Annotated in this window: 56 protein-coding genes and 1 tRNA gene (1 of these 57 running past the window's edge); 36 read left to right on the forward strand and 21 right to left on the reverse strand. The window is 63.2% G+C overall.

What is annotated here, in order from left to right:
* Positions 1-157: 157 nt before the first annotated feature.
* The 3 genes from AWB75_RS28040 to AWB75_RS28045 form a co-directional block, all read right to left on the reverse strand.
* On the reverse strand, positions 158-514 hold the full coding sequence (locus AWB75_RS28040) for a tyrosine-type recombinase/integrase (protein ID WP_235012274.1): 357 nt from the start codon (positions 512-514) through the stop codon (positions 158-160).
* Entirely contained in the window at positions 472-822 is a 351-nt protein-coding gene (locus AWB75_RS38815) for a tyrosine-type recombinase/integrase (protein WP_235012275.1), read from the reverse strand. The genes AWB75_RS28040 and AWB75_RS38815 overlap by 43 nt, the downstream gene beginning before the upstream one ends.
* Positions 823-1,574: 752 nt before the next feature.
* Positions 1,575-2,186, reverse strand: a complete 612-nt coding sequence (locus AWB75_RS28045; RefSeq protein ID WP_268807875.1) for an integrase family protein — start codon at positions 2,184-2,186, stop codon at positions 1,575-1,577.
* Between the two features lie 232 nt (positions 2,187-2,418).
* Here AWB75_RS28045 and AWB75_RS28050 point away from each other — a divergent pair, with 232 nt between their 5' ends.
* Positions 2,419-2,970, forward strand: coding sequence for an outer membrane protein (locus tag AWB75_RS28050; RefSeq protein WP_061127285.1), 552 nt, complete (start codon positions 2,419-2,421; stop codon positions 2,968-2,970).
* Between the two features lie 54 nt (positions 2,971-3,024).
* Here the strand turns inward: AWB75_RS28050 and loiP are convergent, their stop codons facing one another.
* From loiP to AWB75_RS28095, 9 genes are all read right to left on the reverse strand, one after another.
* On the reverse strand, positions 3,025-3,783 hold the full coding sequence (loiP, locus tag AWB75_RS28055) for a metalloprotease LoiP (protein ID WP_061127286.1): 759 nt from the start codon (positions 3,781-3,783) through the stop codon (positions 3,025-3,027).
* A gap of 164 nt (positions 3,784-3,947) precedes the next feature.
* Positions 3,948-4,883 carry a malonate decarboxylase subunit epsilon gene (gene mdcH, locus AWB75_RS28060; protein ID WP_061127287.1) on the reverse strand — a complete coding sequence of 312 codons (936 nt, stop codon included), beginning with the start codon at positions 4,881-4,883 and terminating at the stop codon, positions 3,948-3,950.
* The gene (locus tag AWB75_RS28065; protein ID WP_061127288.1) at positions 4,880-5,512 is read right to left on the reverse strand and encodes a malonate decarboxylase holo-ACP synthase; all 633 of its coding nucleotides are present in this window, start codon (positions 5,510-5,512) and stop codon (positions 4,880-4,882) included. The genes mdcH and AWB75_RS28065 overlap by 4 nt, the downstream gene beginning before the upstream one ends.
* Complete coding sequence (gene mdcE, locus AWB75_RS28070; RefSeq protein WP_061127289.1) at positions 5,500-6,315, reverse strand: biotin-independent malonate decarboxylase subunit gamma; 816 nt, start codon at positions 6,313-6,315, stop codon at positions 5,500-5,502. The genes AWB75_RS28065 and mdcE overlap by 13 nt, the downstream gene beginning before the upstream one ends.
* A complete protein-coding gene (locus AWB75_RS28075; protein ID WP_061127290.1) occupies positions 6,312-7,154 on the reverse strand; it encodes a biotin-independent malonate decarboxylase subunit beta in 843 nt (280 codons plus the stop codon). The genes mdcE and AWB75_RS28075 overlap by 4 nt, the downstream gene beginning before the upstream one ends.
* Positions 7,151-7,453: a malonate decarboxylase subunit delta gene (locus tag AWB75_RS28080; RefSeq protein ID WP_061127291.1), complete on the reverse strand. Its 303-nt coding sequence runs from the start codon at positions 7,451-7,453 to the stop codon at positions 7,151-7,153. The genes AWB75_RS28075 and AWB75_RS28080 overlap by 4 nt, the downstream gene beginning before the upstream one ends.
* Before the next feature lie 23 nt (positions 7,454-7,476).
* Positions 7,477-8,334 (reverse strand): triphosphoribosyl-dephospho-CoA synthase, encoded by an 858-nt coding sequence (locus AWB75_RS28085; protein WP_061127292.1) that lies wholly within the window; start codon positions 8,332-8,334, stop codon positions 7,477-7,479.
* Positions 8,335-8,340: 6 nt separating this feature from the next.
* Positions 8,341-10,002: a malonate decarboxylase subunit alpha gene (gene mdcA, locus AWB75_RS28090; protein ID WP_061127293.1), complete on the reverse strand. Its 1,662-nt coding sequence runs from the start codon at positions 10,000-10,002 to the stop codon at positions 8,341-8,343.
* Positions 9,999-10,772, reverse strand: a complete 774-nt coding sequence (locus AWB75_RS28095; RefSeq protein WP_061127294.1) for a GntR family transcriptional regulator — start codon at positions 10,770-10,772, stop codon at positions 9,999-10,001. Before AWB75_RS28095 ends, mdcA begins: the two co-directional genes overlap by 4 nt.
* A 281-nt stretch (positions 10,773-11,053) precedes the next feature.
* On the opposite strand from AWB75_RS28095, the gene AWB75_RS28100 reads away from it, so the two are divergent.
* Both AWB75_RS28100 and AWB75_RS28105 read left to right on the forward strand, forming a co-directional pair.
* Positions 11,054-11,419 (forward strand): hypothetical protein, encoded by a 366-nt coding sequence (locus AWB75_RS28100; RefSeq protein ID WP_061127295.1) that lies wholly within the window; start codon positions 11,054-11,056, stop codon positions 11,417-11,419.
* A gap of 266 nt (positions 11,420-11,685) precedes the next feature.
* A complete protein-coding gene (locus tag AWB75_RS28105) occupies positions 11,686-12,054 on the forward strand; it encodes a hypothetical protein (protein WP_061127296.1) in 369 nt (122 codons plus the stop codon).
* 69 nt (positions 12,055-12,123) lie between these two features.
* Here the strand turns inward: AWB75_RS28105 and fabI are convergent, their stop codons facing one another.
* Entirely contained in the window at positions 12,124-12,921 is a 798-nt protein-coding gene (gene fabI / locus AWB75_RS28110) for an enoyl-ACP reductase FabI (RefSeq protein WP_061127297.1), read from the reverse strand.
* 212 nt (positions 12,922-13,133) lie between these two features.
* On the opposite strand from fabI, the gene AWB75_RS28115 reads away from it, so the two are divergent.
* From AWB75_RS28115 to AWB75_RS28140, 6 genes are all read left to right on the forward strand, one after another.
* Positions 13,134-15,014, forward strand: a complete 1,881-nt coding sequence (locus AWB75_RS28115; RefSeq protein ID WP_061127298.1) for an extracellular solute-binding protein — start codon at positions 13,134-13,136, stop codon at positions 15,012-15,014.
* A 28-nt stretch (positions 15,015-15,042) separates the two neighbouring features.
* Entirely contained in the window at positions 15,043-16,083 is a 1,041-nt protein-coding gene (locus tag AWB75_RS28120; protein ID WP_061127299.1) for a microcin C ABC transporter permease YejB, read from the forward strand.
* Between the two features lie 64 nt (positions 16,084-16,147).
* Entirely contained in the window at positions 16,148-17,206 is a 1,059-nt protein-coding gene (locus AWB75_RS28125) for an ABC transporter permease (RefSeq protein ID WP_087086938.1), read from the forward strand.
* On the forward strand, positions 17,203-18,813 hold the full coding sequence (locus AWB75_RS28130) for an ABC transporter ATP-binding protein (RefSeq protein WP_061127301.1): 1,611 nt from the start codon (positions 17,203-17,205) through the stop codon (positions 18,811-18,813). The genes AWB75_RS28125 and AWB75_RS28130 overlap by 4 nt, the downstream gene beginning before the upstream one ends.
* Before the next feature lie 146 nt (positions 18,814-18,959).
* The gene (locus tag AWB75_RS28135) at positions 18,960-19,619 is read left to right on the forward strand and encodes a C40 family peptidase (protein ID WP_061127302.1); all 660 of its coding nucleotides are present in this window, start codon (positions 18,960-18,962) and stop codon (positions 19,617-19,619) included.
* A 358-nt stretch (positions 19,620-19,977) separates the two neighbouring features.
* Positions 19,978-21,522 carry a 2-isopropylmalate synthase gene (locus AWB75_RS28140; RefSeq protein ID WP_061127303.1) on the forward strand — a complete coding sequence of 515 codons (1,545 nt, stop codon included), beginning with the start codon at positions 19,978-19,980 and terminating at the stop codon, positions 21,520-21,522.
* Positions 21,523-21,587: 65 nt separating this feature from the next.
* Here the strand turns inward: AWB75_RS28140 and AWB75_RS28145 are convergent, their stop codons facing one another.
* The gene (locus tag AWB75_RS28145) at positions 21,588-22,103 is read right to left on the reverse strand and encodes a hypothetical protein (RefSeq protein WP_061127304.1); all 516 of its coding nucleotides are present in this window, start codon (positions 22,101-22,103) and stop codon (positions 21,588-21,590) included.
* 173 nt (positions 22,104-22,276) lie between these two features.
* Between AWB75_RS28145 and AWB75_RS28150 the strand changes: the two genes are divergently transcribed.
* The 27 genes from AWB75_RS28150 to AWB75_RS28280 all read left to right on the forward strand — a co-directional run bounded on the left by AWB75_RS28150 (position 22,277) and on the right by AWB75_RS28280 (position 48,975).
* Complete coding sequence (locus tag AWB75_RS28150) at positions 22,277-23,566, forward strand: branched-chain amino acid ABC transporter substrate-binding protein (RefSeq protein ID WP_061127305.1); 1,290 nt, start codon at positions 22,277-22,279, stop codon at positions 23,564-23,566.
* Between the two features lie 156 nt (positions 23,567-23,722).
* Positions 23,723-23,992: a 30S ribosomal protein S15 gene (rpsO, locus tag AWB75_RS28155; RefSeq protein WP_061127306.1), complete on the forward strand. Its 270-nt coding sequence runs from the start codon at positions 23,723-23,725 to the stop codon at positions 23,990-23,992.
* Positions 23,993-24,353: 361 nt separating this feature from the next.
* Positions 24,354-26,492 (forward strand): polyribonucleotide nucleotidyltransferase, encoded by a 2,139-nt coding sequence (pnp, locus tag AWB75_RS28160; RefSeq protein ID WP_061127307.1) that lies wholly within the window; start codon positions 24,354-24,356, stop codon positions 26,490-26,492.
* A gap of 188 nt (positions 26,493-26,680) precedes the next feature.
* The gene (locus AWB75_RS28165) at positions 26,681-27,697 is read left to right on the forward strand and encodes an NAD(P)H-quinone oxidoreductase (protein ID WP_061127308.1); all 1,017 of its coding nucleotides are present in this window, start codon (positions 26,681-26,683) and stop codon (positions 27,695-27,697) included.
* A gap of 144 nt (positions 27,698-27,841) precedes the next feature.
* Positions 27,842-28,615 carry a triose-phosphate isomerase gene (gene tpiA, locus AWB75_RS28170; RefSeq protein WP_061127309.1) on the forward strand — a complete coding sequence of 258 codons (774 nt, stop codon included), beginning with the start codon at positions 27,842-27,844 and terminating at the stop codon, positions 28,613-28,615.
* A gap of 88 nt (positions 28,616-28,703) precedes the next feature.
* Positions 28,704-29,072, forward strand: coding sequence for a preprotein translocase subunit SecG (gene secG / locus AWB75_RS28175; RefSeq protein WP_061127310.1), 369 nt, complete (start codon positions 28,704-28,706; stop codon positions 29,070-29,072).
* Positions 29,073-29,199: 127 nt separating this feature from the next.
* A tRNA-Leu gene (locus AWB75_RS28180) sits at positions 29,200-29,284 on the forward strand.
* 214 nt (positions 29,285-29,498) lie between these two features.
* Positions 29,499-29,858, forward strand: a complete 360-nt coding sequence (locus AWB75_RS28185) for an NADH-quinone oxidoreductase subunit A (RefSeq protein ID WP_061127311.1) — start codon at positions 29,499-29,501, stop codon at positions 29,856-29,858.
* Between the two features lie 61 nt (positions 29,859-29,919).
* Complete coding sequence (locus AWB75_RS28190) at positions 29,920-30,399, forward strand: NuoB/complex I 20 kDa subunit family protein (RefSeq protein WP_006052903.1); 480 nt, start codon at positions 29,920-29,922, stop codon at positions 30,397-30,399.
* Positions 30,400-30,419: 20 nt separating this feature from the next.
* The gene (locus AWB75_RS28195; protein WP_061127312.1) at positions 30,420-31,022 is read left to right on the forward strand and encodes an NADH-quinone oxidoreductase subunit C; all 603 of its coding nucleotides are present in this window, start codon (positions 30,420-30,422) and stop codon (positions 31,020-31,022) included.
* A 9-nt stretch (positions 31,023-31,031) separates the two neighbouring features.
* Positions 31,032-32,285 (forward strand): NADH-quinone oxidoreductase subunit D, encoded by a 1,254-nt coding sequence (locus AWB75_RS28200; RefSeq protein WP_061127313.1) that lies wholly within the window; start codon positions 31,032-31,034, stop codon positions 32,283-32,285.
* A gap of 152 nt (positions 32,286-32,437) precedes the next feature.
* Positions 32,438-32,923, forward strand: coding sequence for an NADH-quinone oxidoreductase subunit NuoE (gene nuoE / locus AWB75_RS28205; protein WP_014191757.1), 486 nt, complete (start codon positions 32,438-32,440; stop codon positions 32,921-32,923).
* Positions 32,920-34,242 (forward strand): NADH-quinone oxidoreductase subunit NuoF, encoded by a 1,323-nt coding sequence (gene nuoF, locus AWB75_RS28210; RefSeq protein ID WP_061127314.1) that lies wholly within the window; start codon positions 32,920-32,922, stop codon positions 34,240-34,242. Before nuoE ends, nuoF begins: the two co-directional genes overlap by 4 nt.
* Positions 34,243-34,294: 52 nt before the next feature.
* Positions 34,295-36,634 (forward strand): NADH-quinone oxidoreductase subunit NuoG, encoded by a 2,340-nt coding sequence (gene nuoG / locus AWB75_RS28215; protein ID WP_061127315.1) that lies wholly within the window; start codon positions 34,295-34,297, stop codon positions 36,632-36,634.
* A 2-nt stretch (positions 36,635-36,636) separates the two neighbouring features.
* Complete coding sequence (nuoH, locus tag AWB75_RS28220; protein ID WP_061127316.1) at positions 36,637-37,701, forward strand: NADH-quinone oxidoreductase subunit NuoH; 1,065 nt, start codon at positions 36,637-36,639, stop codon at positions 37,699-37,701.
* Between the two features lie 36 nt (positions 37,702-37,737).
* Positions 37,738-38,226, forward strand: a complete 489-nt coding sequence (gene nuoI, locus AWB75_RS28225) for an NADH-quinone oxidoreductase subunit NuoI (RefSeq protein WP_061127317.1) — start codon at positions 37,738-37,740, stop codon at positions 38,224-38,226.
* A gap of 167 nt (positions 38,227-38,393) precedes the next feature.
* Entirely contained in the window at positions 38,394-39,083 is a 690-nt protein-coding gene (locus tag AWB75_RS28230) for an NADH-quinone oxidoreductase subunit J (RefSeq protein ID WP_061127318.1), read from the forward strand.
* A gap of 20 nt (positions 39,084-39,103) precedes the next feature.
* A complete protein-coding gene (nuoK, locus tag AWB75_RS28235; RefSeq protein ID WP_007588140.1) occupies positions 39,104-39,409 on the forward strand; it encodes an NADH-quinone oxidoreductase subunit NuoK in 306 nt (101 codons plus the stop codon).
* 17 nt (positions 39,410-39,426) lie between these two features.
* Complete coding sequence (nuoL, locus tag AWB75_RS28240) at positions 39,427-41,496, forward strand: NADH-quinone oxidoreductase subunit L (protein WP_061127319.1); 2,070 nt, start codon at positions 39,427-39,429, stop codon at positions 41,494-41,496.
* A gap of 13 nt (positions 41,497-41,509) precedes the next feature.
* Complete coding sequence (locus AWB75_RS28245; RefSeq protein WP_061127320.1) at positions 41,510-43,009, forward strand: NADH-quinone oxidoreductase subunit M; 1,500 nt, start codon at positions 41,510-41,512, stop codon at positions 43,007-43,009.
* A 25-nt stretch (positions 43,010-43,034) separates the two neighbouring features.
* Positions 43,035-44,507, forward strand: a complete 1,473-nt coding sequence (gene nuoN / locus AWB75_RS28250; RefSeq protein ID WP_061127321.1) for an NADH-quinone oxidoreductase subunit NuoN — start codon at positions 43,035-43,037, stop codon at positions 44,505-44,507.
* On the forward strand, positions 44,507-44,827 hold the full coding sequence (locus tag AWB75_RS28255; protein WP_061127322.1) for a DUF2818 family protein: 321 nt from the start codon (positions 44,507-44,509) through the stop codon (positions 44,825-44,827). The genes nuoN and AWB75_RS28255 overlap by 1 nt, the downstream gene beginning before the upstream one ends.
* Positions 44,828-44,876: 49 nt before the next feature.
* Positions 44,877-45,464 (forward strand): NUDIX domain-containing protein, encoded by a 588-nt coding sequence (locus AWB75_RS28260; RefSeq protein ID WP_061127323.1) that lies wholly within the window; start codon positions 44,877-44,879, stop codon positions 45,462-45,464.
* Positions 45,465-45,657: 193 nt separating this feature from the next.
* Complete coding sequence (locus tag AWB75_RS28265) at positions 45,658-46,128, forward strand: DUF1178 family protein (RefSeq protein WP_061127324.1); 471 nt, start codon at positions 45,658-45,660, stop codon at positions 46,126-46,128.
* A gap of 57 nt (positions 46,129-46,185) precedes the next feature.
* Positions 46,186-47,382: an acyl-CoA dehydrogenase family protein gene (locus tag AWB75_RS28270; RefSeq protein ID WP_061127325.1), complete on the forward strand. Its 1,197-nt coding sequence runs from the start codon at positions 46,186-46,188 to the stop codon at positions 47,380-47,382.
* Between the two features lie 10 nt (positions 47,383-47,392).
* Complete coding sequence (locus tag AWB75_RS28275; RefSeq protein WP_061127326.1) at positions 47,393-48,517, forward strand: acyl-CoA dehydrogenase family protein; 1,125 nt, start codon at positions 47,393-47,395, stop codon at positions 48,515-48,517.
* Positions 48,514-48,975, forward strand: a complete 462-nt coding sequence (locus AWB75_RS28280; RefSeq protein ID WP_061127327.1) for a MaoC family dehydratase — start codon at positions 48,514-48,516, stop codon at positions 48,973-48,975. The genes AWB75_RS28275 and AWB75_RS28280 overlap by 4 nt, the downstream gene beginning before the upstream one ends.
* On the opposite strand, the gene AWB75_RS28285 is transcribed toward AWB75_RS28280, so the two are convergent.
* From AWB75_RS28285 to AWB75_RS28315, 7 genes are all read right to left on the reverse strand, one after another.
* The gene (locus AWB75_RS28285; protein WP_061127328.1) at positions 48,964-50,187 is read right to left on the reverse strand and encodes an acyl-CoA dehydrogenase family protein; all 1,224 of its coding nucleotides are present in this window, start codon (positions 50,185-50,187) and stop codon (positions 48,964-48,966) included. The two genes, AWB75_RS28280 and AWB75_RS28285, sit on opposite strands and share 12 nt — an antisense overlap.
* Positions 50,184-51,296: a phosphotransferase gene (locus AWB75_RS28290; protein WP_061127329.1), complete on the reverse strand. Its 1,113-nt coding sequence runs from the start codon at positions 51,294-51,296 to the stop codon at positions 50,184-50,186. Before AWB75_RS28290 ends, AWB75_RS28285 begins: the two co-directional genes overlap by 4 nt.
* Positions 51,297-51,317: 21 nt before the next feature.
* On the reverse strand, positions 51,318-52,043 hold the full coding sequence (locus AWB75_RS28295) for a histidine phosphatase family protein (RefSeq protein WP_061127330.1): 726 nt from the start codon (positions 52,041-52,043) through the stop codon (positions 51,318-51,320).
* 16 nt (positions 52,044-52,059) lie between these two features.
* Positions 52,060-52,848, reverse strand: coding sequence for an oxepin-CoA hydrolase, alternative type (locus AWB75_RS28300; protein ID WP_061127331.1), 789 nt, complete (start codon positions 52,846-52,848; stop codon positions 52,060-52,062).
* Entirely contained in the window at positions 52,845-54,386 is a 1,542-nt protein-coding gene (locus tag AWB75_RS28305) for a 3-hydroxyacyl-CoA dehydrogenase (protein WP_061127332.1), read from the reverse strand. Before AWB75_RS28305 ends, AWB75_RS28300 begins: the two co-directional genes overlap by 4 nt.
* Positions 54,387-54,449: 63 nt before the next feature.
* Complete coding sequence (locus AWB75_RS28310; protein ID WP_061127333.1) at positions 54,450-55,631, reverse strand: pyridoxal phosphate-dependent aminotransferase; 1,182 nt, start codon at positions 55,629-55,631, stop codon at positions 54,450-54,452.
* Positions 55,632-55,675: 44 nt separating this feature from the next.
* A protein-coding gene (locus tag AWB75_RS28315) for a putative toxin-antitoxin system toxin component, PIN family (RefSeq protein ID WP_061127334.1) crosses the window boundary here: on the reverse strand, positions 55,676-55,895 show its final stretch. The gene runs 269 nt beyond the window's last position; only the last 220 of its 489 coding nucleotides appear in the window; its start codon lies off the right edge, out of view; the stop codon is at positions 55,676-55,678.

The following is a 55,895-nucleotide window of genomic DNA, read 5'->3' on the forward strand; positions in this document are numbered from 1 at the left end:
ACTGCCAGTCGCTCGTTAGCGGTACCCACAACGCGTTATACGAACGCCCCCATTCTGGAAACGACATGTCACCTCCAACTTTAGCAGGAGTGCAAATCGTAACGAGTGTGAGCGCCTACTTTGACGCTGAATCTCAATAATAAGAAAGGTGGCGGGGTTACTCGCCAAGAACGTGTTTCGCCCATGCTTCCATCAATGGGCGGCGCTGCTCAAGCAAATCGGTTCTGTGATATGCCGCTTCGACTTTGTTCGCTACGGTATGCGCGAGCGCTCGCTCTGCAAGATCGCGGGCGTAGCAATGTTCGCTAGCCCAATCGCGAAAGCTGCTGCGGAACCCGTGCGCCGTGGCGATGCGTCTGGACGTATCGCTCTTTGCTTCCACGCGGCGCAGGAAGGATGTGAGAACCATATCGCTCGGAACCTTCCCGCGCGGCGCCGGAAAGACAAGCGTCTCATGTAGCGCCTGTTCCTTCAGCCGCTTGACGAGCGCCAGTGCGGGCGCGGACAGCGCCACGCGGTGCGCTCCTTCGCTTTCATCCGTTCGGCGGGAACGGTCCAGATACCCGCTTTCAGGTCGAATTCGTCCCATGTCGCGCCACGCACCTCGCCGCTACGCGCCGCCGTCAGAATGAGGAAAAGCAGGGCGGCGCGCGTTGCCTCGCCTTGCTTGAACTCCGCAACATGCTTTCTCACGAATGCGGGAATGTCGCGCCAAGGCATAGCGGGCTGATGCTCTTTCTTGCCCGTCTGTTTCGGCAGGATATGGTCGATCACGCTGACGGGGTTCGCCGCGACATGACCATGCGCCCACGCCCATTGCATGACGGCGTGCATCCGTTGACGGACGCGGCTGGCGGTTTCCTGCTTTTCGAGCCAGATCGGTCCTGGCCAGTATTTACCGCTTGATGCCAACGGTTCCTTTGTCGATGACACGCCATACGCCACCGACCGCGCGCGCAGAGGCGGCGGCTTTGGCCGCAACCCGACTGGACACGCAGTAGCCGGGGCCGCGCTCGGTGGCGCGGTTTAAGCGGCGATGGCGGCGGCGATTCGATGCTCAGGAGCTTTGGAAATGCTGATGACAGCGACGGCGAATCGCTTCCACAGCGCCGAGCCAGTCAAAACCGCTGCCACCACCAGGGCCAAGGAATATTACTCGAAGCCGGTGACGTAGCAGTTGAGGCTGTAGCAGTGGACAAAGCGAACCGCTTAGTGCTTGCCAGTCGCGTGGCCTTTCGCTCACGATTGTTCCGGATTGCATCGACGAAAGCGAAGACTGGCGCTTTTTCGCGCCAAGCATGGATACGTCGCATCTGGTCATCAAGGGTGGACAAATCGCTCCTGAGTCATTTGAGTGAATCTAGAGTTGTTTAAATAGCCGGCGTCAGCGAGTTTTGACGCTATCGTCAAATCAGCGCTGCGAGGTTCTGTCGTATTCTGTGAAGTCCAGCGCGTGGTTGCGTTGGAAAACAGGCTTGGCAGCCCGTTTACGCTATTCACCCCGGCTCGCCTGTGCAATGCAGGCGCATTCCGGCAAACTCGGGCGCGCAGGCCGCTTCGGTCTTGTCCTTGAGTCAGTGTGCGAGCGCCGCCTCGATGACTTCGCGCGGGAAGTTCGTCGTCTCGCCTGCCCAGTCACGAAAGCAATTTCTGAAGCCGTGACCGGTCAGGGCATCGAGGCCCATGCGCTTGAGTAGCGGCTTGTCGGTCTGCCGGGCGAGCAGAACAGATAATCGCCGCCCGCGTCGAGTGCATCCTTGACGAGCGCAAGTGCGGCGGGGGAAAGCGGCCCGCGATGTTCCCTCTGGTTCGAGAACTTCCATGACGACGCCCGTATCCACATCCGCGACGGGCAGCGAGCCGAACACCGGTCCGGCATAGGTCGCCAGCGTGTTCTTCCATTGATCGCCATGTTTCTCGTTCTTCCAGCCGGGATGGGCTTCGATATACGCACCCGCGCATTCGTCGAACGTCATCGCCTTGGCCGTGGCGGTCATGTCGGCGGCGCGTTCTTTGTTCTTGGCGTCACGCGGGTCGATACCGTCGAGCAACAATCGCCGACATTCGAGCGCGCGCGTGCGGGCGTCGGCCGATCCGATCGCGTGCAGCGGTCCAAGTCCCATGTAACGGGCACGACCCTGCCGCATGTAACGGAACAGCCATGACCTCACGCCCGCCGCCGTGATTTGAAGATGCGCGCAACTTTATCCGCCGCGTCCGCATCGAGTCAAAACGTCACGATTGAGATGACGCGCTTTAGGATAAGTCCGCTTCCGAGCGTCGTCGCTGCTCACTATTCTCCCGCTGCTTGCGTTGAAGCAATCGGTTGCGAAAAAAGCAACGATTGCGTTGTCTGCCTAAGCGTTCGCCAGGCATCCACATGCGGCGGCGCGGCGTTTCACTCGGAATCCACTAGTCATGTTCAGTTTCAAAAAGCTCGTCGCTCCGGCGCTCGTTTCATTGCTCTGTGCGGCTCATGCGCACTCCGAAGCAATCGATCCTGCTCTTCTCAAAGCGATGGGCGTGTACGGACCGCATAGCGAGTTCGCCGGTCCTTACGTCGGCGCGAAGTTCGGCCTCAACTTGTCGGATATCACCGGCCCCAATGCCCGCGGGTGGCATTCGACCTGGTTTCCGGGCATCGTCGGCGGCGTGAATTACGACGTCGATCGTTTCGTGGTCGGTCTCGAAGGCTTCGCCGACTTTCACGGCGGCTCGACCACGCGCGATGACGGCGGTCTCGACGTGAAGTTCGGTATGCCGGTCAACAGGAACATCATGCCGTACGCGCGCATCGGCTTCACGGGGACCTGGCCGGACACTCGCCTGCACTATGGCGCCGGCGTGGAGTACAAGTTCGCGAAGAACTGGAGCGTGGCGGGCGAATACACCGGCGACGCGTCGAGCTACCAGGGCGGCCATCGCCACAACAACAGCATGACGATGGGCCTGCACTACTACTTCTTCTGATCCTTCTTCAGCGATGCGCGCGTGTCTCACGCGCGCATCGCGTTCATGTCCGCGTCACTTCCCCGACGCGATCCGATCCTGAATGTGCTTCGCCCGCGCCGGCGACGACGGATGCGAATCGAGCATGCTCGACTTGCCGCCATCGATCGTTGCGAGTTTCTGGAACGCGGTGACGAGCCCCGCCGGGTTATATCCCTTCTTCTTCTGCGAGTCGAACGAGTAATCGTCGGCGGCGGTTTCCTGCGACTGCGAGAACTGCGCGTTGACGAATTTCTCCGTCAGATCGCCGAGCTGCGATCCGGAAATGCTCGCGATCATGCCCGAGCCCGACGCCGCCACCGAGCGCGCCGCCGATGTCGCGTACGCGACCTGCATCGCCTTCTTGGTGTGGCCGAGCGCGACGTGTCCCATCTCGTGCCCGACGACGCCGCGCACCTCGTCGTCGTTCATCAGGTCCATGAGGCCGCTATAGACGCGCACGCAGCCATTGGCCATTGCCCACGCGTTGACGTCCTTCGTGATGTAGACCTTGTAGTTGACCGGCACGCCGTTGATGTTGTCGCCGAGCTGCTTCGAGATCTTGTTCAGGCGCTGCGTGTACGGACTCGACGCCGGCGCGATCTGGTTTTCGCTGTCCATCTGCGCGCACGATTTGTCGGAGAGCGTGCGCACGTCGTTGTCGCTCAGCATGAGCGCCTGCGTGGCGAGTTGGCCGGACTGCATGAGCGAGTCCGGATTCAGGCTGCTGACGCTGCTGCACGAGGCGAGTGCGGTGACTGCCGATGCCGCGATCGCCAAGCGGATGATTCTCATGGTTGCCTCTTCAGTGCGTTGGGGGTTCAGGCCCGCGTCGGAATGCGGGCCGGGCGAAATGCTCGATGCAGATCGACCCGTTGGCTACCCGAAAATTCCGATTCTCTTACAGAAGCTGACGACGAAAAGACGAATATGCGAATCAGTGGCGCGCGCGAAACGAATCAGTCTCGCGCGCGGCGGATGGCGGCGCGCACGCGGGCGGCGATCGAGGCGGCCGGCGCTGCGTCCACCGCGATGCCTGCGGCGTCCGGCAGGCTTTCGGCGGCGAGTTGCGTGAGCGTCTGGCCCGGCGGCATCTCGACGAAGACGGTTGCGCCGAGTTCGGAGAGCGCGACGGTCGAATCGTGCCAGCGCACCGGATGGCGCAGATTGGTGGCGAGGTCTTCACGAATGGCGTCGGCCCGGCGCAGCACGCGCGCGCCGCGATTGCCGACATACGCGATACGCGGCGTGTCGATGCGAACCTCGTTCGCCGCCTCGATCAGCCGTCTGGCGGCATCTTCCAGCAGCACGCAATGCGACGGCACGCTGACGCAAAGCCGCTCGGCCTTGCGCGCGCCGCGCGAGAGAACGATGTCGCGAACCTTCGCGAGCGCGGCATCGCTGCCCGAGACGACGATCTGCCGCGGTGCGTTCAGATTGCCGATGTAGGCATCGGCGCCGCTGTCGTCGATCGCGCGGGCGATTTCGCTTTCGTTCAGCCCGAGCACGGCGAGCATGCCGTAGCCACGCGGATAGGCGTCCTGCATCAGTTGCGCGCGCAGATGCACGAGCTTCAGCGCATCGGCGAAGCGGATCGCGCCGCAGACGACCGCCGCGCCGTACGCACCGACCGACAGCCCCGCGACGGCTTGCGTTTCGATCCCTTCCTCCGCGAGCGCGCGCGCCGCCGCCACGCCCGCGACGACGAGCGTCACCTGCACCGCGACGGTGGATGCGAGGGCGTCGGCGGTGTCGAGCTTGAGCACGTCCTTGCCGAGCACGTCCGACGCTTCGGCGAGCGTGCGCGCGATCGCCGGATGGGGTTTGTCAGCGCGCAGCCGATGCAGGAAGCCGGGTGTTTGCGCGCCTTGGCCGGGAAAGAGAAACGCGATCATGACGCGGCCCACGGATTCGTCACGAGGCGCGGGCCGTCGGCGTGCCGCAGCATCACGCGCAGGCTGGCGCGCGCGAACTCCGCGAGCGAGAAGGCGGCGTCGGGTGTTTCGATCTGCACGTCGATGCGCGTGCCCGCCTTCTGCGCCGCGTCCGACAGCGCATCGAAGAGCGTGGCGGCATCGGCGCGCGGCAGCGGCGTGGGCGCGCGCACGACGATATCGACATCGCTCGATGGAGTGACCGTCGGCATCGCGCTCGCGAGTTCGAAGCCCGCGCTGCCTGCCGGGCCCCAGGCCAGGCAGCGCGAATCGAGGATCGGAGCGATCGCGCGCAACAACGCGAACGCGGGCAATCCGGCGCGCGCCGGATCGGGGTAGCGCATGCGCAAATCTTCGGGCGTGACGATCGCATCGATCCAGCGTGGCGCGATCCACGCGCCGAAGCGCTCGCTGCGCACGGTGCCGCGCACGCCGACCGCGATCTCATCGCCAATCGGAGGCGCACGCCGCACGACGACGAACGGCGCGCGCTCGAGCGCCGCCGCGACCCAGCCGGGGGCATCGGCGAATGGCGGCGCGCCGGGCGAAAGCCGCACGAGATCGTGCGGACGCACGCTCACGCGTTCCATTGCTCGCGCATCCGTTCGCGCACGGCAATCGACGCGGCGCGCGCGCGCTTCGCATCGGCGGACGCGAGACGATTCGACAGATCGCGCGGCCCGCGTCGCGCATCCTTCACCGCGGCCGCAAGCGACGCCTGCACGCGCTCGATGCCGACGGAAGAGGGCGCATCCGCATCGACGCCTTCGATGAGTTCGTGCAGCAGCCCGAGCTTCGCGTACGCGCTCATCTTGTACGACATCGGCAGCACGGTGTCGCCGAGCGCATCGAGACTTTCGACGCTGCGTCGCGTGACGCGCGCCGCCGCGTCCTTGCCCATCGCGTGCACGGCGGTGCCGGGCGCATCGAGCGCGATGATGCGGTTCGCCTGGTAGCCGTGCGCGAGATACGCGCCCGACATCGCCGGCCCGACGATCAGCGCGATCACCGGATGACCGGCGAGCCGCGCGCTCGCGTAGGCATCGACGGCGGCCGCGCACGCGAGATGAATGCCGAGCAGTTCCTCGCGACGCCCGTAAGCCTGACTTTTCACGTCGACGACGGCGACGATCGGACGCTTCACGCCGGCATCGCGATCGGCGTCGACGACTTCGCGCACGGCGCGCGCAAGCAGCCAGCCCTGTTCGAGCCCGACGACGTTATCGGTCGCGCGCGGAAAGCGGTTCTGCGGATCGGGCACGACGGCGAAGAAGCGGGCGCGTTCGCCATCGAGCCGGCCGTCGCGCGCGCGGATCGGGCCGCTTTCGGTTTGCGTCGCGGACGCGGTCAGCACATCGAGCCAGCGCTCGCCGCGGGAAAGTGTGTCGGTCATGATGTGCCCCACAAGTTGCGCAGTGTGTCGGGATCGATGGCGTCCTGGTTCACTTGCGCGAGCCGCGCGATGAAGCCATCGACGTCCGCGCTGCGATGCCGCCGCGGCACGCCGCGCCCGAACGCGGCGAGCACGGCGTCGCGCACCCGGGCGGTGTCGTCTTCGACCAGCGTATCCGCGAGCCCGACCGCGACACGCTCCTCGCCGCCGATCATCGACCAGATGAGGCGGCGGTCGCCCGAATCGAGTTCGTCGATGCCCGCTTCCTGCTCGATCACTTCCGGCCCGTTCATGCCGAGCCGCGCCTGGCGCGTCATCACGAGATCGGTGCAGAGCGCAGCCGCGAGCGACATCCCGCCGAAGCAGCCGACCATGCCGCCGATCACGCCGACCACCGGCACGTGACGCCGCAATGCGACGATCGCCGCCTGAATCTCCGCGATCGCGGCCAGCCCGAGATTGGCTTCCTGCAGGCGCACGCCGCCGGTCTCGAACAGCACGACGGGACGAATCGCGCGTCCGGCTTCGAATTCGCCGAGCGCCAGTTCCAGCGCCGCCGCGATCTTCGCGCCCGAGACTTCGCCGATGCTCCCGCCCTGGAACGCGGGCTCGATCGCGGCGATCACGGCGGGCTCGCCGCCAAGCGTGCCGCGCGCGATGACCACGCCGTCGTCGGCCTGGCAGACGATGTTCTGCATCGCGAGCCACGGTGATTCGATCCGGTCGAACGGGCCGAGCAACTCGCGAAACGTGCCTTGGTCGAGCAGGGCTTGCGCGCGTTCGCGCGCAGTCAGTTCGATGAAGCTGTGCCGCGCGAGGAAGGTGTCGTGCGCGTTCATGGCGTGTCTCCTTCGCTCGCTTCGACGGCTTCGTTCAGACGCAGCATCACGACGCCGGGCGTCGCGCCAAAGTCGTTGAGCTCGATCTTCGCCGCGCCGTCGTAGCGTTGGAAGAAGCGGTCGAGCACGCTTTTCCATACGTGGCCGTAACCATCGACGCTCGTACGGATCACCACTTCCGCATTCGCGCTCGACGAGGGCGAGAGCAGCACTTCGAGATCGCCCGAACCGACGACGCCCACGTGCGCGTTGCGCGTCACGGGCCGCCTGGCGGGATATTCGTATCGCATGTTTTCCATCGTTCGTTCCTCTTCGATGCGCTTTATGGCAAGCGCCTGAGACTGTCGAGAAAGAGTGTCGCCGCGAGCAGATCGGCCGCGCCGCCGGGCGATGCGTTCAGCTTCATCAGGGTTTCGTGGAGCGCTTTCAATGCGCGTCGGCCCGCGCCGCTCGCGACGCCGCCGCATTCGATCACCGTGCGCGCGCCGCGTTGCGCCGCTTCGAGCGCCTGCAAACCGCCGCGATGGAGCAGACACGTATCGTCGAGCGACGCGATGATCGAGACGAGCGCATCGAGCCGCGCGTCGGATTCGTTCGAGCCGCGTGCGCGCGCGTCGTCGAGGGCGGGCAGGCCGATGCGCAACGCATGCGGGAAGCCATCGCGTGCTTCGCCCCGCGCGCCTCTGACGTGGAATCGCTGCGCGGCGCGCGCGCCGTGCGATGCCGTCACGGAAGCGGGGGCATATCGATCGTCGAAGCGCGCGATGTCCGCCGCCGAAAGGCAAATGGATTCGCTGTCGTCGGTCGCGTTCATGGAAGCGCCCGCGCACAGCAAGCCGATGATCCAGAGCGCGCCGCGATGCGCGTTGCTGCCGCCGGTCGCGCGCATCATCGCAGCTTCGCCTTCGCGGCCGATGCGCGCCAGTTGCTCGCGCAAGACCTGCGACGGCTGCGCATTCGAAGCGGCGCGCGCCATCGCGAGAAAGCTCGGTTGCAGCGCGTTCGCGGAACGCAGCATCGTGTCCAGGTCGAGATCGCGATGCGCGCCGCTGCCGTTCTCATCGACGAGCGCGGGCTTCGGCGTGAGACGCGCCTCGGCGATGAGCGCATCGACAGCTTTCGTCGCGATGATCGACGGAGACGCAACAACATATGAAACTTCACGAAGAGCGAGCTTCATCGCGTTTCACCAGCTTCTGAAGCGCGCGGGCGGCGCGTACAAACCGCCGGACCACGCGACGAGATCGTCGATGCTGCGTGCCGCGAGCAAGGAGCGCTTCGCTTCGCCGCGCCGCACGCCTAGGTCCTCCGGATACGCGACAATGCCGCGCCGGCGCAGCTCCGCCGACTTCGCAGGATCGGCGCGCATGCCGATCGGCGTCACGCCCGCAACCGCCGCCAGCGCCGCGCGCCGCTCATCGACGCCTTCGGCGGCATGCAGATACGCAATGCCTTCTTCCGTCACGACGTGCGTGACGTCGTCGCCGTAGATCATCACGGGCGCGATGGGCATATTGCTTTTCTCGCCGACGGCGATCGCGTCGAGCGCATCGACGATGGTCGGCTCGCCGCCTTTCTTGTACGTCTCGGCGGTCTGCACGACGAGCTTGTGGCCGCGCGCGATCTGCGGATTCGGGCCGTCGTTTTTAAGGAGCTTGAGCCACGCCTCGCTCGAATGGCGCCGGCCGCGCGGATCGTGTCCCATGTTCGGCGCGCCGCCGAAGCCGGCGAGCCGCCCGAGCGTGACCGTCGATGAATTCGCGTCCGCGTCCATCTGCAAGGTCGAGCCGATGAACAGATCGACGCCGTATTGCCCCGCGAGCTGGCAGAACACGCGATTCGAGCGCAGGCTGCCGTCGCGTCCGGTGAAAAACACATCGGGGCGCGCCGCGATGTAATTCTCCATGCCCACTTCGCTGCCGAAGCAATGCACGCTGTCGACCCAGCCGGACTCGATCGCGGGAATGAGCGTTGGATGCGGATTGAGCGCCCAGTTCGTGCAGATCTTGCCTTTGAGCCCGAGTTGTTCGCCGTAAGTCGGCAGCAGCAATTCGATCGCGGCCGTATCGAAGCCGATGCCGTGATTGAGCGACGTGACGCCGTAGCGCTCGTAGATGCCGCGGATCGACATCATCGCCATCAGGATTTGCAGCTCGCCGATGTGACGCGGATCGCGCGTGAAAAGCGGCTCGACCGCGAACGGACGGTCCGCCTCGACGACGATATCGACCCACGAGCCGGGAATATCGACGCGCGGCAGTTCATCGACGATCTCGTTCACCTGCGCGACCACGATGCCGTGGCGGAAGGCGGTGGCTTCGACGATGGTCGGCGTATCTTCGGTATTCGCGCCGGTGTAGAGATTGCCGTGCCGGTCGGCCTGCACCGCGCACACGAGCGCGACCTGCGGCGTGAGGTCGATGAACATGCGCGCATACAGTTCGATGTACGTATAGATCGCGCCGATCTCCAGCATGCCGTCTTCGAGCAGTTGCGCGACGCGCAGACTCTGCGGACCGGCGAACGCGAAATCGACCTTGCGCGCGATGCCTCGCTCGAACAGCGCGAGATGCTCCGGCCGGCTGATGCTCGAAAGGAGCAGATGCACGTCGTGCACACGCTCGGGATCGAGCTTCGCGAAAGCGCGCGACAGAAAGTCGGCCTGCTTCTGATTGTTGCCTTCGAGCGCGACGCGATCGCCGCTGTGAATCAGCGCCTGCAACGCATCGACGATGCGCGCGGGATCGAGCACGGCGCCGTCGAGCCACGGCTCGATGAGTTTGAGGCGGCGCGCCTTTTCCTGCGCGCGCGTGTTCCAGTTGCGGGTTTCAGCGATGACATCGTTCATTGGTCGGCCTTGACGGAAGTCGATCGGGAAGATGGGCGGCGTCGCTTTTTGGTGTGCGTTGTTTGCGCGAGCGCTTGCGCATCGGCGAGAAAGCGGTGAATCAGTTCGCCCGTCGCGAGCAGATGGCGCGCGACCAGCGTTTGAGCCTGTTCGATATCGCGCGCGGCGAGGGCTTCGAAGATCGCGCGATGCTCGGCATCCGACGATTCCTTGTGGATCGGCGCCCCGAGTTTCAGGCGCAGATAGCGCTCGCCGCGCCGATGCATCTGGCCGATCAGTTCCATCAAACGAGGGCGGTCCGCGGGCGCGTAGAGACTCATATGGAACTGCTCGTTGCGCACGACATACAGCGCGGGATCCGGTTCGTTCTCCGCGGCTTCGAGCAGGCGCTTCGCATCGGCGAGCGTGTCCGGCGTGTGATGCTCGATCGCGATGCCGATAGCCAGGCTTTCCAGCGATGCGCGGATCTCGTAGATCTCGCGCGCCTCGTCGGCGGATTGCAGGCTGACGGCTGCGCCGCGATTCGGCTCGGTCGTGACCCAGCCTTCGCTCTCGAGCTGGCGAAACGCTTCGCGGACCGGAATCGCGCTCACCGAGAACTGACGCGCGACCGCATCCTGACGCAGCGGTTCGCCCGGCAACAGCGAGCCATCGACGATCGCGGCGCGCAGCGCATCCGCGATGAAGCGCGACGTGCTCTGGCGCGGTTCGAACTGCGCGTCGCGAAATGACGCCGGAGGCTGCGATCCGGCGGAGAGATCTGTCGGCATGGCTGGGATGAGTGCGAATGTCTCGTGTGTCGATGTTCAAATATTATATATAAAAATGCACATCGGACCTCCGTGCTTTCCCTAGACGCGGCGACAAACACTTTTGTCGCACGCGGCTTTTTCCGCACGATCGCGAACTTCGGTTTTGACGGCCGCGGGCCTTACTTTTCGAAAGCTTTCCCACGGTAATAGGTGGTTACGAAGTGGCAACACTTGCGCGCGCGTCGCTCCGATATAGTTCCCCACAACACAACAAAACATCCCATCGAGGTGGGCTTCACATGAACAAGGTATCGAAGGCTTCCGTGCTCGCCGGCGCCGTGATGATCGGCGGTCTGACACTGTCCGGCGCAGCGTCGGCGGGCGTGTCCGTGGGCGTCAACATCGGGGTGCCCGCGCCTGTCTACGTCGTGCCCGCTCCGGTCTACGCGCCGCCTCCGCCGCCCGTCGTGTATGCGCCGCCTCCGCCGCCGATGTACGCGCAGCCGGTCATCGTCGTCGGCTGGCATGGCGATCAATACTGGGACGGCCGCCGCTACTGGGATCGCGACGACTACTATCGCTACCACGGCGATCACGGACATGGTCACGACCACGACCGCGACCACGATCATCACGATAACGGCCGTCACAACGGCTGGCACTAAGCCCCGCGCAGGACGCGACGCGCAAGCAGCCACCCGCTCGAAGCGGGTGGCTTTTTTTATTTGTGAAGCACACGTGCCAAACCGAAACCGTTGTAAAGACGTCTGCGCGAGACGAATCTCCCCGCACGCAATGTAACAAAAGGTAAGCTTTCTCCAGACTTTACGCCCGGGCCCGCAAAAACTTACAAAGTTGAAATATTGCGCTGAAAGCTTCCCGTTATATTCGGTCCCGAGCGAACAAGCATGAGAGCGAGGTCCGTTTGCATATGAACACGAATATTTCGGGGAAGATCCTGGCCGGCGTCGTGGCGATCGCCGCGTGGAGCGCGACGGGCATCGCCTGCGCCCAGGTGCATGTGGGCGTGAATATCGGCATTCCCGCGCCGGTGTATGTCGCGCCGACGCCGGTGTACGCGCCGCCTCCGCCGCCGGTCATCTATCAGCCCATGCCGGTGTACGCGCCGCCGGTGGTGATCGGCTGGCACGGCAACCGTTACTGGGATGGACGGCGCTACTGGAGCCGCTACGACTGGAATCGCCATCATGGATACGGACGCGGGCCGCATCATGGTCCGCCGCCGGGGCACGGCTACGGGCATGGGCATGGCCACGGGAATGGCCACGGACGTCACTGAAACCAGTGATAAAAAAAAGCGCCGCTCACTTCACGTGAGCGGCGCTTTTTGCACGCAGCGAACGAGCGTTTATTCCGCCTCGCCGCCCATTCCGCCGACGACCGCGTGAAAGCCCGCATCGACATGAACGACTTCCGCGCTCACGCCCGCCGACAGATCCGACAGCAGGAAGGCCGCGACATTGCCGACTTGCTCGATCGTCACGTTTCGCTTGAGCGGCGCGTTTTCTTCGACGAAGTTCAGGATCTTGCCGAAGCCTTTGATGCCGCTCGCCGCCAGCGTCTTGATCGGGCCGGCCGAAATGGCGTTCACACGCACGCCGCTGCCGCCGAGCGACGGCGATGCCGCCATGTAACGCACGCTCGCTTCGAGCGACGCCTTCGCGAGACCCATCGTGTTGTAGTTCGGCAGCGCGCGCTCGGCGCCGAGGTAGGAGAGGGTGAGCAGGGACGAGCCGTCTTTCAGCATCGGCCGCGCGACTTTGGCGAGCGCGGGGAAGCTGTACGAGGAGATGTCGTGCGCGACGCGGAAGTTCTCGCGCGTCATGCCGTCGAGGAAGTCGCCGGCGATCGCTTCGCGCGGCGCGAAGCCGATGGAGTGCACGAGGCCGTCGAGCGTGTCCCAGCGTTCCTTGAGCGACGTGAAGAGGCCTTCGATCTGCGCATCGTCGGCGACGTCGCACGGGTAGATCATGTCGGTGCCGAACTCGGCCGCGAACTCGGTGATGCGCTCCTTGAAGCGCTCGCCGACATACGTGAACGCCAGTTCCGCGCCTTCGCGCTTGCAGGCCTCGGCGATGCCGTAAGCAATCGAGCGGTTCGACAGCAGGCCCGTCAGCAGAATTCGTTTTCCAGCGAGAAAGCCCATGAATGCTCCTTCTTTGAGGTCAATGTCGCGCGTTGGCCGCGGCCGGGCGATGAGCGGGCCTCGTGGCGCAAGCCGAACGGTGCGGGATTTTGGGTAGAATTCTCTCACATCGCAATGCCTCGCCGGGCAATCTCGCGGCGTTCACGCGGTCCGCCCCGGGCGTCTGGCCGGGTCATTAATCGCGTCACCCTTCACATTGCGCCAAGAGGCACATGACGACTCGCACGACGATCCGCTCATTCGGCGCCTCGGTTCGCACCTTTCATTCGTTCATTGCCTTTGCGCTGGCCGGAGCGATCGTGTCGATGGCGAGCCCGGCATACGCGGTGCATGCGATCGCGCAATACGGCGAGCCGAAGCATCCCGCCGGTTTCACGCACTTCGATTACGTCAATCCCGACGCTCCGCGCGACGGCACGCTCGTGCTCGCGAACCCGAACCGCCTGACGAGCTTCGACAAGTTCAACCCGTTCACGCTGCGCGGCAATCCGGCGCCCGGGCTTTCGCTCATGTTCGAGAGCCTGACCACGGGCAGCTCCGATGAAGTATCGACCGCGTATGGCCTGCTCGCCGACGATATCGCGGTCGCGCCCGACGGTATGTCGACCACGTTCCACATCAATTCGAAAGCGCGCTTCTCGAACGGCGATCCGGTCACGGCCGAGGACGTGAAGTTCTCGTTCGAAACGCTGAAAAGTCCCAAGGCCGCGCCGCAGTTCTCGGTGTACTTCGGCCAGATCGCGCGCGCGGTGGTCATCGATCCGCTCACGATCCGCTTCGAGTTCAAGATCGCGACGCGCGAAATGCCGCTGCTCGCGGGCGGCATTCCCGTGTTCTCGCGCAAGTGGGGGATGAAGCCGGACGGCACGCGCATCGACTTCGATCAGATTGCGTTTCAGAAGCCCATCGGCAGCGGGCCGTATCTCATCGACCGGTATGACAACGGCCGCACGATCTCGTACCGGCGCAATCCGGATTACTGGGGCGCGGCGCTGCCGGTGCGCGTCGGCATGTTCAACTTCGCGCATATCGATTACAAGCTCTACGGCGACCCCACCGCGCGGCTCGAAGCGTTCAAGGCGGGCGAATACGACGTGCTCGTCGAATATGTCGCGCGAAGCTGGGTCAGGCGCGATATCGGCAAGCGTTTCGATAGCGGCGAGCTCATCAAGCGCGAATTTCCGCAGCACAACGGCACGGGCATGCAGGGCTTTTTCATGAACACGCGCCGGCCCATTTTCAAGGACGTGCGCGTGCGCCAGGCGCTCGATCTCGCGCTCGATTTCGAATGGCTCAACCGGCAGTTGTTTTTCAATCAGTACAAGCGTATCGACAGCTTCTTCGTCAACACCGACTTGCAGGCGAAAGGAAAACCGGGCGAAGGCGAACTTGCGATCCTGAACCCGCTGAAGAAGAATCTCGATCCGTCCGTGTTTGGCGAGATGCCGCGCCAGCCGGACACCGATCCGCCCGGCTCGCTGCGCGCGAATCTGATCAAGGCGCGCGAATTGCTCGCGCAAGCGGGCTGGACGTATCGCGACGGCGCGCTGCGCAACGCGAAAGGCGAGCCCTTCGTGTTCGAGATTCTCGACGACACCGGCGGCGGCGCGTCGATGGAGCCGGTCGCCGCGGCGTTCGGGCGCAATCTGCAGAAGCTCGGCATCACGATGAACTTTCGCACGGTCGATTACGCGTTGATCCAGAAGCGTCTCGATGCCTTCGACTTCGACATGACGAGCGTCCGGATGCCCGACGTGCAGGTGCCCGGCACCGAGCAGGTGTCGCGCTTCGGCAGCAAGTCGGCGGGCGAGCAGGGCTCGGACAATCTGGCCGGCGTGAAGTCGCCGGCCGTCGATGCGATCCTGCAGAAAGTGATTTCGGCGCAGACGCGCGAGCAGCTCGTCGACGCGACGCATGCGCTCGATCGCGTGCTGATGCACGGCTACTATGTGGTGCCGCACTGGTATTCGGCGACGCATCGCGTGGCGTATCGCAATACGCTTAATTTTCCGTCGACCTTGCCGCTGTACTACGGCGCCGAGGAGTGGGTGATATCGACGTGGTGGGCGAAGTCCGCGCCCGCCGCCAAGTGACCAGTACTGCGGACGAGGACCGCGCACCATGTGGAGCTACATCCTTAAACGCATTCTCTTGATGATCCCGACGCTCATCGGCGTGCTCACGCTCACGTTCGTCGTGATCCAGTTCGTGCCGGGCGGTCCGGTCGAGCAGGCCGTGCACGATCTGCGGCGCGGTCAGACCGAAGGCGGCGGCGGCTTCGGCCTGCGCACGCACACGGGCGTCGATGCCCAGCAGGTCGAGCAGCTCAAGAAGCTCTACGGCTTCGACAAGCCGCCGCTCGAACGCTATGTCTCGATGCTCGGCAAGTTCGCGCGCTTCGATCTCGGCGACAGCTACTTCAGGCATCAAAGCGTATGGTCGCTGATCGTGTCGAAGCTGCCGGTGTCGATCAGCATCGGCTTGTGGACTTTCTTCATCACGTATCTGATATCGGTGCCGCTCGGCATCGCGAAGGCGGTGAAAAACGGCTCGAAGTTCGATGTCGCGACGAGTCTCGTCGTGCTGATCGGCTTCGCGATTCCGGGCTTCGTGCTGGGCGTGCTGCTGCTGGTGCTGTTCGGCGGCGGGACGTTCTGGCAACTGTTCCCGCTGCGCAATCTCACCTCCGACAACTGGGCGACGCTCTCGCTCGGCGGCAAGATTCTCGACTATCTGTGGCACATCACGTTGCCGGTGTTGGCGTCGGTCGTCGGCAGCTTCGCCATCGTCACGATGCTGACGAAGAACGCGTTCCTCGATGAAATCCGCAAGCAATACGTGCTGACCGCGCGCGCGAAAGGTCTCTCGGAGCGGCGCGTGCTCTGGAAGCATGTGTTCCGCAACGCGCTTTTGCCGCTGATTGTCGGCTTTCCGGCGGCGTTCATCGGCGCGTTCTTCACGGGCAGCCTGCTCATCGAAACCTTGTTTTCGCTCGACGGGCTCGGGCTGCTGTCGTATGAATCCGTCGTGCGGCGCGACTATCCCGTCGTGCTCGGCACGCTCTATCTCTTCACGCTGATCGGTCTCGCGACGAAGCTCGTCTCCGACCTCTGTTACGTGTGGGTCGATCCGCGCATTCAATTCGAACAACTGGAGCGCTGATTTGAATCGAGCCGCTTCATCGGAATCGCAACGGCGCGCGGCCAACGGCAGCGACGCACAACCGCTGCGCGGCGAGGTCTCGATCTCGCCCGGCCGGCGCGTCTGGCTGCGCTTCAAGCGCAACAGGCTCGGTTACTGGAGTCTGATCGTGTTCGTCGCGGCGTTCGTCATCAGCCTCGCGGGACCGCTGTGGTCGAACGACAAGCCGCTCGTCGTGCGCTATCAGGGCCATTTCTACTTTCCGCTCGTTAAGAGCTATCCGGAGACGACCTTCGGCGGCGACTTTCCGACGCCCGCCGACTATCTCGATCCGTTCGTGCGCGACCGCTTCGGCGCGCCGGGCAACTTCGCGATCTATCCGCCGAATCATTACTACTACGACACGCTCAACTACTTTTCCAAAGGCTCGAATCCGGCGCCGCCTTCGCGCGAGAACTGGCTCGGCACCGACGATCGCGGCCGCGACGTGTTCGCGCGGCTTGTCTACGGCTTTCGCGTGTCGGTGCTGTTCGCGCTCGTGTTGACTGCGATCGGCACGTTGCTGGGCGTCCTCGCGGGCGCGGTGCAGGGTTATTTCGGCGGCAGGATCGATATCACCGGGCAGCGCCTGATCGAAATCTGGAGCGCGTTGCCGGAGCTGTATCTGCTCATCATCTTCGCGTCGATCTTCGAGCCGAGCCTGATTCTGCTGATCATCCTGTTGTCGCTGTTCGGGTGGATCGGCTTGTCCGATTACGTGCGCGCGGAGTTTCTGCGCAATCGTATGCAGGACTACGTGCGTGCGGCGCGCGCGATGGGTCTCTCGAACTGGCAGATCATCTGGCGGCACGTGCTGCCCAATAGCCTGACGCCGGTCATCACGTTTCTGCCGTTTCGCATGAGCGGCGCGATTCTCGCGCTCACGAGCCTCGATTTTCTCGGCCTGGGCGTGCCGTCGCCGACACCGTCGCTCGGCGAGCTGCTCGCGCAGGGCAAGGCGAATCTCGACGCGTGGTGGATTTCGCTGTCGACGTTCGGCGTGCTCGTCGCGACGCTGCTCTTGCTTACCTTCATGGGCGACGCATTGCGCAACGCGCTCGATACGCGCATCGCCGATGCGGTGAAAGCGGGAGGCGGGCAGTGACGCATCACGCCAATGAGCCGCTGCTTTCAATCAGGGACCTGCGCGTGCGCTTCGGCGACACGCTGGCCGTCGACGGCGTGAATCTCGATATCCGCGCGGGCGAGCGTGTGGCGCTCGTCGGCGAATCGGGCTCGGGCAAGAGCGTGACGGCGCTGTCGATCCTGCGCCTGATTCGCGACGCCGAACTGTCCGGTTCGATCCGCTTCGAAGGCGACGAGTTGCTGTCGAAGAGCGAGCGCGCGATGCGCGGCCTGCGCGGTTCCGATATCGCGATGATCTTCCAGGAGCCGATGACCGCGCTCAATCCGCTCTACACGGTCGGCGACCAGATCGGCGAGACGATTCAACTGCACGACGGCGCGAACCCGCGCGAGGCGAGACAGCGCGCGATCGCGCTGCTCGCGCGCACCGGCATCACGGAACCGGAACGGCGCGTGGACAGCTATCCGCATCAGCTATCGGGTGGACAGCGCCAGCGCGTGATGATCGCGATGGCGCTCGCATGCCGTCCGCGCCTGCTGCTCGCCGACGAGCCGACGACCGCGCTCGACGTGACGATCCGCGCGCAGATCGTCGAGCTGCTGCTGGAATTGCAACGCGACGAGGCGGAAAAACGCGGCATGGCCGTGCTGCTCATCACGCACGATCTGAATCTCGTGCGGCGCTTCGCGGAACGCGTCGCGGTGATGGAGAAGGGCGTGCTAGTCGAAAGCGGCACGGTGGAGGAAATCTTTACGTCGCCGCAGCATCCGTACACGCAGCGCCTTCTGGCGAGCAAGCCGAAGCGCGCGGTGCTGCCGGTGCTGCCGACCGCGCCGGTGCTGCTCGACGCGAAAGCCGTATCCGTCGATTACCCGACGCGCTTGCCCGGGCTGGAAGGCTGGTTCCGGCGCGGCCGCTTCAAGGCCGTCGACGACGTTTCCCTGACGGTGCGACAGGGCGAAACGCTCGGCATCGTCGGGGAGTCGGGATCGGGGAAATCCACGCTCGCGATGGCGCTGCTCGGCTTGCAGCGCATCTCGAACGGCGCGGTGCAGTTTCAGGGCCGCGCGCTCGGCGATTTCCGCGGCCGCGAAAAAACCGTGCTGCGCTCGAATCTGCAAGTCGTCTTTCAGGACCCGTTCAGTTCACTGTCGCCGCGGCAGACGGTTGAGCGGATCGTCGGCGAAGGGCTCGCGCTGCACCGCCCGGAGCTGGATTCGGCCGCACGCCGAGCGAAGGTCATTGCCGTGCTGCGCGAAGTCGGCATGGAGCGCGGCGCGCTCGAGCGCTATCCGCACGAATTTTCGGGCGGGCAGCGGCAGCGCATTGCAATAGCCCGCGCTTTGGTGCTGGAACCGAGCATCCTGATCCTCGACGAACCGACCAGCGCACTCGATGTTTCCATTCAAACTCAAGTACTTACCCTGCTCGCTGAAATTCAGAAGAAGCACAACCTCGGTTATGTTTTCATCAGCCACGACCTGCAGGTCATCGGTGCGATGGCGCACCGAGTCGCCGTGATGAAAAATGGAGTTGTCGTCGAAACCGGGGATGCAGAGAAAATTTTTGCGAACCCTTCTGACGAATACACAAAAAAGCTTCTGAGAGCCGCCCTAGTTTCCTAAAAATCTTTCCTTTTCACCAATTGCGTGCGTATCTCAATTGTATTTTTCTATTTCTTTTGACAGTTAAATACTTTGTGGCTAGTATCCATCAAACTTTCACGTATCTCCCTGATTTAGCAGTCTTTAATTGTAAAACCTACCGACCGATGCAGCCACTAAAGATGACTCAGACATGCGCGCGCGCCGCCGCGGGCATGTTGATCGGCCTCCTGATGACAACAGCTTCCGGCGCGTTCGCCGACGAAGTCAACAGTAGCAGCCCAAATGCCAACAACGGCATTTTCTCCTCCAGCAGATCCACCGACGCAGCAAGCGCAGACACCGCCAGCACTCCGGGCGGCGCAAAGTCGTTTTTGTCGGGCGTAGCGAGCAAAGCAGGCGATGTCGTCGTCGGCGCGCTCAACATGATCGGCGTGCGTTATCGCTGGGGCGGCAACACCCCGGATTCCGGCCTCGATTGCAGCGGCTTCGTCCGCTACGTGTTTCAGGACACGCTCGGCATGACGCTGCCGCGCCGCGCCGAGGAAATGAGCCGCGTCGGCGAGAAGGTGACCGTCTCCGATCTCAAGCCGGGCGACCTCGTGTTCTTCAACACGATGCGCCGTTCGTTCTCGCACGTCGGCATCTATATCGGCGACAACAAATTCGTGCATTCGCCGTCGACCGGCAGCACGATCCGTGTCGACGACATGGAAGACGGCTACTGGGAAAAGCGCTTCCAAGGCGCGCGTCGTATCGAGAACGCGCAAGTCGGCGATGGCTCGGAACTGCGTCAGCGCGTGAGCGCTTCGATCGGCGGTTACTGATCGGTCTGTCGGCATCAAGAAAAGCCTGCTTCCTTCCGGGACGCAGGCTTTTTGTTTTGGCTCGACGCAATCGTAAGCGCGGCGCGGAAAGCGTGATTGCACGCACCTGCAAAAGCCGTTATAGTTTTTGAATGAACTTTTTTCCGTTCCCCTTCTCGTTGTTCCCGGCTGGTGCGTCGCTACGCGCACTATCGCTACTAGCGCGCCTACCGCGCTGATTCTTCTCGCCTCCCGTCTGCTCGTCCATTCAGGTTTTCGACGCCAGCGGTGGCGCGAACACCCGAATTCCCTTTTGCCTTATCGTTATTTCGGTCTCTATATTTCCAACAATCGATAAATCTCCCCACAGGAGCTGAACATGGCAGCAGACAAGTTGATCATCTTCGACACGACCTTGCGCGATGGCGAGCAGTCCCCCGGCGCGTCGATGACGAAGGAAGAGAAGATCCGCATCGCGAAGCAACTGGAGCGCATGAAGGTCGACATCATCGAAGCGGGTTTTGCCGCCAGCTCGAACGGTGACTTCGACGCGATCAACACGATCGCGTCGCTCGTGAAGGACAGCACGGTCTGCTCGCTCGCCCGCGCGAACGACAAGGACATTCAGCGCGCTGCCGACGCGCTCAAGCCCGCGAGCCAGTTCCGCATTCACACGTTCATCGCCACGTCGGCGCTGCACATGGAGAAGAAGCTGCGCATGACGCCGGAGCAGGTCTACGACCAGGCGCGTCTCGCGGTGCGTTTCGCGCGCAAGTTCACGGACGATGTCGAATTTTCGCCCGAAGACGGCAGCCGCTCGGATATCGACTATCTCTGCCGCGTGCTCGAAGCGGTGATCGACGAAGGCGCGCGCACCATCAACATCGCGGATACGGTCGGTTACGGCGTGCCGGAGCTGTACGGCAATCTCGTGAAGACGCTGCGCGAGCGCGTGCCCAACTCCGACAAGGCGATCTGGTCGGTGCACTGCCACGACGACCTCGGCATGGCGGTGGCGAACTCGCTCGCGGGCGTGAAGATCGGCGGCGCGCGTCAGGTCGAGTGCACGATCAACGGTCTCGGCGAGCGCGCGGGCAATACGTCGCTCGAAGAGATCGTGATGTCGGTCAAGACGCGCAAGGATTATTTCGGCCTCGATCTCGGCATCGACACGACGCAGATCGTGCCCACTTCCAAGCTCGTCTCGCAGATCACTGGTTTCGTCGTGCAGCCGAACAAGGCGGTCGTCGGCGCGAATGCGTTCGCGCACGCGTCGGGCATTCACCAGGACGGCGTGCTGAAGGCGCGCGATACCTACGAAATCATGCGCGCGGAAGACGTGGGCTGGAGCGCCAACAAGATCGTGCTGGGCAAGCTGTCCGGCCGGAACGCGTTCAAGCAGCGTCTGGAAGAACTGGGCGTGACGCTCGAATCCGAAGCCGACGTGAATGCCGCGTTCGCGCGCTTCAAGGATCTCGCCGACCGCAAGGCCGAAATCTTCGACGAAGACATCATGCAGATCGTCTCCGAGGAATCCGCCGAGGCACAGGCGAAGGAACACTTCCGCTTTGTGTCGATGAAGCAGCATTCGGAGACTGGCGAACAGCCGCAGGCGAAGGTCGTGTTTGCGGTGGAAGGCGCCGAGGTTACGGGCGAGGCGGGCGGCAACGGCCCGGTCGATGCGACGCTGCACGCGATCGAATCGAAGGTCGAGAGTGGCGCGGAACTCGTGCTGTACTCGGTCAATGCCATCACCACCGGCACGCAGGCGCAGGGCGAAGTGACGGTGCGTCTGTCGAAGAGCGGGCGCATCGTGAACGGCGTGGGCACGGACCCGGATATCGTCGCGGCGTCGGCGAAGGCGTATATCGCCGCGTTGAACAAGCTGCACTCGAAGGTCGAAAAGCTCAATCCGCAGCTTTGATTCTTTTGTTTCCAAACGCAAAAAGCCCTCTTCGCGAGGGCTTTTTGCTTGATGCGACACGACGCTCAGAACAGATTGCGCCTGTCGGGATCGTGCAGCGGATCGGGCGTCTTCTGCGTCATGCGCAAGATGCCCTGATCGTCGAAATAGAAGTTGTACATCAGGTACCAGATGTTCGCTTCCATGTAGCGATAGGTCCAGACTTCGCGCTTCATCAGCGGAAAGTACGACGTCTCCACCGGCCGGCCGAAGTTCACGAGCACGTCGGCCTTCGTCCACGTGCCGACCTGCGCCTTGTAGAGCTCGTTCTCGTCGAGCACTTGCCGCACGTTCACGATCTTGCCGGACGCGTCGATATCGGCGGCGGTGGTGAATTCGCCGAGCGGCTGCGTCGGCCACATCAGGCGCTTGCCGCCGTTGGGCAGATCGTAGACTTCGCGCGGCGGGCCGAGGCGGGTGGTGATCGTCGAGACATCGGCGCCGGTCTGGTAGTTCTGCCACGGCTGCGCGCAGGCCGTGAGCAGCAGGGCGACGCCCGCGCCTGCAAGTGCGCCGCGCAGGCGATTGAATAGGTACGGCATGACAGCCTCCACGTGCTGATTCGTTCGTTGTTTCTGGCGATTTTGACATGCGCGCGCGACAAAACATTCTCCGCGACGTCGCGGCATTCGAGCGGAAGTGTCGGCAATGTTGGGCTTGCGCGGTGAACTCGGTGCGGCCTATGATCCGCGCTTTCAGCGGATCGGCGTAAACCATGAAGAACGGAATTGGCGTGCAAGCGGCGCGATGGCTGCGTATTCTGGCATCGACGTGCCTCGCATGGTCGTGCGCGGCGGGCGCGGCCGAACTGCCGCCCGTCAAGCTCGCGCTGATCGAGGGCATGTCCGGGCCGTTCGCGAACGCGGGCGCGATGGTCGAGCGCAATCTGCGCTTCGGCGTCGAGCGCGTGAACGCGAAGGGTGGCGTGAAGCTCGCCGACGGCATGCATCCGCTGCAACTCGTCGTGTTCGATGGCAAGGGCAGCAGCGAGGCAACGCTCGTGCAACTGCGCGCGGCGATCGACGAAAAAATCGGCTTCGTCATGCAGGGCAACAGTTCGGCGGTGGCGGCGGCGCTCGTCGCGGCGATCGACAAGCAGAACTCGCGCGAACCGGAGCGGCGCGTGCTGTTCCTGAACTATTCAGCCGACGATCCCGCGCTCACGAACGACGCGTGCAGCTTCTGGCATTTTCGCTTCGACGCCCACGCCGGCATGCGCATGGACGCGCTCGCCGATGCGCTCGAGGACGATCGCGCGGTGAAGAAGGTTTATCTGCTGAATCAGGACTACAGCTTCGGTCACGACGTGAGCCGCGAGGCGCAGCGCGCGCTGAAGGAGCGGCGGCCCGACATCGCGATCGCCGGCGACGAGTTTCATCCGATCGGGCGCGTGAAGGATTTCGCGCCGTACATCGCTAAAATTCGCGCGAGCGGCGCGGATGCGGTCATTACCGGAAACTGGGGCAACGATCTGACGCTGCTCGTGAAGGCGGCGCGCGAGCAGGGGCTCGACACCGAGTTCTACACGTTCTACGGCAATAGCCTCGGCGCGCCGGCGGCGCTCCGCGATGCGGGTGTGAAGCGCGTGATCGCGGTGGCGGACTGGCATCCGAACGCGGGCGGTGCGGCGTCGGACGCGTATTACCGCGCGTTTCGCGCGCGCTATCCCGCCGCGGCCGACGACTACCTCGTGCTGCGCATGCCGCTGATGATCGAGATGCTCGCCGCGGCGATGACGCGCGCCGGCAGTGCGGACCCATTCGCGGTGGCGCGTGCGCTGGAAGGCATGAAGTTCGACGGCGAACCCTTCCACATAATGACGATGCGCGCCGACGATCATCAAGTGATCCAGCCCCTTTATGTGATGGAAATGGACAAGGCGGGCACGAAGGGCGTGCGCTTCGACAACGAAGGCTCTGGCTACGGCTTTCGCACGCTGCTCGGCGTTCCGGCCGAGAAGACCGTCCAGCCGACGACCTGCAGGATGACGCGTCCGGCGCGTTAGCCGGGAAGCCGGGTCTTTGCCGACGCGCGGTGTGCTATACTCCACGCTTCGTCTTCGGCTTGTCCGTTGCGAAAACCTGAATTGGCCGCATTGGCAAACACCCCCACGGCACGGCCTTTCTTCCGTGACCGCCTGTCTGTATCAAAGGAAAAGCAAATGTCCGTAGCAGAAATCAAGAAGTCCGACATCGTCGCAGAACACGCGCGCGGCGCCAACGACACTGGCTCCCCCGAAGTGCAAGTCGCACTGCTCACGAGCCGCATCAACGAACTGACCGTCCACTTCAAGTCGCACTCGAAGGATCACCACAGCCGCCGCGGCCTGCTGCGCATGGTGAGCCGCCGTCGCAAGCTGCTCGACTACCTGAAGGGCAAGGACGCGGATCGTTATCGCTCGCTGATCGAAAAGCTGGGTCTGCGCAAGTAATTGGCGCATATGTGGCTTTACGGCCGCCGCTAGAACAAAGTGCCTGTGTCAGTCCGCTGATACAGGCACTTTTGTTTTTGTGCGTTTCGGCAGTGAAGTGGTGCCCGATGGCGTTCTCCGCATTCACGACGACGCAGTCGGCAGTTTCAGCGGTTCAGTTGCTTTACCCGGATGCATCATCCGGTTCGACACCCGGTCCGGCCTCGCGGCAGAGCTTTGTGTCATTCCATCGCGGCGTGTGCCGCGCGCACGTCGGGCAAGCCCCGCGCTGGAATGGCATATCACACCTCTCAAGCGCGGCTCGCGACCGCCCAAGCCAGCGCCAGCGGGCCGGCGCGGCGCAACGTAGAAGGAGTCACAAATGTTCAATAAAATCGTTAAAGAATTTAAGTGGGGGCAGCACAACGTCCGCCTCGAAACGGGCGAAATCGCGCGTCAGGCAAGCGGCGCGGTGATCGTCGATGTCGAAGACACCGTCGTGCTCGCCACCGTCGTCGGCGCGAAGACCGCCAAGCCGGGCCAGGACTTCTTCCCGCTGACCGTCGACTACCTCGAAAAGACGTACGCCGCAGGCAAGATTCCGGGCGGCTTCTTCCGTCGCGAAGGCCGTCCGTCGGAAGGCGAGACGCTGATTTCGCGCCTGATCGACCGCCCGCTGCGCCCGCTTTTCCCGGAAGGCTTCTATAACGAAGTGCAGGTCGTGATCCACGTCCTGTCGCTGAATCCCGAAATTCCCGCGGACATCCCGGCGCTGATCGGCGCATCGGCGGCGCTGGCCGTGTCCGGTCTGCCGTTCAACGGTCCGGTGGGCGCGGCGCGCGTCGCCTATCTGAACAACGAGTACGTGCTGAATCCGACGCGCGCGCAGATGAAGGAATCGGCGCTCGATCTCGTCGTCGCGGGCACGGAGCGCGCGGTGCTGATGGTGGAATCGGAAGCGCAGCAGCTTTCCGAAGAAGTGATGCTCGGCGCGGTCGTCTACGGCCACGAGCAGATGCAGAAGGCCATCGACGCAATCCATGAACTCGTGCGCGAAGGCGGCAAGCCCGAATGGGACTGGCAGCCGGCGCCGAAGAACGAAGCGCTCATTTCGCGCGTCTCGGCAATCGCCCAGTCGGAACTCGAAGCGGCTTATCAACTGCGCAACAAGTCGGCGCGCTCGGCCAAGCTGAAGGAAGTGTACGCGGCGACGTCGGCGAAGCTGGAAGAAGAAGCCGCAGCAGGCGGCACGGTCGCCGCCGACAAGGCAACGGTCGGCAACGTGCTGTTCGACATCGAAGCGAAGATCGTCCGTACGCAGATCCTGAACGGCGAGCCGCGCATCGACGGCCGCGACACGCGCACCGTGCGTCCGATCGAAATCCGCACGGGCGTTTTGCCGCGCACGCACGGCTCGGCGCTCTTCACGCGCGGCGAGACGCAGGCGCTGGTCGTGGCGACGCTGGGCACGAAGGGCGACGAGCAGAACATCGACGCGCTCGAAGGCGAATACCGCGAGCGCTTCATGCTTCACTACAACATGCCGCCGTTCGCGACGGGCGAAACCGGCCGCGTCGGCTCGCCGAAGCGTCGTGAAATCGGCCACGGCCGTCTGGCCAAGCGCGCGCTCGTCGCGTGCCTGCCGAGCGCCGACGAATTCGGCTACTCGATCCGCGTCGTGTCGGAAATCACGGAATCGAACGGCTCGTCGTCGATGGCTTCGGTCTGCGGCGGCTGCCTCGCGCTGATGGACGCCGGCGTGCCGATGAAGGCGCACGTCGCGGGCATCGCGATGGGCCTGATCCTCGAAGGCAACAAGTTCGCGGTTCTGACCGACATCCTCGGCGACGAAGATCACCTCGGCGACATGGACTTCAAGGTGGCCGGCACGGCGCAAGGCGTCACGGCGCTGCAGATGGACATCAAGATCCAGGGCATCACGAAGGAAATCATGCAGGTCGCGCTCGCGCAGGCGAAGGAAGGCCGCATGCACATCCTCGGCAAGATGACCGCCGCGGTTCCGCACACGAACACGGAACTGTCGGACTATGCCCCGCGCATGATCACCATCAAGATCAACCCCGAGAAGATCCGCGACGTGATCGGCAAGGGCGGCTCGGTGATCCGCGCGCTGACGGAAGAAACCGGCACGACCATCGACATCTCGGATGACGGCGTCGTTACCATCGCGAGCACGTCGAGCGAAGGCATGGCGGAGGCGAAGAAGCGCATCGAGAACATCACGGCCGAGGTCGAAGTCGGCCAGGTCTACGAAGGCCCGGTGCTCAAGCTGCTCGACTTCGGCGCGATCGTGAACATCCTGCCGGGCAAGGACGGTCTGCTGCACATCTCGGAGATCGTCAACGAGCGCGTGAAGGACATCAACGACTACCTGAAGGAAGGCCAGATCGTGAAGGTCAAGGTCATTCAGACGGACGAAAAGGGCCGTGTGCGACTGTCGGCGAAAGCGCTTTTGAACGAAGGCGCGCAGCAGGCGGAACCCACGCACCCGCAGCAGTAATGCGGTAATGTGTAGACGGCCGGCCGCGGATGCGAGCCGGCCGTTTTCATGTATGACGCTTCGGACGCTATGCATTGTCCGATGCGTCGTCGGACCCGATGGCAGTGTGGAGCGCGGATGCCTTTGAAGCGCGCGCAGTGCCATCCGGTTCGGATGCACACTCAGTCTGATCGGCACAGGGAGAAGTCATGAAGGCCATCGAAATCACCGAGTTTGGCGCACCCGAAGTTCTGAAGCTGGGCGAGCGGCCGACCCCGGCGCCGGGCAAATGCGAGGTTCTCATCAAGGTGACGGCGTCCGGCGTGAACCGGCCTGACGTGTTCCAGCGCAAGGGCGCCTACGCGCCGCCGCCGGGCGCGTCCGATCTGCCGGGGCTGGAGGTCGCCGGTGAAATCGTCGATGGCGATTTCGATCCGAAGCACAATCCGTTCGGCCTGAAACAAGGCGATCGTGTGTGCGCGCTGCTCGCAGGCGGCGGCTATGCCGAGTACGCTGTCGCGCCGCTCGAGCAATGCCTTCCGGTGCCGAAGGGTTTGTCGGATATCGAAGCAGCGTCGTTGCCCGAAACCTTCTTCACCGTGTGGAGCAATGTCTTCGAGCGCGGCCAACTGGGTTCGGGCGAAAATGGCGAAGAAGAAACGCTGCTCGTGCAGGGCGGATCGAGCGGTATCGGCGTGACGGCGATTCAGATCGCGCGTGCGCTCGGCTATCGCGTGTTCGCCACCGCCGGCACCGATGAAAAGTGCCGCGCGTGCGAAGCGCTCGGTGCGGAGCGCGCGATCAACTACAAGACGGAAGACTTTGTCGAAGTGGTGAAGTCGCTGACGAACGATCGCGGCGTCGACGTGATTCTCGACATGGTCGCGGGCGATTATCTCCAGCGCGAGCTCAAGGCGCTGGCCGATGGCGGGCGCATCTGCGTGATCGCGTTGCTGGGCGGCGCGAAGGCGGAGATCAATCTCAACGACGTGCTGCGGCGTCGTCTCGTCATCACCGGTTCGACGCTGCGTCCGCGTCCCGTCGCATTCAAGGCGAAGCTCGCGGCCAGGCTCAAGGAACGCGTCTGGCCGGAGGTTGAAGCGGGGCGCATCAAGCCGGTGATCCATCAGGTCTTCCCCGCCGCGGACGCCGCCGCCGCGCATGCGCTCATGGAAAGCAGCACGCATGTCGGCAAGATCGTGCTCGACTGGCGCGAGAATGCGTGACCTTTTTGCGTGCGCTTCTGGCGGTTTGACCGGGTTCGTCTTAACACAGTAAAATCGCCTGTTTTGCAGGCAGTTTGCAGTTCGTAGCGGATTCATTCCTATAACAGGGCGGCTCATCGAGGCTGCCGCCGACTGACGAGACTTATGTCCAGAGAACGAGCGAAACTGGTGGTGGGCAACTGGAAGATGCACGGTCGCATCGGTGACAACGCGGCCTTGCTGACCGAAGTTGCCGCAGGCGCATCAGCTTTGCAAAAGGGCGTGCGTGTCGGTGTGTGTGTGCCGTGTCCTTATCTCGCACAATCGCAGGCGCTTCTCGCCGGCTCGGTCGTGCAGTGGGGCATTCAGGACGTGTCGGCGCATGCGGGCGGCGCGTTTACCGGTGAAGTCGCGGCCGAAATGGCAGCGGACTTCGGCGTGACGTACGCGATCGTCGGGCATTCGGAGCGACGCGCGTATCATCGCGAAAGCCCGGAGCTCGTCGCGGAGAAGGCGAAGCGCGCGATCGAGGCGGGTCTCACGCCGATCGTCTGCGTCGGCGAGACGCTCGAGGAACGCGAGGCCGGCAAGACGGAGCAGATCATCGGCACGCAGCTCGACGCCGTTCTGCTTTCGCTGACGGAAGCGCAGGCGGCGGGCATCGTGGTAGCGTACGAACCGGTCTGGGCGATCGGCACGGGCAAGACCGCGCGGCCGCTGCAGGCGCAGGACGTTCACGCATTTCTGCGCCGCAAGCTGCTGGAGAAGGGCGCATCGGTGGCGAACGTGCCGCTCCTGTACGGCGGCAGCGTGAAGCCCGAAAACGCGGAAGAACTGTTCGGGCAGAAGGACATCGACGGCGGGCTGATCGGCGGCGCGTCGCTGAAGTCGAAGGATTTTCTGGCGATCTGCCGGGCCGCGCAAACCGTGCTGCATTGAGCATCGGATGGCGAGCGGGCAGGGCAGGCGCAAGACCCCATTGCGACACGAACGTGTCACGGAAACATCAGGAACCAGGTGAGTTGAAATGCTGTATTTGAAGACATTGATTATCGTCGTTCAGTTGTTGTCGGCGCTGGGCGTCATTGGCCTCGTGCTGCTTCAGCACGGCAAGGGCGCTGACATGGGCGCGGCGTTCGGCAGCGGCGCATCGGGCAGTCTCTTCGGCGCGACGGGCTCCGCCAACTTTCTGTCGCGTACCACGGCGGTTCTGGCGGCGGTCTTTTTCGTCACGACGCTCACGCTGACCTACCTCGGCAGCTACAAGCCGCAAACTTCGGCCGGCGTGCTCGGCGGTGCGGCTCCCGTGGCGGCATCGGCGGCGCCTGGAGCGGCTTCGGCGCCTGCATCGGCACCGGTTGCATCGTCCGCGCCAGGCTCCGACGTGCCCAAATAACGACGAGACGAATTTTTCGCATAATTTGCATTTTGTGCGTTGAACAATTCGTAGGGGCCAGTTATAATTCAAGTCTTGAAGCGATTCGCGGCAATTAAGAAGTAGTTTTCCCGGATTGCAGTACAGTGCCGACGTGGTGAAATTGGTAGACACGCTATCTTGAGGGGGTAGTGGCGAAAGCTGTGCGAGTTCGAGTCTCGCCGTCGGCACCAAAGTTATCCAATGCCAGCCGCTTGCATCGCTTCGGCTGGCATTGTCACTTCTGGAGTACCCTTACGTTTTCGCGGCAGCATCGACATCGTCAAAGCGGTTGTCACAGTGTGCTGCTATCGTGAGCGGTCCCAAGTGAATCTCCCGCCGGGTGGTCCGTCCCGGCTGAAGCGCTCCAATCAATAACAGACCACATCTACCGATCTGAGGATAGCCTTGAACCTCGCACCCTATTACCCCGTCTTCTTGTTTATTGTGGTGGGCCTTGGTTTAGGTATAGCGTTGGTTAGCATCGGCAAGATCCTCGGTCCCAACAAGCCTGATACCGAAAAGAACGCGCCGTACGAGTGCGGCTTCGAAGCGTTCGAAGACGCGCGTATGAAGTTCGATGTGCGTTACTATCTCGTCGCGATTCTTTTCATCATTTTCGATCTTGAGACGGCGTTCCTGTTTCCGTGGGGTGTTTCCCTGCGCGATATCGGCTGGCCTGGCTTCATCGCAATGATGATTTTTCTGCTCGAATTTTTGCTCGGTTTCGCCTACATCTGGAGAAAGGGCGGACTCGACTGGGAATGACAGTCAGATCACCGGATTCATGGGCGGCTTTGGCTGGCTGCTCGTCTGGAGTGGAAAACAAATGAGTATCGAAGGGGTCTTGAAAGAAGGCTTTGTCACCACCACGGCTGACAAGCTGATCAACTGGACGCGCACCGGCTCCCTGTGGCCGATGACGTTCGGTCTCGCGTGCTGCGCGGTCGAGATGATGCATGCGGGCGCCGCCCGTTACGACCTGGATCGTTTCGGCGTGGTGTTTCGTCCGAGCCCGCGCCAGTCCGATGTGATGATCGTCGCCGGCACGCTGTGCAACAAGATGGCGCCCGCGCTTCGTAAGGTGTACGACCAGATGGCCGAGCCGCGCTGGGTCATTTCGATGGGTTCGTGCGCGAACGGCGGCGGCTACTACCACTATTCGTATTCCGTCGTGCGTGGCTGCGACCGGATCGTGCCGGTCGACGTGTACGTTCCCGGTTGTCCTCCGACCGCCGAAGCCCTGGTCTACGGCGTGATCCAGTTGCAGGCGAAGATTCGCCGCACCAACACCATCGCCCGTCAGTAAGGGCCTCAGTCTCCCCAACTATGGCAAGCAAACTCGAGACCCTCAAAGCGAACCTCGAGACGGCGTTTGGCGACCGTCTCCAGAGCATCACCGAGTCGCTGGGTCAGGTGACGGTCGTCGTCAAGGCGGCCAACTATCTGGACGTCTGCAAGCAACTGCGCGACGACACGTCGCTGCGCTTCGAGCAGCTTATGGACCTGTCCGGCGTCGATTACTCGACCTACGGCGACGGCGTCTACGACGGCCCGCGGTTCGCGGCGGTCAGCCATCTTCTTTCGATCACGCACAACTGGCGCGTGCGCGTGCGTGTATTCGCTCCGGACGACGAAGTGCCTATCGTGCCTTCGGTGGTCGATATCTGGTCGTCGGCGAACTGGTACGAGCGCGAAGCGTTCGACCTCTACGGCATCGTGTTCGAAGGCCATCCGGACCTGCGCCGCATTCTCACGGACTATGGCTTCATCGGTCATCCGTTCCGTAAGGATTTCCCGGTCTCCGGTTACGTCGAGATGCGTTACGACCCGGAAGAGAAGCGCGTCGTGTATCAGCCTGTGACGATCGAGCCGCGCGAGATCACGCCGCGCGTGATTCGCGAAGATCGTTATGGCGGTCTGAAACATTAAGAGAACGTGATGGCAGAGATCAAAAACTACACGCTGAATTTCGGCCCGCAACACCCGGCAGCGCACGGCGTGCTGCGCCTCGTGCTCGAACTCGACGGCGAAGTGATCCAGCGCGCCGACCCGCACATCGGTCTGTTGCATCGCGCGACCGAGAAGCTCGCCGAAACCAAGACCTTCATTCAGTCCGTGCCGTACATGGACCGTCTCGACTACGTGTCGATGATGGTCAACGAGCACGGCTATGTGCTCGCCATCGAGAAGCTGCTCGGCATCGACGTGCCGATCCGCGCGAAATACATCCGCGTGCTGTTCGACGAAATCACGCGCGTGCTGAACCACCTGATGTGGATCGGCTCGCACGCGCTCGACGTCGGCGCGATGGCGGTGTTCCTCTACGCGTTCCGTGAGCGCGAAGATCTGATGGACGTCTACGAGGCGGTGTCGGGCGCGCGCATGCACGCGGCTTACTATCGTCCGGGCGGCGTGTATCGCGATCTGCCGGACGCAATGCCGCAATACAAGGCATCGAAGATCCGCAACGCGAAGGCGCTCGACAGAATGAACGAGACCCGTCAGGGCTCGTTGCTCGACTTCATCGAGGACTTCTTCAATCGCTTCCCGGGTTGTGTCGACGAGTACGAAACGCTGCTCACGGACAACCGCATCTGGAAGCAGCGTCTCGTGGGCATCGGCGTGGTGAGCCCGGAGCGTGCGCTGCAGATGGGTCTTTCGGGTGCGATGCTGCGCGGCTCGGGTATCGAGTGGGATCTGCGCAAGAAGCAGCCGTACGAAGTGTACGATCAACTCGATTTCGACATCCCCGTCGGCGTGAATGGCGATTGCTACGACCGCTATCTGGTGCGCGTGGAAGAAATGCGTCAGTCGGTCCGCATCGCCCAACAGTGCATTGCGTGGCTGCGCAAGAATCCCGGCCCTGTGATGGTCGATAATCACAAGGTTGCGCCGCCGTCGCGCGTCGGCATGAAGAGCAACATGGAAGAGCTGATTCACCATTTCAAGCTCTTCACCGAAGGCTTCCACGTGCCGGAAGGCGAAACGTACGCGGCGGTCGAGCACCCGAAGGGCGAATTCGGCATCTATCTGATTTCGGACGGCGCGAACAAGCCGTATCGCCTGAAGATTCGCGCGCCGGGCTATGCGCATCTCGCAGCGCTCGACGAAATGGCGCGAGGCCACATGATCGCCGACGCTGTGACGATCATCGGTACGCAAGACATCGTGTTCGGCGAGATCGATCGCTGATCTCATTCGCCGCTTGCGCGGTGCGCTCGTCGAGCCGCCGCGCAGGAAAAGCGGAAGCACTAACCGGAACCCGCAGGAACGCCAGGTCTGCCGCAATACGAAGAGCGCGGCAGGTTTTCGTTCGGTAGGAATTGAAAGAGTCGTGTCTGAAAATGATCTCAGCTGAAGGCCTGAAAGAAATCGATCGCGCGGTCGCGAAGTATCCCGCCGAGCAAAAGCAATCGGCGGTGATGGCGGCGCTCGCTGTCGCTCAGGAAGAGCATGGTTGGCTCTCGCCGGACATCATGCAGTTCGTCGCCGATTACCTGAGCATGCCGCCCGTCGCGGTACAGGAAGTCGCCACGTTCTACACGATGTACGAACTGAAGCCGGTCGGTAAGCACAAGATCACGCTCTGCACGAACCTGCCTTGCCAGCTCGGTCCGGACGGCGGTTCGGACAGCGCCGCGGAGTATCTCAAGCAGAAGCTCGGCATCGATTTCGGTGAGACCACACCGGACGGCAAGTTCACGCTGAAGGAAGGCGAATGCTTCGGCGCGTGCGGCGACGCACCCGTGATGCTCGTGAACAACCATCGCATGTGCAGCTTCATGAGCCGCGAGAAGATCGACCAGTTGATCGAGGACCTTTCGAAATGACGTCACTCCACGATCGTCACATCAAGCCGCTGATCCTCGCCGGGCTGAACGGCGAGAACTGGCATCTCGAAGATTACGTCGCGCGCGGCGGCTACAAGCAGCTGCGCCGCATTCTCGAAGAAAAGATTCCGCAAGAGCAGGTGATTGCCGACGTCAAGGCATCGGGCCTGCGCGGCCGTGGCGGTGCGGGTTTCCCGACCGGCCTGAAGTGGAGCTTCATGCCGCGTCAGTTTCCGGGGCAGAAGTATCTCGTCTGCAATTCGGACGAAGGTGAGCCGGGCACGTTCAAAGACCGCGACATCCTGCGCTGGAATCCGCACGCGCTGATCGAAGGCATGGCCATCGGCGCGTACGCGATGGGCATCACCGTCGGATACAACTATATCCACGGCGAGATTTTCGAAGTCTATAAGGTGTTCGAAGCGGCGCTCGAAGAAGCGCGCGCGGCGGGTTACCTCGGCGCGAACATTCTCGGCTCGGGCTTCTCGTTCGAGCTGTACGCGCACCACGGTTACGGCGCGTACATCTGCGGCGAGGAAACCGCGCTGCTCGAATCGCTGGAAGGCAAGAAGGGCCAACCGCGCTTCAAGCCGCCTTTCCCGGCGAGCTTCGGCGTGTATGGCAAACCGACCACCATCAACAACACCGAGACGTTCGCGGCCGTGCCGTTCCTCCTGGAAATCGGGCCGCAGAATTACCTCGAGATCGGCAAGCCGAACAACGGCGGCACGAAGATCTTCTCCGTGTCGGGCGACGTGAATCGTCCGGGCAACTACGAGATTCCGCTCGGCACGCCGTTCTCGACGCTCATGGAACTGGCGGGCGGTGTGCGCGGCAAGTCGGTCAAGGCCGTGATTCCGGGTGGTTCGTCCGCGCCGGTCGTGCCGGGCGAGGTGATGCTCGCCACCGACATGGACTACGATTCGATCGCGAAGGCCGGCTCCATGCTGGGCTCGGGCGCGGTCATCGTGATGAACGAGACGCGCTGCATGGTGCGCTCGCTGCTGCGCCTGTCGTATTTCTATTACGAAGAGTCGTGCGGCCAGTGCACGCCGTGCCGTGAAGGCACCGGCTGGCTGTATCGCGTGGTGCATCGCATCGAGCACGGTCTCGGCCGCAAGGAAGATCTGGATCTGCTGAACTCTGTCGCGGAAAACATCATGGGTCGCACGATCTGCGCGCTTGGCGATGCAGCCGCGATGCCCGTGCGCGGCATGCTCAAGCACTTCTGGGACGAATTCGAATATCACGTCGAGCACAAGCACTGTCTCGTCGGCGGGCACGCGCATCACGCGGCGTCCGAAGCGCTTACCGCGTAATCAGGCGCGCAGTCAGATGCGCGAGATAAGAGGTTGAGGACCATTCCCCATCATGGTTGAACTAGAAATTGACGGCAAGACGGTCGAGGTGCCTGAAGGCAGCATGGTGATCCAGGCTGCGCACAAGGTCGATACGTACATTCCTCACTTCTGCTATCACAAGAAGCTGTCGATCGCGGCGAACTGCCGGATGTGCCTCGTCGAAGTCGAAAAGATGCCGAAGGCCGTCCCCGCCTGTGCCACGCCGGTGTCGGCGGGCATGGTGGTGCGCACCACTTCCGACAAGGCCGTGAAGGCCCAGCAGTCGGTGATGGAGTTCCTGCTGATCAACCACCCGCTCGATTGCCCGATCTGCGATCAGGGCGGCGAGTGCCAGTTGCAGGATCTGGCCGTCGGTTACGGCAAGTCGCAGTCGCGCTACAGCGAAGAAAAGCGCGTGGTGTTCCACAAGAACGTCGGTCCGCTCATCTCGATGGAAGAGATGTCGCGCTGCATCCACTGCACCCGTTGCGTGCGCTTCGGCCAGGAAGTCGCCGGCGTGATGGAGCTCGGCATGCTGGGCCGCGGCGAGCATTCGGAGATCACGTCGTTTGTCGGCAAGACCGTGGATTCGGAACTGTCGGGCAACATGATCGACCTGTGCCCGGTCGGTGCATTGACGAGCAAGCCGTTCCGCTACAGCGCGCGGACGTGGGAACTGTCGCGCCGCAAGTCGGTGAGCCCGCACGATTCCGTCGGCGCGAATCTCGTCGTGCAAGTGAAGAACAACCGCGTGATGCGCGTTCTGCCGATGGAAAACGAAGCCATCAACGAATGCTGGATCTCGGACAAGGACCGCTTCTCGTACGAAGGCCTGAACGGCGACGACCGTCTGACCACGCCGATGCTGAAGCAAGGCGGCAACTGGATCGAAACCGACTGGCAAACCGCGCTCGAATACGTGGCGAAGGGTCTGAAGGGCATCAAGGCCGATCATGGCGCGAACGCCATCGCCGCCCTGGCCACGCCGCACAGCACGGTCGAAGAACTGCATCTGTTGAAGCAACTGGCTGAAGGCGTCGGCACGCCGAACGTCGATTTCCGTCTGCGCCAGAACGATTTCTCGGCGCCGGTGGGCGTCGGCGCGCCGTGGCTCGGCACGAAGATCGCTGATCTTTCGTACATCGACACCGCGTTCGTGATCGGTTCGTTCCTGCGCCGCGATCATCCGCTGTTCGCCGCGCGTCTGCGCCAGGCCGCGAAGAGCGGCGCGAAGATCACGTTCCTCAACGCCAGCAACGACGATTCGCTGATCCCGACCGCGCATCGTCTGGTCGCGGCGCCTTCCGCGTGGCTCGATCAGCTCGCGGGCATCGCGGCGGCAGTCTCCGAAGCGCGCGGCGTCGCGCTGCCGGACGCGTTCGCGGGCCGCGAAGTATCGGCGGCGGCGAAGGACGTCGCGGCATCGCTGTCGGCGGGCGAGAAGCGTGTCGTGCTGCTCGGCAACATCGCGGTTCAGCATCCGGACTTTGCACAGATTCAGGCGGCGGCGCAGTGGATCGCCGACAATACCGGCGCGACGCTCGGCTTCCTCACGGAAGGCGCAAACTCGGTCGGCGCGCATCTCGTCGATGCGCTGCCGGGCGAGGGCGGTCTCAACGCACGCGAAGTGTTCGAGCAGCCGCGCAAGGGCTATGTGCTCCTGAACGCCGAACCGGAATACGACACGGCCAATCCGGCGCAGGCCATCGCCGCGCTGAAGGCGGCTGAAATGGTCGTCGTGATGTCGCCGTTCAAGCACGGCATGGACTATGCGGACGTGCTACTGCCGGTCGCGCCGTTCACGGAAACGTCGGGCACGTTCGTCAACGCGGAAGGCACGGCACAGTCGTTCAACGGCGTCGTGCGCGCGCTCGGCGATACGCGTCCGGGCTGGAAGGTGTTGCGCGTGCTGGGCACGATCCTCAACTTGCCTGGCTTCGAGTTCGACACGGCCGAAGAAGTACGCATCGCCGCGCTCGGTACGGGCGATCTGACTGCGCGTCTGTCGAACAAGACGTCGGTGGCGGCCAAGCGCGCCACATCGAACGTGACGCTGAATGGCAGCGGCCTGCAGCGTCTCGCCGATGTGCCGATCTATCACGCCGATGCGCTCGTGCGCCGCGCGCCGTCGCTGCATCTGACGGCGGCCGCCCGCGATGCGAACGTGGCTGGCCTGCCGACCGCGCTCTTCGACAAGCTCGGTCTGAAGGACGGCGAAGCAGTCCGTATCAAGCAGGGCAACCTGTCGGTGACGTTGCCCGCGGTCCGCGATGCGAATCTCGCGGAATCCGTGGTCCGCGTGTCGGCGGGCACGACGGCTGGCGCCGCGCTCGGCGGCCTGTTCGGTGAACTGGTAGTGGAGAAGGCGTAAAAATGGGCTTGTTCGATACGATCAACGCAGGCGGCACGCAGCTTCTGGGCGTCGCATGGCCGACGGTGTGGGCGCTGGTCCGCATCCTCGTGGTGGCGGTTGTCATTCTGCTGTGCGTGGCGTACCTGATTCTCTGGGAACGCAAGCTCATCGGCTGGATGCACGTGCGTCTCGGCCCGAACCGCGTCGGTCCTGCGGGTCTTCTGCAGCCGATCGCGGACGTCCTGAAGCTGCTGCTGAAGGAAGTGATTCAGCCGACGCAGGCGAGCCGTTGGATCTACATGATCGCGCCGATCATGACCGTGGTGCCGGCGTTCGCGGTGTGGGCGGTCATTCCGTTCCAGGCGCAAGCCGTGCTCGGCGACATCAACGCGGGCCTGCTGTACGCGATGGCGATCTCGTCGATCGGCGTGTACGGTGTGATCCTGGCGGGCTGGGCGTCGAACTCGAAGTACGCGTTCCTCGGCGCGATGCGCGCAGCCGCGCAGATGGTGTCCTACGAAATCTCGATGGGCTTCGCGCTCGTCGTCGTGCTGATGGTCGCGGGCACGCTGAACATGTCGGAAATCGTGCACTCGCAGCAGCGCGGCATGTTCGCGGGCTGGGGCGTCAACTTCCTGTCGTGGAACTGGCTGCCGCTTCTGCCGATGTTCGTCGTGTACTTCATCTCGGGCATCGCCGAAACGAACCGTCACCCGTTCGACGTGGTGGAAGGTGAATCGGAAATCGTCGCGGGCCACATGATCGATTACTCCGGCATGGCGTTCGCGCTGTTCTTCCTCGCCGAGTACATCAACATGATCGTGATCTCGGCGATCGCCACGACGTTGTTCCTCGGCGGCTGGGATGCGCCGTTCGGCTTCCTGTCGTTCATTCCGGGCGTATTCTGGTTCGTCTTCAAGGTTTTCCTGCTGCTGTCGGTCTTCATCTGGGCGCGCGCGACGTTCCCGCGTTACCGCTACGACCAGATCATGCGTCTCGGCTGGAAGGTGTTCCTGCCGGTGTCGGTGATCTGGGTGGTCGTGGTCGGTTTCTGGATCATGTCGCCGCTCAACATCTGGAAATAGTCGGACGGACCCAGGACAAGAGCGGACGAAATCATCATGAACGCAATTCAGAACTTCTTCAAAACCTTCTTTCTGACCGAGCTGCTGAAGGGTCTCGCGCTGACGGGCCGTTATACGTTCCAGCGCAAGATCACGGTGCAGTTCCCGGAAGAGAAGACGCCCATCTCGCCGCGTTTCCGTGGCCTGCATGCGCTGCGCCGCTATGAGAACGGCGAAGAGCGCTGCATCGCCTGCAAGCTGTGCGAAGCGGTGTGCCCGGCGATGGCGATCACGATCGAATCGGAAACGCGTGCGGACAACACGCGCCGCACGACGCGCTACGACATCGACCTGACCAAGTGCATCTTCTGCGGTTTCTGCGAAGAGAGCTGCCCGGTCGATTCGATCGTCGAGACGCACATCCTCGAATATCACGGCGAAAAGCGCGGCGATCTGTATTTCACGAAGGACATGCTGCTCGCGGTGGGCGATCGCTACGAGCAGGAAATCGCCGCATCGAAGGCGGCGGACGCGCCTTATCGTTGATTGACGCGAGATGCCGGAGCGTTCGGTTTAGCCTCCGCGTTCCGGCATCGAGTTAAAGCGATTTTGTTGTTGCTGTTTGGCACACTGCGGCGCGCGCCGAGGGCGACTCCTGTCCGACAGCGCCGACACACCATGCCTGATGATGGCCTAACGATGAACCGGTAATCATGGAATTCACAACCGTACTGTTCTATATCTTCGCGCTGCTGCTGACCGTGTCCGCGCTGAAGGTAATCACCTCGCGCAACCCGGTGTCATCCGCGCTCTTTCTCGTGCTCGCGTTCTTCAACGCGGCCGCGATCTGGATGCTGCTGCAAGCCGAATTCCTCGCGATTCTGCTGGTCCTCGTGTATGTCGGCGCCGTGATGGTGCTGTTCCTCTTCGTCGTGATGATGCTCGACATCAACATCGACGTGTTGCGGCGCGATTTCAAGCGTTTCGTGCCGCTGGCGAGCATCGTCGGCGCGATCATCGTGATCGAGACGGCGCTGATCCTGTGGCACGGCTACGGCGCGACGACCACGCCGCTGCGCGATGCCGCGGCAGGCGCGGGCGTCTCCGGCGCGGCGCTGATGCCGAATACGCAGTTGATCGGCAAGGTCATCTACACCGACTACATTTTCGCGTTCGAAATCGCGGGCCTCGTGCTGCTCGTCGCGATCATCGCCGCGATCTCGCTCACGATCCGCGACAAGAAGGACAAGAAGACGCAGACCGTCAGCCAGCAAGTCAAGGTGCGCGCTTCGGATCGCGTGCGTCTCGTGAAGATGCAGGCGGAAAAAGATGCGCCCGACGCCACGACGGAACCGGCCGTGACCGGCAACATCGGCGCGGGCACCGTCGACAACAAGGGCTGAGCGCGAAGGAGAAATCGAATATGTTGAGTCTTGCCCATTACCTCGTGCTCGGTGCGATCCTCTTTGCGATCAGCATCGTCGGCATCTTCCTGAACCGCCGCAACGTCATCATCATCCTGATGGCGATCGAGCTGATGCTGCTCGCGGTGAACACCAATTTCGTCGCGTTCTCGCACTATCTGGGCGACGTGCACGGCCAGATCTTTGTGTTCTTCGTCCTGACCGTGGCCGCGGCTGAAGCCGCGATCGGTCTCGCGATTCTCGTGACCCTGTTCCGTAGCCTCGACACGATCAACGTCGAGGACCTCGATCAGCTCAAAGGTTAATTTCAGGCTAGGCTGTTATGTCCACGACACTCAATGAAAACCTCCTGCTCGCGGTTCCGCTGGCGCCGCTGGCCGGCTGTCTGATCGCGGGGCTGTTCGCGAAATGGGTAGGGCGCAAGGGCGCGCATCGCGTGACGATCCTCGGCGTCTTCATCTCGTTCATCATTTCGGCGATCGTCTTCAACGACGTGATGCACGGCGCGAGCTTCAACGCGACCATCTACGAATGGATGAACGTCGGCGCGCTGAAGATGGAAGTCGGCTTCCTGGTCGACTCGCTCACCGCGATGATGATGGTCATCGTGACCTTCGTCTCGCTGATGGTGCACATCTACACGATCGGCTACATGGCGGACGAGGAAGTCGGCTACGAGCGCTTCTTCTCGTACATCTCGCTCTTCACGTTCTCGATGCTGATGCTCGTCATGAGCAACAACTTCCTGCAACTGTTCTTCGGCTGGGAAGCGGTGGGGCTCGTGTCGTACCTGCTGATCGGCTTCTACTTCACGCGTGAAAGCGCGATCTACGCCAACATGAAGGCGTTCATCGTCAACCGCGTGGGCGACTTCGGCTTCCTGCTCGGCATCGGTCTGCTGCTCGCGTTCTCGGGATCGCTGAACTACGGCGACGTGTTCGCGCAAGGCGACAAGCTCGCGTCGATGACCTTCCCCGGCACGGACTGGGGCCTGCTGACGGTCGCGTGCGTGTGTCTCTTCATCGGCGCGATGGGCAAGTCGGCGCAGTTCCCGCTGCACGTGTGGCTGCCCGACTCGATGGAAGGCCCGACGCCAATCTCCGCGCTGATTCACGCGGCGACGATGGTGACGGCCGGCATCTTCATGGTGACGCGCATGTCGCCGCTCTTCGAGCACTCCGATGCGGCGCTCTCGTTCGTGACGGTCATCGGCGCGATCACGGCGTTGTTCATGGGCTTCCTCGGCGTCGTGCAGAACGACATCAAGCGCGTGGTCGCGTACTCGACGCTCTCTCAGCTCGGCTACATGACCGTGGCGCTCGGCGTGTCGGCCTATCCGGTCGCCGTTTTCCACCTCGGCACGCACGCGTTCTTCAAGGCGCTGCTGTTCCTCGGCGCGGGCTCGGTCATCATCGGCATGCACCACGATCAGGACATGCGCAACATGGGCGGCCTGCGCAAATACATGCCGATCACGTGGATCACGTCGCTGATCGGTTCGCTTGCGTTGATCGGCACGCCGTTCTTCTCGGGCTTCTATTCGAAGGACTCGATCATCGAAGCGGTGAAGTACTCGCATCTGGCCGGCTCGGGCTTCGCGTACTTCGCGGTGGTGGCGAGCGTGTTCGTCACGTCGCTGTACTCGTTCCGCATGTATTTCATGGTGTTCCACGGCAAAGAGCGCTTCCGCGGTCCGAAGCATCCCGACTCGCCGATGGGCCAGGCCGAAGCGCACGGTCACGGTCATGACGATGGGCATGGTCACGACGATCACGGTCATGGCCACGCTCACGAGCCGCATGAAACGCCGTGGGTGGTGACCCTGCCGCTCGTGCTGCTCGCGATTCCGTCGATCATCATCGGCGCGATCATGATCGGCCCGATGATCTACGGCGATTTCTTCTCGCACGGCGTGGTCTTCGACAAGGTGATCTACATCGCCGAGAACCACGAAGGCCTGAAGGAAATGGCCGAAGAGTTCCACGGCTGGGTCGCGATGGCGCTGCACGGCATCATCACGCCGGGACCGGTGTGGCTCGCGGCGCTGGGCGTCATCGTCGCGTGGTTCTTCTATATGAAGCGCCCGGATCTGCCGGCAGTCGTGGCCCGCACGTTCCGCCCCATCTACGTGCTGCTCGACAACAAGTACTACTGCGACAAGATCAACGAAGTCGTGTTCGCAAAGGGCGCGGTTGCGATTGGCCGCGGTCTGTGGAAAGAGGGCGATGTGGTCGTCATCGACGGCATCGTCAACGGCAGTGCGCGGTTCATGGGCTGGTTCGCCGGTGTGATCCGCTTCCTTCAATCCGGTTACATCTATCACTACGCGTTCGCCATGATTATCGGCATGTTGGGGCTCTTGACCCTGTTTGTGACGCTCGGCGGCAAATAAGGCGAGGGATCCTATGCACTCTTTTCCGATTCTCAGTGTCGCGATCTGGCTGCCGATCATTTTCGGCCTGCTGGTACTCGCCGTTGGTAACGACCGCAATCCGGCGCCCGCGCGCTGGATCGCGCTGATCGGCTCGGTGCTCGGGCTGATCGTCACGATTCCGCTCATCACCGGCTTCGATACGTCGACGGCCGCGCTTCAGTTCGTCGAGCAGTCGAACTGGATCGATCGCTTCAACATCACGTATCACCTTGGCGTCGACGGCATCTCGATGTGGTTCGTCGTGCTGACCGCGCTCATCACGGTGGTCGTCGTGATCGCCGGCTGGGAAGTGATCACCGAGCGCGTTTCGCAGTACATGGCCGCCTTCCTGATCCTCTCGGGCATCATGATCGGCGTGTTCTCGACGGCGGACGGCCTGTTGTTTTACGTGTTCTTCGAAGCCACGCTCATTCCGATGTACATCATCATCGGCGTGTGGGGCGGCCCGAACCGCGTGTACGCGGCGTTCAAGTTCTTCCTGTACACGCTGGCCGGTTCGCTGCTGATGCTGGTCGCGTTGCTGTACCTCTACACGCAGACGCACACGTTCGACCTCGCGACGTGGCAGGCCGCGAAGCTCGACATGACGCCGCAGGTGCTGCTCTTCATTGCGTTCTTCCTGGCGTTCGCCGTGAAGGTGCCGATGTTCCCGGTGCACACGTGGTTGCCTGACGCGCACGTGGAGGCGCCGACGGGCGGCTCGGTCGTGCTGGCGGCGATCATGCTGAAGCTGGGCGCTTACGGTTTCCTGCGCTTCTCGCTGCCGATCGCGCCGGACGCGAGTCACTTCCTGGCTCCTGTCGTCATCACGCTGTCGCTGATCGCGGTCATCTACATCGGTCTGGTCGCGATGGTGCAGACCGACATGAAGAAGCTCGTCGCGTATTCGTCGATTGCGCACATGGGCTTCGTCACGCTCGGTTTCTTCATGTTCGGCCCGTCGAGCCAGCTCGGGATGGAAGGCGCGATCATCCAGATGATCTCGCACGGCTTCGTCTCGGGCGCGATGTTCCTTTCGATCGGCGTGCTGTACGACCGCGTCCACTCGCGTCAGATCGCTGATTACGGCGGTGTCGTGAACACGATGCCGAAGTTCGCCGCGTTCGTGATGCTCTTCGCGATGGCCAACTGCGGCTTGCCGGGCACCTCGGGTTTCGTCGGCGAATTCATGGTGATTCTGGCGGCGGTGAAGTACAACTTCTGGATTGCGTTCCTCGCTACGTTCACGCTGATTCTCGGCGCGGCGTACACGCTGTGGATGTACAAGCGGGTCTATTTCGGCGCGGTCGCGAACGACCACGTCGCGAAGCTCGCGGACATCAACAAGCGCGAATTCCTGATGCTCGCCATCCTCGCGGTGTTCACGCTGTACATGGGTCTGCATCCGAAGCCTTTCACCGACGTGATGCACGAATCGGTGGCAAACCTGCTCTCCCACGTCGCGCAGTCCAAGCTGCCGCTGGCTCAGTAACGTCGTGAGGAGGAACTAAGAGATCATGCAAAACGCTCCCATGAGTATGTTGTGGCCCGACGCGGTCCTGATGGCCGCCGTCGTCATCGCCTGGCTCAATGACACGGTATTCGGCCCGAAGAGCCGCGGCACCACTTATCTGATCGCGCTCGTCTCGACGATCGTCGTCGGCGTGTGGTTCGCCTTCACCGCGCTCAATCCGACGCCGGCTTACTTCTTCACGCGCATGTATATCGTCGATCCGTTCGCGAGCGCGATGAAAGCGGTGGTCTGCCTCGGCTACGCGGTGTCGATCATCTATTCGAAGAAGTATCTGGAAGACCGCGATCTGTTCCGCGGCGACTTCTTCCTGCTCGGCCTGTTCTCGCTGCTCGGCCAGTGCGTGATGATTTCGGGCAACAACTTCCTCACGCTGTATCTCGGCCTCGAACTGATGTCGCTGTCGCTGTACGCGGTGATCGCACTGCGCAAGGACGTGCCGCAGTCGAACGAATCGGCGATGAAGTACTACGTGCTCGGCGCGCTCGCATCCGGCTTCCTGCTCTACGGCATCTCGATGCTGTACGGCGCCACCGGCTCGCTCGAACTGAACGAAGTGCTGAAGGCGGTGGCTTCGGGCCGCATCAACGACGCGGTCCTGCTCTTCGGCGTGATCTTCGTCGTCGCGGGCGTGGCGTTCAAGATGGGCGCGGTGCCGTTCCACATGTGGGTGCCCGACGTCTATCAGGGCGCACCGACCGCGATGACGCTGCTCACCGGCGGCGGCCCGAAGGTCGCGGCGTTCGCGTGGGGCCTGCGCTTCCTCGTGATGGGCTTGCTGCCGCTGGCCGTGGACTGGCAGGAAATGCTCGTGATCCTCGCGGCGCTGTCGCTGATCGTCGGCAACATCACGGGTATCGTGCAGAAGAACATCAAGCGGATGCTGGCTTATTCGGCCATCTCCAACATGGGCTTCGTGCTGCTCGGGCTGCTGGCCGGCGTCGTGAACGACAAGGTCGACGGCGCAGCGGGCGCGTACAGCTCGGCGATGTTCTACAGCATCATCTATCTCGTGACGACGCTGGGTTCCTTCGGCGTAGTCATGCTGCTCGCACGCCGCGACTTCGAAGCGGAAATGCTCGAGGACTTCAAGGGCCTGAACCAGCGCAGCCCGGTGTTCGCGTTCGTCATGATGATCATGATGTTCTCGCTCGCCGGCATCCCGCCGACGGTCGGCTTCTACGCGAAGCTCGCCGTGCTCGAAGCGACGATGAACGCCGGCCTCACGTGGCTCGCCGTCCTTGCCGTGATGACCTCGCTCGTGGGCGCGTTCTACTACCTGCGCGTCGTGAAGCTGATGTACTTCGATGCGCCGACCGACGCGTCGCCCATCGTTGCCGGCAGCCTGAACCGCTCGCTCCTCGCGTTCAACGGTCTTGCCGTGCTCGTGCTCGGCCTGGTGCCGGGTCCGCTGATGTCGGCGTGCCTCACGGCGATCGCGCATACGTTGCCGCTGTAATGTCGGCGGCGGGCTGGTTCATCGTCCTGTTGGCGCTCGTTCTCGCCAACCTGCCGTTCCTGAATCAGCGCCTCTTCGCCATCGTCCCGTTGCCGCTTCCGGCGCCGACGGGACACAGGGCGGCGAAGAAGAGCGCATGGATTCGCATCGGCGAGCTCATCGTGCTTTACTTCGCGGTCGGCGCGCTCGGCTTCATGCTCGAAGCGCGCGCTGGCAACCGGTTCGATCAGGGATGGCAGTTCTACGCCATTACCTTCAGTCTCTTCGTGGTGCTCGCCTTTCCGGGCTTCACGTTTCAGTATCTCGTCAAACGCCGCTGAAGGCTCGCGCCCTCAGCGGCTTGTTTGCTTCACAAGCACAGGGCTCAAGATGGCAGATCATTCCTCGATACCCGGTAAGGACGACGGCCTCATCGAAAAGCAGGTCGAAAGCGTCACGCTGCACGAGGGCAAATTCCTCACGCTGAAACGCGATACCGTCGAGTTGCCCGACGGCAAGCACGCCACGCGCGAGTTCGTCGAGCATCCGGGCGCGGTGATGATCCTGCCGGTGTTCGACGATGGCCGCGTGCTGCTCGAACGTCAGTTCCGCTATCCGGTGGGCCGCGTGCTGCTCGAATTTCCGGCCGGAAAACTCGATCCGAACGAAGACGAGTTGACCTGCGCGAAGCGCGAACTGCAAGAGGAGACGGGTTACACGGCGCGCGAATGGACGCTCCTCACGCGCATCCATCCGGTGATTTCATATTCGACGGAATTCATCGACATTTATCTTGCGCGCGGCCTGACAGAAGGCGATGCCCGACTGGACGAGGGCGAGTTCCTCGAAACCTTCATCGCCGACGAAGCGCAACTGATGAGTTGGGTGAAGGACGGCAGCATCAGCGACGTGAAGACCATCATCGGCGTGTTCTGGCTGGAGAAAATTCGTTCGGGCGTGTGGACGCCCGGCGGCTGAGTAGAAGGATGACAAGTGCGAAAGCGGCCTCGATGGCCGCTTTCGTCGTTTTTGCATCGCCGGAAGCGCTGCCGAGGCCGAGCGGCTAGAATGGTCGTCTTACCGATTTTCAGTGCGCTTCGTTCGTCCAGACATGCGAACGATCGTTCCAAAATCGCGAATTTGAGATAAACTTCAACGAAGCCCCATCAGCATGAAGGTCCTCGATTTAAAGTGCTCGCATGAACATCGGTTCGAAGGCTGGTTTGCCTCGACCGAAGATTTCGAGTCGCAGTTGTCGCGCAAGCTGGTTGCATGTCCGGTGTGCGCCGCGACCGATGTGAGCCGCATGCCATCCGCGCCGCGCCTGAATCTGTCGTCGGCGCGGGGCGAGGCGGCGGCGCCGGCGCCGGCGCAACCCGCATCGAACGCGCCGCAGGCGGCCGCGCCCGAAGCGGCCGTGTTGCAGGCGCGCGCGTTGAAGTTCATGCGCGAACTGATCGAAAAGACCGAGAACGTGGGCGAGCGGTTTGCCGAGGAAGCGCGGCGCATCCACTACAACGAGGCGCCGGCGCGCAACATTCGCGGCGTTACGACGCCCGAAGACGCGCATGCCTTGCTCGAAGAAGGGATCGACGTGATGCCGTTGCCTGTTCCGGACGCATTGAAAGAGCCGCTGCAGTAACGTTCGCGGGCGGCGTCTCCTCTGGCTCCGGAATGAGCCATGACTGGAGACACCCGCATGGACCTCAACTATTCTCCTGCCGACGACGCTTTTCGCGTCGACGTCCGCACCTGGCTCGAAGCCAATCTGCCGCGCGCACTGCGCGGCAAAGTCCTCCATCACAAGCGTTTGACCCGCGACGATTACGCGAGCTGGCACAAGCTGCTCGCCGCGCGCGGCTGGTCGGCGGTCGCGTGGCCAAAGGACTATGGCGGCCCGGGCTGGGACGTCACGCAGCGCCACATCTGGGACGAGGAATGCGCCCGCGCGGGTGCGCCAATGGTGCTGCCCTTCGGGGTGTCGATGGTCGCGCCGGTGCTCATGAAGTACGGCAGCGGCGAGCAGAAAGCCCATTATCTCCCGCGCATTCTCGACGGCACCGACTGGTGGTGCCAAGGCTACTCGGAACCCGGCTCGGGCTCCGACCTCGCGTCGTTGCGCACGCGCGCCGAGCGGCGCGGCGATCACTACATCGTCAACGGGCAAAAGACCTGGACGACGCTCGGCCAGCACGCCGACATGATGTTCTGCCTCGTGCGCACCGATCCGCAGGCGAAGAAGCAGGAAGGCATTTCGTTCCTGCTGATCGACATGAAGACGCCCGGCATCACGGTGCGGCCGATCATCACGCTCGACGAGGATCACGAAGTCAACGAAGTCTTCTTCGAGGACGTGCATGTGCCGGTCGCGAATCTCGTCGGCGAGGAGAACCGCGGCTGGACTTATGCGAAGTACCTGCTCGGACACGAGCGCACGGGCATCGCGCGCGTCGGGCAATCGAAGCGCGAGCTGCTCTTTCTCAAGCGCCTCGCGCTCGATCGCGCGAAGGGCGGCAAGCCGCTCCTGCACGATCCGCTGTTCGCCGCGAAAGTCGCCGCGCTCGAAATCGAACTGATGGCGCTCGAAGTGACCGTGCAGCGCGTCATCGCGAGCGAGGCGGGTGGCAAGGGACCGGGCCCGGAAGCATCGATGCTCAAGATCAAAGGCACCGAAGTGCAGCAGGCGCTGACCGAACTGATGGTCGAAGCAGTCGGCCCGCAAGCGGCGGCGTTCGATCCCGCGTTCCTCGATGGCGCGCACGAGCACAGCGCAACCGGCGACGACGATGCCGCGCCGCTCGCCGCGTACTACTTCAATTTTCGCAAGGCATCGATCTACGGCGGCTCGAACGAGATTCAAAAGAACATCATCGCGCAGATGATTCTCGGACTTTGAGGAGGGGCGCATGGACTTCACTTTCAGCGATGAACAGCAGCAGTTTCGCGATGCGCTGCGCCGCTATCTCGACAAGGAATCTGCGTTCGAGGCGCGTCAGCGCATCGTTGCGTCGGAAGCGGGCGTCGATGAAAAGCATTGGCGCGCGTTCGCCGAACTCGGCCTGCTCGCGCTGCCGGTTCCGGAAGCACAGGGCGGCTTCGACGGCGGTCCGGTCGACATGCTCGTCGTGATGCAGGAACTCGGCCGCGCGCTCGTCGTCGAGCCGTATTGGGCGACGGCCGTGGGCATCGAAGCGTTGCGGCTGGCCGGGGATGCCGGCGAGCTGCTCGAACGCGCGGGGCGCGGCGAGATACGATTTGCTGTCGCGTTTCACGAACCGCACGCGCGCTACGACCTTTTCGATTTGCGCACAATCGCGAACGCAGACGGCGACCGCTTCACGCTCGACGGAACGAAATCGATGGTGCAACACGGCGCGCAAGCCGATCACTGGATCGTGCCCGCGCGCATCGATGGCGAAGTGGCGCTGTTCATCGTCGATAAGAACGCGGCGAATGTGCGCATCGCCGAGTACCGCACGATCGACGGACAACGCGCCGCGACCCTCACATTCGACAAGACGCCCGCGACGCGTCTGGGTGGCCGCGGAACCGGCGCCGCGACATTCGAGCGAATCGCCGATTACGCGACCTTTCTGGTATGCGCGGAAGCGCTCGGCGCACTCGATGCGCTCAATCGCGCGACCGTCGACTATACGAAGGAACGCCAGCAGTTCGGCATGCCGATCGCGCGTTTTCAGGTGTTGCAGCATCGCATGGTCGATATGCTGATCCACGCCGAACAGGCGCGCTCGATCACGTATCTCGCCGCCGCGCGCTATCTCGACGACGATGCCGCGACGCGCGCTCGAGCCATCTCCGCCGCCAAAGTGCGCGTCGGACAGGCCGCACGCTTCGTCGGGCAACAGGCCGTGCAATTGCACGGCGGCATGGGCATGACGAACGAACTGCCTGCCGCGCACTGGTTCAAGCGGCTATCGATCATCGAGACGACGCTCGGCGATGTCGATCACCATCTCGCGCGCTTCGCTTCATTACCCACATTCGCCATAACGGAAGGGAGAACCGCATGACCTACGCTTTTGAAGATTTCGACATCGGCAGCGCGGTGACGCTGAGTGCGCACACGTTCACGCGCGAGGAGATCATCGAATTCGCGACGCGCTACGATCCGCAGCCTTTTCATATGTCGGACGCGGCGGGCGAGGCCTCGCATTTCGGCGGGCTCGTCGCGAGCGGCTGGAACACGTGTTCCGCGATGATGGGGATACTCGTGCGCGACATGGTCGGCGATTCGACCTCGATGGGTTCCCCCGGTCTCGACAACATCCGCTGGATCAAACCCGTGCGCGTCGGCGATACGGTGCGGCTCACCGTGCGCGTGCTCGACAAGCGGGTGTCGAAGAGCAAGCCGGATCGCGGCATCGTGCAGACGCGCTGGGAGGCGCACAACCAGCACGGCGAGCTCGTGCTGACGGTGGATTCCGCCGCGCTCTTCGGCTTGCGCAATCCGGCCGCGTCAACTGCCTGACGCGTACTTTCCGAGTTCGAGCTTCGCGATGGCATTGCGATGCACTTCGTCGGGACCGTCCGCGAGACGCAGCGTGCGCGCCGACGCATACGCATAAGCGAGCGGAAAGTCATCGCAGATGCCGCCCGCGCCGTGCGCCTGAATCGCCCAATCGATGACCTGACAGGCGACGTTCGGCGCGACCACCTTGATCATCGCGATCTCGCCGCGCGCGCCCTTGTTGCCGACGGTGTCCATCATGTACGCGGCCTTGAGCGTCAAAAGCCGCGCCTGCTCGATCATGATCCGCGCCTCGGCGATTCGCTCCTGCGTGACGCCATGCTGCGCGATCGGCTTGCCGAACGCGACGCGCGCCATCGTGCGCCTGGTCATCAGTTCGAGTGCTCGCTCCGCGAGGCCGATCAGACGCATGCAATGGTGAATGCGGCCCGGTCCCAATCGCCCTTGCGCGATCTCGAAGCCGCGTCCGTCGCCCAGCAGCATGTTCGTTGCGGGCACGCGCACCTTTTCGAGCGTGATGTCCATGTGGCCGTGCGGGGCGTCGTCGTAACCGAAGACGTGCAATGGCCGATGCACCGTGATGCCGGCTGCATCGGCGGGCACGAGAATCATCGACTGTTGCGCGTGTTTCGGCGCTTGCGTGTCGGTCTTGCCCATCACGATATACACCTTGCAGCGCGGATCGCCCGCGCCGGACGACCACCACTTGTGGCCATCGATCACGTAGCTGTCGCCATCGCGCGCGATGCTGCAGCGGATGTTGGTCGCATCCGACGAAGCGACTTCCGGCTCCGTCATCAGAAACGCCGAGCGGATTTCGCCGCGCAATAGCGGTTCGAGCCATTGCGCCTTTTGCGCATCGGTGCCGTAGCGTTCGATGGTCTCCATGTTGCCGGTGTCGGGCGCGCTGCAATTGAAGACTTCCGGCGCCCACGGCACGCGGCCCATGATTTCGCACAGCGGCGCGTACTCCAGATTGGTGAGGCCCGCGCCGCGCTCCGATGACGGCAGGAAGAGATTCCATAAGCCCTCGGTGCGCGCTTTTTCTTTCAGGCTTTCGATGAGGCGCGTCGGAACCCACGCGTTGCCCGATGCGCGACTCTCCGCGATCTCTTCGGCATAGGCGCGCTCGTTCGGATAGATGTTCGCGTCGAAGAAGGCGAGCAGTTTGTCGCGTAATGCCTGCACCTTGGGCGTGTAGTCGAAGTTCATGCCTTCCCCTTCACTTTCTGCACCTTCTGCGCGTATTGCCACGCGAGCTCGGCCATCGGACGCGCGCGCCTGCCCGCATCGATGGCTTGCGCGCTCGCGGCGGTGCCGTCGACGACGCGCTTCATGATGCCTTGCAAAATCGCGGCGATGCGGAACATGTTGTAGGCGAGATAGAAGTTCCAGTCGCCTTCGATCGTGAAGCCCGTGCGCGCGCAATAGCGCCTCACGTATTCGTCTTCGTCGGGAATCCCGAGCGCGGCCCAGTCGAGTCCGGCGATGCCGCGGAACTGCGACGGATCGACATGCCACGCCATGCAGTGATACGCGAAATCGGCGAGCGGATCGCCGAGCGTCGAGAGTTCCCAGTCGAGCACGGCGAGCACGCGCGGCTCACTCGGATGAAAGATCAGGTTGTCGAGCCGATAATCGCCATGCACGATGCTGACTTTCGCGTCGCGTGAAGCAGGAATGTGCCGCGGCAGCCACTCGATCAGACGATGCATCGCGTCGATGCGTTCGGTCTCCGAAGCGACATACTGCTTGCTCCAGCGCCCGATCTGACGCTCGAAGTAATTCCCCGGCTTGCCGTAGGTCGAAAGACCCACGGCTTCGACATCGACGGTATGAAGCGCGGCGATCACGCGATTCGTTTCGTCGTAGATCGCGGCGCGCTCGTCGGGCGTCATACCGGGCAGCGACGGGTCCCACAGCACGCGGCCCTGCACGAACTCCATTACGTAGAACGCGCGGCCGATCACGCTTTCGTCCTCGCACAGCGCGAGCATGCGCGCGACGGGTACATCGGTGCCGGCGAGCGCGTCCATCACGCGAAACTCGCGCTCGATGGCATGCGCGGACGGCAAGAGCTTCGCAGCGGGGCCGGGCTTTGCGCGCATCACGTAGCTACGCCCGGGCGTGACGAGCTTGAACGTCGGATTCGACTGGCCGCCAGCGAATTGCTCGATGCTCAACGGGCCGTCGAAGCCATCGACATGCGCCGCGAGCCACGACGTCAGCGCGCCGGTATCGAAGCGCTGTTTATCCTGCACGGGGCGCGTTCCTTCGAACGCGGAGAAATCGGACTGCTTGTGCGTCTCGTTGTCTTGCATCGTCTCCTCCAGGCTGCTGCTTCACGTCATGTCGCCGGCCTTGTAGCGGATGAACTGGGCGTAGAGCAGTTCCATCGTCGTGTTGCGCACGCCGGCGTGCAGCGGCGACGGCGGCGAATGATTGATCGCGTGGATGACCCAGTCACCCGGTTTCTCGCCGACATCGAGCGCGTTGATGCAGCCCGTCGCCTGCGACAGATGACCGAAGAACGCGCGCCCGCCTGCCGTGATCGCATGCGAGAGCAGGGCGCGATTGACGCCGCCGTGCAGCACGAGCAGCACCGTGTCCCACGAACGGTCATCGCGCAGGCGCGCGATGGGGGGCAGCGCGCGATCGAGCAACTCGCCGATGGTCTCGCCGCCGAGAAACTGCGTGTCTTCCGCCACGACGCCATCGAACACCGAGAGAAACGCGCGCTCGATATCGGCCGTCGTGAGGTCCTTGAGCCTCCCGCCGCGAATCTCCTGCCACTCGGGCCACGTTTCGATGTCGATGCGCTGTCCCGTCGCTTCGAGCACGCGCCGCGCGGTCTCGACCGTGCGCGGCAGTCCGCTCACGATCACGCGATCGAAGCGCACGTTCTGCGCGGCGAATTCGCGTCCCGCCGCGCTCGCTTCCTCGCGCCCTTGCTCGTTGAGCGGCACGCTTTCGGGATCGATCGCGCGCCCGCTGTCGTCGAAATACGTGACGTCGCCATGGCGCATCAGAAAGATGCGCCGCCGCTTCGGCAATTCGTAATGAGCCATGTGCGCCTGACGATAATTAGCGATAGTTCGGCTGGCGCTTTTCGAGGAACGCCGTGATGCCTTCGAGCGCGTCGCCGTGATGGAGCGCATCGACGAAGCTGTCGCGTTCCATGTCAAGATGCGCGGCGAGCGGTTGCACGTCGGCGGCGTTGATGAGGGACTTGATGCGCGCCATCGCTTTCGGCGACACGCTGCCGAGATCGTCGGCCCACGCAATGGCCGCATCGAGCGCGATGCCCTTTTTCGTCAGCCGGTTCACGACGCCCACTTCATGCAGGCGCGACGCGCCGATCGGCTTCGCTTCGAGCAGCACTTCGCTCGCGAGCGTGCGCGGCAGCGCGCGCGACAGGAACCACGATGCGCCGCCATCCGGCGTAAGGCCGACGCGCGCATACGACATGACGAACCTGGCGTCATCGGCGGCGACGATCAGATCGCATGCGAGCGCGAGCGAAAAGCCCGCGCCGGCCGCCGCGCCTTCGACGGCCGCGATCACCGGCTTCGTCGATGCGCGCAGCGCGCTGATCCATTCGTCGAGCATATCGATGCTCGCAGCCTGCACCGACGGATCTTTCGCGCGGTTTTCCATCAGGCGGTTCAGGTTGCCGCCAGAGCAGAAGAAGTTGTCGGCGCCCGTCAGCACGATTACGCGCACGCTGTTGTCGCGCTCGGCGCTGTTGAGCGCTTCGATCCCCGCCGCGTACATGTCCGGATGCAAGGCGTTGCGCGCGCCGGGATTGGAAAGTTTCAAAACGAGCGTGGTGTCGCTGCCCGCGGGACGGTCTGTGAGTAATTCGGCGCTCATCTGAGCTCCTCAGTGTGGGAAAGCGAAAGTCCGAGCTGCGCGCGCCGCGTGAGCCACGGCGTCGGCCGGTAGCGCGGATCGCCGAGCACGGCGAACATGTTGCGCAAAATGGTGAGGATCGTCGCGGCGCCGAGCGTATCGCCGAGCGCGAGCGGGCCGTGCGGATAGCCGAGGCCGAGCATCACGGCGAGATCGATGTCCGCGGGCGTCGCGATGCCTTGCTGCGCGATGTCGCAGCCGATATTGACGATCGTCGCCACGACGCGTTGCGCGACGAAGCCGGCCGAATCGCGGATCACGCTGACGGGCACGCCGTCGAAGGCGAAGAGGGCGTGCGCGGCGTCGCGCATGGCGGGCGTGGTCGCGGGCGTCGTCATGATCGTCCGGCGCGCGACGGTGTCGAGCGGAAAGAGCGTGTCGACGGCGACGACGCGCGTCGCGTCGAGATGCTCGTTGACGGCGGCGCTCGTCGCATCGAAGCCGAGCGGCGTCACGAGGATCAGCGAATCCGGCTCGGGCGTGTGGCCGCCGTCGATGTGCACCGAGCAATCGCATCGGGCGATCAGCTTCAGCACGTCCTCGCGTCCGGCGTGCGAGGCGCGGCTGATCCAGACGCGCGCCGGCAGTCGCGTGGGGGCGGCGGGCTCGGGCGGCACGTCCTGCTTGCCGTCTACATAACGATAAAACCCTTCTCCCGTCTTGCGCCCGATGAGCCCGCCGGCGAGCCGCGTGCCCGTGATCGGCGACGGCCTGAAGCGCGGCTCTTCATAAAACTGGTGATAGATCGATTCCATCACCGGATGCGAGACGTCGAGCGCCGTGAGATCGAGCAATTCGAACGGCCCGAGCCGGAAGCCCGCCTGCTCGCGCATGATGCGGTCGATGTCCGCGAAACTCGCGACACCTTCGCTCGCCACGCGCAGGCCTTCCGTGTTCATGCCGCGCCCGGCGTGATTGACGATGAAGCCCGGCATGTCCTTCGCGCGCACCGGCGTGTGGCCCATGCGCCGCGCGAGGTCCGTGAGGGCATCGCCCGCGCGCGGATCGCCGCGCAGGCCGTCGATCACTTCGACGACGCGCATCAGCGGCACGGGGTTGAAGAAGTGAAAGCCCGCGACGCGTTCCGGATGCGCGCAGCCGGCGGCTATCGCGGTGATCGAAAGGGACGAGGTATTCGACGCGAGGATGCAATGCTCACCGACCACCGCTTCGAGCTCGCGGAACAGTTCGCGCTTGATGTCGAGATTCTCGACGATCGCCTCGACGATGGCGTCGCAATCAGACAGTTCGCTTTTGTCGCCCGCATCGCGGATACGAGCGAGCGCCGCATGCGCATCGGCTTCCTTGAGCTTGCCCTTCGCGGTGAGCTTCGCGAGCGTGTCGGAGAGATATGCGCGCGCGGCGGCGAGCGCGTTCGGATTCGTATCGTAGAGGCGCACGTTCAGCCCGCCGAGCGCCGCGATCTGCGCGATGCCGCGCCCCATCGCGCCGCTGCCGACGATGCCGAGCGTCTCGATCCTGTATTCGTGCTGACTCATGATGCGGCTCTGCTCCTCAAAAGGATGGAACGCATGGTCGGCGCTGACGAGCCGCGCCGTCGCTCAGAGTTTTGCGAGACGTTCGAGCGCGAGCGCGAGCGTCTCTTCCTTCTTCGCGAAGCAAAAGCGCACGACGCCCGATTCATGGCTCTCGTGATAGAACGCGGACACCGGGATTGCGGCCACGCCGATCTCGCTCGTGAGCCATTGCGCGAAATCGGCTTCGGGCATGTCGCTGATCTTCGAGTAATCGACGCACTGGAAATACGTGCCGTCGCACGGCAAAAGCGCGAAGCGCGTGTTCGCGAGACCCGTGCGGAAGAAGTCGCGCTTTCTCTGATAGAACGCCGGCAGCTCCAGATACGGCTTCGGGTCTTCGAGATAGTGCGCGAGGCCGATCTGCATCGGCGTGTTCACCGTGAACACGTTGAACTGATGCACCTTGCGGAATTCGGCGCTCAGCGCGGCGGGCGCGGCCACATAGCCCACTTTCCAGCCGGTCACGTGGAAGGTCTTGCCGAAGCTCGACACGACGAAGCTGCGCTTCGCCAGTTCCGGATAACGCGACACGCTCTCGTGCGGCGCGTTGTCGTAGACCATGTGCTCGTAGACTTCGTCCGAGACGATCAGCACGTTGGTGCCCCGCACGATCTCTTCGAGCTTTTTCATGTCGTTCGCGCGCCACACGCGGCCGGTCGGATTGTGCGGCGTGTTGATCATCAGAAGGCGCGTCTTCGGCGTGATCGCGGCGGCGATCTTGTCGAAGGGCAGCGCGTAATCCGGCGCTTCGAGCGACACGAACACCGGCTTGCCGCCCGCGAGTTCGATCGACGGCACATAGCTGTCGTACATCGGCTCGATCACGATGACTTCATCGCCCGGATGCACGCAGCACAGAATGGCCGTCAGCAGCGCCTGCGTCGCGCCGGCGGTCACGGTGATTTCGGTGTCGGGGTCGTACGTGCGGCCATAGAGCGCATCGATCTTGCGCGCGATCGCCTGGCGCAGGGGCGCGGCGCCCGCCATCGGCGGATACTGGTTGTGACCGTCGCGCATCGCGCTCGCGACGGCATCGACGATGCGCGCATCGCAATCGAAATCGGGGAAACCCTGACCGAGATTCACCGCGCCTTTTTGCGCTGCGAGCGCGCTCATCACGGTGAAGATGGTCGTGCCCACATCTGGCAGACGCGACGGGAAAGAAAGCTCGGGCGGTGTCGGCGGCAATTCGTGCGTGGCGTTCATGGTCGTGTGGGCAGAAAGTGGCACGCGCCTATTCTAAGGCAGCGTCAGACGATGGCCGTGGCCGGCGCGATATGCGCGTCGAGTTCGACGACGAACGGCTTCGGCTCGGCGATGCGAAACGCGAAATCACGCGCGACCCGGCGCGCGAGCTTCAACACCGCGCGGTCCTTCGACACGAGCCAGGCGGCACCCGACGCGTGCGCGAGTTCCAGAAACTTTTGATCGTCGCGGTCTTTGCATTTGGGCAAGGGGCGTTCGCTTTCA

Source organism: Caballeronia catudaia (assembly GCF_001544755.2).
GTDB lineage: Bacteria > Pseudomonadota > Gammaproteobacteria > Burkholderiales > Burkholderiaceae > Caballeronia > Caballeronia catudaia.

What these genes read in the sequence shown, in the direction of transcription:
- AWB75_RS38815 (WP_235012275.1), bottom strand. Translation starts at nt 822, where the DNA reads ATGCAATGGGCGTGGGCGCATGGTCATGTCGCGGCGAACCCCGTCAGC.
- AWB75_RS28050 (WP_061127285.1), top strand. Translation starts at nt 2,419, where the DNA reads ATGTTCAGTTTCAAAAAGCTCGTCGCTCCGGCGCTCGTTTCATTGCTC.
- loiP (WP_061127286.1), bottom strand. Translation starts at nt 3,783, where the DNA reads ATGAGAATCATCCGCTTGGCGATCGCGGCATCGGCAGTCACCGCACTC.
- mdcH (WP_061127287.1), bottom strand. Translation starts at nt 4,883, where the DNA reads ATGATCGCGTTTCTCTTTCCCGGCCAAGGCGCGCAAACACCCGGCTTC.
- AWB75_RS28065 (WP_061127288.1), bottom strand. Translation starts at nt 5,512, where the DNA reads ATGGAACGCGTGAGCGTGCGTCCGCACGATCTCGTGCGGCTTTCGCCC.
- mdcE (WP_061127289.1), bottom strand. Translation starts at nt 6,315, where the DNA reads ATGACCGACACACTTTCCCGCGGCGAGCGCTGGCTCGATGTGCTGACC.
- AWB75_RS28075 (WP_061127290.1), bottom strand. Translation starts at nt 7,154, where the DNA reads ATGAACGCGCACGACACCTTCCTCGCGCGGCACAGCTTCATCGAACTG.
- AWB75_RS28080 (WP_061127291.1), bottom strand. Translation starts at nt 7,453, where the DNA reads ATGGAAAACATGCGATACGAATATCCCGCCAGGCGGCCCGTGACGCGC.
- AWB75_RS28085 (WP_061127292.1), bottom strand. Translation starts at nt 8,334, where the DNA reads ATGAAGCTCGCTCTTCGTGAAGTTTCATATGTTGTTGCGTCTCCGTCG.
- mdcA (WP_061127293.1), bottom strand. Translation starts at nt 10,002, where the DNA reads ATGAACGATGTCATCGCTGAAACCCGCAACTGGAACACGCGCGCGCAG.
- AWB75_RS28095 (WP_061127294.1), bottom strand. Translation starts at nt 10,772, where the DNA reads ATGCCGACAGATCTCTCCGCCGGATCGCAGCCTCCGGCGTCATTTCGC.
- AWB75_RS28100 (WP_061127295.1), top strand. Translation starts at nt 11,054, where the DNA reads ATGAACAAGGTATCGAAGGCTTCCGTGCTCGCCGGCGCCGTGATGATC.
- AWB75_RS28105 (WP_061127296.1), top strand. Translation starts at nt 11,686, where the DNA reads ATGAACACGAATATTTCGGGGAAGATCCTGGCCGGCGTCGTGGCGATC.
- fabI (WP_061127297.1), bottom strand. Translation starts at nt 12,921, where the DNA reads ATGGGCTTTCTCGCTGGAAAACGAATTCTGCTGACGGGCCTGCTGTCG.
- AWB75_RS28115 (WP_061127298.1), top strand. Translation starts at nt 13,134, where the DNA reads ATGACGACTCGCACGACGATCCGCTCATTCGGCGCCTCGGTTCGCACC.
- AWB75_RS28120 (WP_061127299.1), top strand. Translation starts at nt 15,043, where the DNA reads ATGTGGAGCTACATCCTTAAACGCATTCTCTTGATGATCCCGACGCTC.
- AWB75_RS28135 (WP_061127302.1), top strand. Translation starts at nt 18,960, where the DNA reads ATGCAGCCACTAAAGATGACTCAGACATGCGCGCGCGCCGCCGCGGGC.
- AWB75_RS28140 (WP_061127303.1), top strand. Translation starts at nt 19,978, where the DNA reads ATGGCAGCAGACAAGTTGATCATCTTCGACACGACCTTGCGCGATGGC.
- AWB75_RS28145 (WP_061127304.1), bottom strand. Translation starts at nt 22,103, where the DNA reads ATGCCGTACCTATTCAATCGCCTGCGCGGCGCACTTGCAGGCGCGGGC.
- AWB75_RS28150 (WP_061127305.1), top strand. Translation starts at nt 22,277, where the DNA reads ATGAAGAACGGAATTGGCGTGCAAGCGGCGCGATGGCTGCGTATTCTG.
- rpsO (WP_061127306.1), top strand. Translation starts at nt 23,723, where the DNA reads ATGTCCGTAGCAGAAATCAAGAAGTCCGACATCGTCGCAGAACACGCG.
- pnp (WP_061127307.1), top strand. Translation starts at nt 24,354, where the DNA reads ATGTTCAATAAAATCGTTAAAGAATTTAAGTGGGGGCAGCACAACGTC.
- AWB75_RS28165 (WP_061127308.1), top strand. Translation starts at nt 26,681, where the DNA reads ATGAAGGCCATCGAAATCACCGAGTTTGGCGCACCCGAAGTTCTGAAG.
- tpiA (WP_061127309.1), top strand. Translation starts at nt 27,842, where the DNA reads ATGTCCAGAGAACGAGCGAAACTGGTGGTGGGCAACTGGAAGATGCAC.
- secG (WP_061127310.1), top strand. Translation starts at nt 28,704, where the DNA reads ATGCTGTATTTGAAGACATTGATTATCGTCGTTCAGTTGTTGTCGGCG.
- AWB75_RS28190 (WP_006052903.1), top strand. Translation starts at nt 29,920, where the DNA reads ATGAGTATCGAAGGGGTCTTGAAAGAAGGCTTTGTCACCACCACGGCT.
- AWB75_RS28195 (WP_061127312.1), top strand. Translation starts at nt 30,420, where the DNA reads ATGGCAAGCAAACTCGAGACCCTCAAAGCGAACCTCGAGACGGCGTTT.
- AWB75_RS28200 (WP_061127313.1), top strand. Translation starts at nt 31,032, where the DNA reads ATGGCAGAGATCAAAAACTACACGCTGAATTTCGGCCCGCAACACCCG.
- nuoE (WP_014191757.1), top strand. Translation starts at nt 32,438, where the DNA reads ATGATCTCAGCTGAAGGCCTGAAAGAAATCGATCGCGCGGTCGCGAAG.
- nuoF (WP_061127314.1), top strand. Translation starts at nt 32,920, where the DNA reads ATGACGTCACTCCACGATCGTCACATCAAGCCGCTGATCCTCGCCGGG.
- nuoG (WP_061127315.1), top strand. Translation starts at nt 34,295, where the DNA reads ATGGTTGAACTAGAAATTGACGGCAAGACGGTCGAGGTGCCTGAAGGC.
- nuoH (WP_061127316.1), top strand. Translation starts at nt 36,637, where the DNA reads ATGGGCTTGTTCGATACGATCAACGCAGGCGGCACGCAGCTTCTGGGC.
- nuoI (WP_061127317.1), top strand. Translation starts at nt 37,738, where the DNA reads ATGAACGCAATTCAGAACTTCTTCAAAACCTTCTTTCTGACCGAGCTG.
- AWB75_RS28230 (WP_061127318.1), top strand. Translation starts at nt 38,394, where the DNA reads ATGGAATTCACAACCGTACTGTTCTATATCTTCGCGCTGCTGCTGACC.
- nuoK (WP_007588140.1), top strand. Translation starts at nt 39,104, where the DNA reads ATGTTGAGTCTTGCCCATTACCTCGTGCTCGGTGCGATCCTCTTTGCG.
- nuoL (WP_061127319.1), top strand. Translation starts at nt 39,427, where the DNA reads ATGTCCACGACACTCAATGAAAACCTCCTGCTCGCGGTTCCGCTGGCG.
- AWB75_RS28245 (WP_061127320.1), top strand. Translation starts at nt 41,510, where the DNA reads ATGCACTCTTTTCCGATTCTCAGTGTCGCGATCTGGCTGCCGATCATT.
- nuoN (WP_061127321.1), top strand. Translation starts at nt 43,035, where the DNA reads ATGCAAAACGCTCCCATGAGTATGTTGTGGCCCGACGCGGTCCTGATG.
- AWB75_RS28255 (WP_061127322.1), top strand. Translation starts at nt 44,507, where the DNA reads ATGTCGGCGGCGGGCTGGTTCATCGTCCTGTTGGCGCTCGTTCTCGCC.
- AWB75_RS28260 (WP_061127323.1), top strand. Translation starts at nt 44,877, where the DNA reads ATGGCAGATCATTCCTCGATACCCGGTAAGGACGACGGCCTCATCGAA.
- AWB75_RS28265 (WP_061127324.1), top strand. Translation starts at nt 45,658, where the DNA reads ATGAAGGTCCTCGATTTAAAGTGCTCGCATGAACATCGGTTCGAAGGC.
- AWB75_RS28270 (WP_061127325.1), top strand. Translation starts at nt 46,186, where the DNA reads ATGGACCTCAACTATTCTCCTGCCGACGACGCTTTTCGCGTCGACGTC.
- AWB75_RS28275 (WP_061127326.1), top strand. Translation starts at nt 47,393, where the DNA reads ATGGACTTCACTTTCAGCGATGAACAGCAGCAGTTTCGCGATGCGCTG.
- AWB75_RS28280 (WP_061127327.1), top strand. Translation starts at nt 48,514, where the DNA reads ATGACCTACGCTTTTGAAGATTTCGACATCGGCAGCGCGGTGACGCTG.
- AWB75_RS28285 (WP_061127328.1), bottom strand. Translation starts at nt 50,187, where the DNA reads ATGAACTTCGACTACACGCCCAAGGTGCAGGCATTACGCGACAAACTG.
- AWB75_RS28290 (WP_061127329.1), bottom strand. Translation starts at nt 51,296, where the DNA reads ATGCAAGACAACGAGACGCACAAGCAGTCCGATTTCTCCGCGTTCGAA.
- AWB75_RS28295 (WP_061127330.1), bottom strand. Translation starts at nt 52,043, where the DNA reads ATGGCTCATTACGAATTGCCGAAGCGGCGGCGCATCTTTCTGATGCGC.
- AWB75_RS28300 (WP_061127331.1), bottom strand. Translation starts at nt 52,848, where the DNA reads ATGAGCGCCGAATTACTCACAGACCGTCCCGCGGGCAGCGACACCACG.
- AWB75_RS28305 (WP_061127332.1), bottom strand. Translation starts at nt 54,386, where the DNA reads ATGAGTCAGCACGAATACAGGATCGAGACGCTCGGCATCGTCGGCAGC.
- AWB75_RS28310 (WP_061127333.1), bottom strand. Translation starts at nt 55,631, where the DNA reads ATGAACGCCACGCACGAATTGCCGCCGACACCGCCCGAGCTTTCTTTC.